We start from the raw sequence: 54,592 nt of genomic DNA, 5'->3' as shown, positions 1-54,592 counted from the left end.
CAACGGTTGGCGCCGACGTAGTAGGAAAGCTCTTCGCTCATGGTCATGAAGCGGAAGCGGCGTACCGGCGCGAAGCACAACGCCAGCAGGATCACGCCGATGGAACCGCCGATACCGTAGAGCGCGCCGGCCCAGCCGTTGGCGTAGCCAAAACCGACGGCGCCCATGCTGGAACCGGTACCGACCATGGTTGCCACCGTGGTGCCGATGGTCAGAAAGATCGGGACGCTACGCCCGCCGAGCAGGAAATCGTCGCCGCTGCCGCGGCTGTTGCGAGAGACCCACCACCCGAGCGCGATCATGATGATCACGTAGGCGATGAAGGTCCCGAGGAAAACGTGACTGTTCATAACGACCTCTTATAATTGTCGTTCCGGTCGTTGCCGCGACCGGAGCAGTGTGGAATGTCATGGTCCATGGGGTTTTTCACTGCGGTCGCGCCCTTGCCGGGGCGCGGCCACCTTTCTTGCTGTTACGCCAACTTATCGTCCAAGACTTCGATGCTTGATCATCGAAGCCTCGGCCAGCGCCAGAACAAATCGGATAAATAGCCGAGCGGAATGCAGCGCGAGGCGCACGGCACACAGGGAGCGAGACATAACTGGGGGTTAGGCGAGTTCCCGAGTACCGTGCAACAAAGCGATGCGTCCGTGCAGGCATTTATCAAACGCGATCGGCGCGATAGCACTTAATGTCCACTTCCACCTTGCAGTCGACGACGAGATCCTGAACGCTGCAGATCCGCGCCGGCGGGTGATCGCCGAACACTTCCTTGAACACCTTGTTGAACGAGCTGAAATAGCGCGCGTCGGTGAGCACGGCAGTGACGTGGACGACGTCCTCGACGCCGTAGCCGGCTTCCTCGGCGATGGCCAGGCAGTTGGCGAACGCCAGTCGCGACTGTTCGATGATACTGCCCTCGACGACTTCGCCGTCGGTCATCGGCGTCTGGCCGGAGACGAACAGCCAGCCGGCCGCTTCGGTGGCGCGGGCGAAGGGCAGTTTCTGACCGCCGGTGCCGACGCCGCCCTCGATGCCATAACGTTTGATGCTCATACGGTTTTCTCCTGGGTTGTTTCGATGATCGGGTGGGTAACGCGAGTGAAAATCATGATGCGGTGCGGGAAGGCCGAGCGGACAACCGGACCTGACGTCGCAGCAGGCGTCCGGCCCGATGTTCACTGGCCTCGCCCTGGCGATAGCTGACCACGCCGTTGACGACGACCAGCTCGATGCCGCTCGCCTTGGCGATCGGCGCAGTGTAGGTCGCGGTGTCCTCGAGGGCGTCGAGATCGAACAGCACCAGATCGGCGAAGGCGCCGACGCGGATCTCGCCGCGGTCGGTGAGGCCGAAGTTGGCGGCGGAAAGCCCGGTCATCTTGCGCACCGCTTCGGTCAGCGGCAGCAGTTGCAGGTCGCGACTGTAATGCGCGAGCACCCTCGGGAAGGCGCCCCACAGCCGCGGATGCGGATGCGGGTCGTTGGGCAGGCCGTCGGAGCCGACCATCGACAACGGATGCGACAGCACCTGACGCATGTCCGCCTCGCTCATGTTGTGATAGACGGCACCGGCCGGCTGCAGGCGCCGGGCGGCGTCCATCAGCGACAGCTCCCACTGTTCGGCGATCGCCTTCAGTGGCTGGCGCGCCATTTCCGGGTGCGGGTCGGACCAGGTGATGAAGATGTCGATCTCGTCGGTGACCTGGCCCAGATCCAGCGTCGAGGAGCCGGCGGTGTACGGGTAGCAGTCGCAGTGCACGCCGTGGGAGCGCGCGGCGTCGTCGAGCTTGGCCAGCGCCCTGGGCGCGTTGCCCCAGTTGCCGGCGCCGGCGCATTTCAGGTGCGAGATCACCAGCGGCGCCTGACCGTGCCTGGCGGTGGCGAAGGCTTCGTCCATCGCCTCGGGGAGGCCGGCGAACTCGTCGCGCAGATGGGTGGTATAGACGCCACCGGCGCGGCCGACGGCCGCGACCAGCGTGTTCATCTCGGCGGTGGGGGCGTGATAGGCGTTGCGGTAGGCGAGCCCGGAGCTCATGCCGACGGCGCCCTCGGCCAGCGCGATTTCCAGCTGTTCGCGCATGGCGGCAATTTCACTGTCGCTGGCGGCCCGGTCGAAACGATCCATGACCTGGCTGCGCAGGCTGGTGTGGCCGATCAGCGCCGCCACGTTGACGCTCGGCTGTGCCTTGGCGATCGCCTCGGCATAGGCGGCAAACGTCGGATAGCGGAAGTCTTCCGCGCGGCCAAGCAGGTTCATCGGGTCCGGCACCTCGTCGGCCAGCTTCACCGGGCTGGCGCTGATGCCGCAGTTGCCGACCACCACGGTGGTGACGCCCTGGGACAGCTTGGGCAGCATTTGGGGAGTGCGGATGACGTTGGTGTCGTCATGGGTGTGCACGTCGATGAAGCCAGGGGTGAGAATCAGCCCCTCGGCATCGATGACTTTTTCCGCCTCCTCGTCGTCCAGATCACCGATGGCGACGATCCGGTCGCCGTCGATCGCGATGTCGGCGGTGAAAGGCTCGCGTCCGCTGCCGTCGATGATGCTGGCGCGGCGAATCAACAAATCGTGAGGCATGGAGGCTCCCGGGTTCTCAATCCCCCAGCGGCTGGCGATTGTCGCCGCCGCGGTGGGCATCGAGGGTGATCTTGAGTCGTCGCAGCTTGTCGCGAGTGCGCGCGCGATGGCGTAGCGCCAGGCCAAGCGCCAGCATGTCGATGGCGGCCATCATGGCGTAGCGCGACGACGACGGAAAATAGATGTAGTCGGTCTCTCGAGCCGCCAACGGCAACGTGATAGTGGCGACCTTGGCCAGCGGCGAACCGGCCGCGGTGATGGCCAGTACCCGAGCACCGTACTGGCGTGCCAGCTCGGCGGCATCATTGATCTCCGGCGTGTAGCCGGTGACCGAAAGCGCCACCACGACGTCGTCGGGTTCCAGGGTCGAGGCGACCATGCGCGGCAAGAGCGCTTGCGTATAGGCGCTGATCGCATAACCGAGACGAACCAGCCGGAACTGCATCTCCTGCGCCATCACCGTCGAGCCGCCGCCAGCGCCGAACACCAGAATCTGGCGGGCGTCGTCGAGCATCGCCACCGCGCCCTCGACGTCCGCCTGCTCCATCAGCGTGCGATTGAGCGCCAGGGTCTGGGCGGCGGTGTCGTAGATCACCCCCAGGCCGTCGTCCTCGCTGGCTTCCTGGATGAAACGGCGACCGGCAGCCAGCGCCCGGGTCAGGCGCGTCTTCAGATCGCGCACGTTGCGGCACGCCACCGCCCGGGCAAAGCGGGTCACCGTGGCATCGCTCACCTCGGCGCGCCTGGCAATCTCGCCGATGCTCGCCTCGGCGACGAAGTCGATATCGTCGAAGATCAGATTGGCGACCTTCTTCTCCGCCTCGCGCAGACTGGGCAGGCAAGCGGTGATATGCGACAGGATGTCGATTTCCTGGCTCACACTTCATTCCTTGGCATGACTTAAAACGGGATTCGAACTTGCCTGGTACTTTCTAACCTAGAATTTATTTTTATGAAAGTTGTTATCTCTCCGCGGGCGAGACTTTCCGCCCAAGGTATGAAACCTGCGACTTGCCGGTTAACTTCCCAGAGCTCCCGTAGATGTCGTTCAGTTCAGAATGAAGAGGTCTTGAGAAAGGCCTGCAGGCGGGGCGACTCCGGGTGCATGAACAATCTCTCGGGCGGGCCCTGCTCGGCGATCCGGCCATCCTCCATGAACACGACCTTGTCGGAGACATCCCGAGCAAAGCGCATTTCATGCGTGACCAGCACCATGGTCATACCTTCCTGGGCAAGCGACCGAATCGTCTCCAACACCTCGCCGACGCGCTCCGGGTCGAGCGCAGAAGTGGCCTCGTCGAACAGCATCACCTTGGGATTCATGGCAATGGCGCGCGCGATCGCGACGCGCTGCTGCTGGCCGCCGGAGAGTTGCGAGGGTCGGTAATCCCGACGTTCGAGCATGCCGACTCGCTCCAGCCAATGATCCCCGAGCTCGATCGCCTGGTTTTTTGGCATGCCCCGCACCTTGGTCAGTCCGAGCGTGACGTTGTCCAGCGCGCTCATGTGCGGGAACAGGTTGAACGACTGAAAGACCATGCCGGTCATTGCCCGTTGACGCGCGATTTCATGCTCGCCCACCCGTGCCCGTTGGCCACGCCGCGTGTGATAGCCGATCGCTTCGCCACCGATCAGTACCTCGCCCTGATGGAACTCTTCGAGCAGATTGAGGCATCGCAGCAGGGTGGTCTTGCCCGAACCGCTGGCGCCGATGACCGAGACGACCTCGCCCTCTGCGACCGTAAAGTCGATGCCCTTGAGCACTTCGAGCTCGCCGAATCGTTTGTGTAGCGCGCGCACTTCCACGATGGGGGTCATACTATTCTCCGGGTGGGCTGTTCGAGACGCCGACCAATGAAACGCCCGACCTGCTCGATGGCGAAGTCGATCAGGAAATAGATCACACCGGCCAGCAGGTAGAACTGCATGTTGAGAAAATTGTTGCTGATGATCTGCTGGGTGGTCAGCAGTAGTTCGGCGACGCCAATGACCGACAGCAGCGTCGACGCCTTGACCATCTCCACCGCAGCAGTGATCCATGTCGGTAGGGCATAGCGCAGCGCCTGGGGAAACAGGATGTAGCGGAAGATGCCGCCGAAGGTGAGGCCAATGGCGCGTCCGGCCTCGATTTGACCGCGCGACAGGGATTGCAGTGCGCCACGCAGGATTTCTCCGACGTGGGAGGCGCAGAACAGAGTGAGCGCCAGCGCGCCGGCCTGGAAGGCGGTAAGGTTGAAGCCCACGGCGGAAGAGACGTAGAAGGTCGCCAGCACCAGAACCAGCACGGGCGTACCGCGGATGATGTCGATATAGAGCCGGGCCGGCCATCGCAGTGGCTTGTTGCCATAGGTGACGGCAATGCCGATCACGATGCCGAGCACGGTTCCGGCCAGAATGGCGATCAGCGATACCGCGAAGGTGATCGCCGTTCCGTGCAGCAGCGCGTCACGGTTGTTCACGACCTCGTTGAAGAAGTAGCTCCAGTCCATGTCAGGTTTTCTCCAGCACGAGCCGTTTTTCCATGGCTCTCAGCACGAGCGTGATGGCATAGCAGCAAACGATGTAGAGAAGCGACGCGACGAGCCAGACTTCGATGACCCGAAAGGTTTCGGAGTTGATCTTGCGGGCATAGAACGTCAGCTCGGGAACCGCGATGGTGGCCGCCAGCGAGGTGTCCTTGAACAGCGAGATGAAGTTGTTGCCGAACGCCGGCAAGGCATTGCGAAACATGATCGGCAGCACGATGTAGCGCTTGATTCGGAATGACGTCAGACCGATCGCCTGTCCGGCTTCGATCAATCCCTGGGGAACGCTCAGCAGGCCTCCCCGGAAGACCTCGGCCATATAGGCACTGGCGTAAAGCGACAGGGCCACGATGAAGCTGGTGATCTTGTCCAGCGACAGCCCCAACTGCGGCATGCCGAAGAACAGAAACAGCACGATCACCAGGATCGGCAAATTGCGCAGGATCGAGATCCAGGTGAAGGCCAGGCTGCGAAGCCATCGATTCGACGCACGACTGGCGAAGGCGACCACCAGTCCGAGCGCGGAGCCAATCGCGATCGACACCAGTGCCAGCAGCAGACCAAGACCGATGCCACTCAGCAGTATCGGCCACTGATCGAAAATGGGGGCGAAATTGAAGTGATAGTTCATGAGCGTTCGTCTGCCTGGTCGAGCGGTTTGGCAGGGCGCTGCCGAACCCTATGAGTTCGGCAGCGCCAAAACCGGGATTTAACGCATTTCGGCAGGGAAGCCGGTTTTCGGTGCCGGGGGACGCTCGCCGAACCATTGTTCGAAGGCATCGGAATAGCGCTGGAATTCGACGCCGTACATGGCTTCTTCGAGGGTGGTGTTGACGAAATTCAACCAGCGCTGATCGTCGGGCGACACGGCGCAGGCATAGGATTGCGGATTCCAGCTGTAGCCGGCATCGACGTAGCGATCACCGTTATTCTTCATGTACCACTTCAAGGTCGAAAGGTCGGTCGCGACCGCTGCGGCACGATGGGAGTTGAGGGCCTGATAGATCAGATTCTGGCTTTCATACTGGTCGACCTCGGCTTCCGGCAGTGCCTGATGGACCATCTCCTCGGCATAGACGTTCTGCAGCACGGCAACCGTGATGTCGCTGCCGGCCGACTTGAGCGCGTCGTAATCGCCGTAGTCGCCGCCCTTGAGCATCAGCAGGCCGACGCCCTCGCGATAGTAGGGCACGGTGAAAGCGACCTGTTGCGCACGTGCCGCCGTGACAGTCATCCCTTGGCAGGAGATGTCGACCTTGTTCGTCAGCAGGTTGGGAATTCGGGCATCCGAAGACTGGTTGACGAAACGGACTTTACTGGGATCGTTGAACAGACCTTGAGCCAGAATGTGGCCGATGTCGGCATCGAACCCGACGGTCTGGCCATTGTCGGTGAAGTGCCAGGGTGGATTCGAACTACCGGTACCGACGACCAGTTCGCCACGGTCCAGCACCGTTTGCAGGGTGTCCGCCTGGGCGTGGGTAGCGGCAAGTGAGGGGATGAGGGCGACCGCCGCAACGGCGCTCAGCGCTTTGAGGATCGTTTTCATGGGAGTGGGCTCGTATTGTTGCTGTTGTTTGTCCGGTATATCGGATTGTTGTCCGATTTATCGGATGAATTTATACTGCACCTATTCACCGGCTCTGCGCAAGGGTGTCATTCAGCGGCACCTAACCGGGTAGATCGGACCCGTAGCACTATCAATGAGGTGATATGAGCGATTCCAGCACCAGGTCTTCCAGCACCACCACATCTTCCAGCGCCGCGGCGCCCCGCGCCCGCGGGGTCGATCGCGTTATCGCCCTGTGCGAACAGCTACATCTGCACCGTCAGCCGATGACGCCGAAGGCGTTGATGGAGGCGACGGGCGCGCCCCGCTCCAGCGTTTACGAGCTGATCAACCTGCTCAGTGAAGCGGGGTGGTTGGAGACGGAGAGTGACGGACGGGTCTTTTTCGGCCGGGCGATGCACTATTTCGGACTCGACTACGCGGATCACAACGACCTGCTGAAGCGTGCGAGACCGGTCATGCGTGAGCTGTCGGCGCGCTACGACGAGACTACCCAGCTGTGCATGCTGGATGGCGACAAGTACACCGTGATGCTCAACGAAAACGGTGCCAGACCGTTTCGCATCAGCTCCGAAGTCGGGGTCAAGGTGCCGATCCCGTGGACGGCATCCGGGCGCGTCCTGCTGGGTGGCATGAGCAGGGAAACCATGCTGGGACTGGTACCGGATGAGGACTTCATGCTCCCCGACGGCGAGCGAATCGATATCGACGGTTTCATTGCGGAGATCGAACTGACGCAACAGCGTGGTTATGCGCTCACCGAAGGTCTGGTCGACAGCTTCGCCTGCTGTATGGCCGTGCCGATCCACGAAGGTGCCGACCGAGCCCGGGCCACGCTCTGCTTCACGATCGGTCGTGATGCCGATGAATCGCGGCGCGAAACTCTGATCGGCGCGCTGCGCGAAGCGTCCTTCATGCTCTCCAACACAGACTGAGCCTGCCGAGACCCCTATCCGGAGAAAGACAATGAACAATATGACTGCTTCAGGAAACGCATCGGCGGCCGTGGAAAAAGGCACGCCGCTCTCGACCCCCGCCAATCTGCTGACGGACGTCCCGCTGCCGGCGGCGGCGATCTTCGAGGCGCCACTGACCCACAACCTGGCCTGGATGCAACGGTTCGCGGACGATCACGGCGCCAAGCTCGCGCCTCACGGCAAGACCACCATGGCACCCAAGCTGTTCAAACGTCAGATCGAAGCGGGGGCCTGGGGTATCACCCTGGCGACGGCGGTGCAGACGGTGGCGGCGCGTGCTCACGGCGTCGACCGGGTGCTGATGGTCAATCAGTTGGTCGGACGGCCGAACATGGCGCTGATCGCCGATGCCATCGCCGCCGGGCTGGAGTACTACTGCGTGGTCGACGGGATCGAGAACGTTCGCGACCTGGGGGCATTCTTTGCCGCACGAGGTCTCACGCTCAATGTGCTGATCGAGTTGGGTATCGACGGCGGCCGCTGCGGCTGCCGTACTGCCTCGCAGGTCGACGCCCTGGTAGCCGCCATCGCCGAGCAGCCGGCACTGGCGCTGGTGGGTATCGAAGGGTACGAAGGCATGATTGGCGGCGGTGACGAGGTCGCGGCCGTGCGCGCCTACGGTGAGCGGCTGGTCGACACCGTTCGCACGTTGCAGGCCAGCGGTGTGCTCAAACGCCAGGCGCCGATCGTTACCGCTTCCGGTTCCAAATGGTTCGACCTGATCGCCGAGGCGTTTGACCTAGCAGAACTGCGCGAACACTACACGCCGGTGCTGCGACCGGGCTGCTACGTGGTGCACGATCACAAGCTCTATGCCGGCGCGATGGACCAGATCAAGGCCCGCGACCCGAACCTCGAGGGCGCGTTGCAGCCTGCACTCGAGGTGTTCGCTCACGTGCAGTCGCTGCCGGAGCCGAGGTTGGCGATCATCGCCCTGGGCAAGCGCGATATCGGCCACGAGCCGGACCTGCCGTTGCCGCTAAGGCTTTATCCCGCAAGCGCCACCTCCGGTGCGGCTTCGAGCGCGCCTGTCGCGGCCGTGGATGTCAGTGCCTGGCGAACGACACACATCATGGATCAGCACGTCTTTCTGCAGATTCCCGAGAACGCCGAGATCGCCGTTGGCGACGTGATTGCCTTTGGCACATCGCACCCCTGCCTGACGTTCGACAAGTGGCGGCGGATGCTGCTTGTGGACGATACGCTGGACGTTCGAGACATCCTCGAAACCCACTTCTGATGGCGTAGACGTGCGGGTTGTTAAAAAAGTGGAAATAGTTTCCATAAATATTGACGTTCGGCCGCTGCTCGCTTAACTTGGCGATCTCGAGCAGGCGGCAACGGACAGGTTCCGTTGTCGCCTGCCGACAGTTTCCAGGATGAGGCGCGCGACGAATCTCGCGGTTCATCCCCCGAGCGCTCTTCCGTCGGGATGAGACCTAACGAATCATTGACGGAAGTTTGTGGCGAGCCATTGGCTCGCCTTTTTTATGGCCGACGTTTTATACCCGGCGTCAAGTGCTGCTTGCATGCCCCGTTCATCGCCCGGCTCGCTCGAGGGCATGTCGGATCCGGGGAGCAAATGTGAATGAAAACGCGGTTTGGTTGTTTCCTTGCCGTGGGTTAAGTCTAATGACGCGCGCCGATGTCAAATCGACGAATGGCGCGTTTCGACTGCCACAAGAGGCCGACAGTGTGAATCATCAAGGACGGAAACCCGCCCAGGGAAAGTCAGGGCGTCTGAAAGCGATCATGGCCGTTGGCCTGGGAGCGGCGAGTCTCATCTGTGCCGGCATGGCCCAGGCCCAGCTCGAGGAGCTGGATGTCATGAAGAATCCGGCCACGGCGGAAAAGCCCTTCGAGGGCACGGCCGAGCTTGGCTATCACAAGATCAGCGGCAACAGTAATAGCGAGAGCCTGCTGGCGGGGGCGGACATGACCTGGTTCAACGCGCCCTGGTCCTACAATCTGCAGCTGAACGCGAGGAGCGCCAGCGACGATGACGAGACCTCGGCGGAGGAGTATCTGGTCGCCGGGCGCACGCGTTACAACCTCTCCACCTACAACTATCTGTTCGGACTGGCACGCTGGGACAAGGATCGGTTCTCGGGTTACGACTCCCAGTCGACCCTGGTGGGCGGCTACGGGCGCCAGCTGCTCATCGGCCCGCCGCAGTCGCTGACCGTGGAAGTGGGCCCGGGTGTACGCCACGACGAGTATGAAGATGGCGGCCATGACAACGTCGGCCTGGTCTACGCTGGCCTGGACTACGACTGGCAGTTCTCCGATACCTCGAATTTCTCTCAATCGTTGGCGACCGAAGCCTCGGAGGAGAACCTCATCGGCCGCTCGGAAACGGCCTTGACGGTGGCGATGAATGACACGCTGTCGCTCAAGCTCGCCTACGAGGTCGAGTTCAACGACAACCCACCGCCGGGCGCCTCCAGCCAGACGGATACCACCACCGGGGTATCGCTGGTCTACAACCTGTGATTCGTCGCAGCGTATGAGCCAGGCACTCTCGTCAGACGAGTGATCAACCAGGCGAGTGATCAACCAGATACGTGAAACGGAAACGGGGCCTTGGCCCCGTTTTTGTTCGATTCATCGCGACGGTACGATTTGGCTCAATTCTGGACCGAGATGACGGAGCCACCGTCGACACGAACATTGCTGCCGTTGACGAACGAGGCGTGCTGCGACACCAGCATGGCGATGACGAAAGCCACTTCCCTGGCCTCCCCGCGGCGTTTGGCGACGATCCCGGGGCGCTCCTCCTCCAGAAAACTCTCGATCGCTTCCTCCAAGGAACAGCCGAGCTGCTCGGCGCGCTGTTTCATCATGCCATCCGTCATCGGCGAGGCGATGAAAGCCGGCGCGACGGTGTTGCAGAGCACGCCATGGGCGGCTTCCTTGTAGGAGAGGTTCTTGATGAACGTGCTGAGCGAGGCCTTGGCGGTGTTGTAGACCGCTTCTTCCCAGTAGGGCTGAACGGTGTTCTCCGACGTGAGGCAGATGAAGCGACCCCAGCCACGATCGCGCATCGCGGGAATGGTCGCTCTTGCCACTCGCACCGCCGAGAAAAAGTCGATCTGCCAGGCGTGTTCGTAATCGTCGTCGCTCAGCTCCAGCGGGTCACCCTTGGCGCCAGTGACGCCTGCGGTATGAACGACGATATCGATCACGCCGAAGCGCTCGATCCCCTGTCGAACCAGCGCATCGACATCCGCCTGATCGGTGACATCGGCGGCAATGCAGAGCGGATCGCCATCGATCTCGACGGCCGCGCGGGAGAGGGCGTCCGCGTCGAGATCGCTGAGAATCAGATTGACGCCTTCGGCGGACAGGCACTGGGCGGTGGCCAGACCGATGCCACCCTGGGCGCCGGTGATCAGTGCGGTTTTACCGCGAATTGCCAAATCCATGGCCAAGCTCCTTGCTTGATGGGAGATTGCTGCGAAGGTATCAAGTGACAATGCCTCCAGCATGGTCAAGGTCGCGGTTTATCGCCAATCGTCGCCATCGATGGTTTGTCTTGCGGCGGGGCTATCGAGCGGCAAGAATGGCGCCCGATCGTGGCTGCCGCACGCGCCGAAGCCAGCCACGAGCCTCACCGAGTCAGAAACCGCTGGCAAAGCGGTGACACCATCATTTGCAGGGAACGCCATGAAATTCCGCCATCTTCCAACGGTGTTGTGCCTGGGCGTCGCCACGCCGGGTGCCGTGCTGGCACAATCGGCCTCGACGCCGTCATCTCCGACGCCCCTGCCCTCGAGTTCATCGGCACAAGCGCAGCCGGTCATCGAAGTCACGGCGCCGCGGCTCGCTCGCGAGCTTTATGCCACCCCGGCCGCCGTCTCGGTGATCGAGCGCGACGAGATCCAGCAGGGCCAGCAGCGGGTTCGGCTGGACGAGTCGCTGGTCACGGTTCCCGGCGTGTTCATCCAGAACCGCGATAACTTCGCTCAAGGACAGCGGGTTTCCATCCGCGGGTTCGGGGCGCGGGCGCCGTTCGGTGTGCGCGGGATCACGGTGATCGTCGATGGTATCCCCTACACCTTGCCGGATGGTCAGGCCCAGCTCGACGCCATCGATCTCGACGGCGCCGAGCGCATCGAGGTGATCCGCGGGCCGGCGGCGGTGCAGTACGGCAACGCCGCCGGTGGCGTGATCAGCGTGACCACCGCCGATGGCAGCGATGATCCCGGCAGCCATATTCGTGTGGAAGGCGGCAGTGACGGCTACCAGAAGTACGCGGTCAGCAACGGTGGCGTGAACGGCCCGTGGTCGCATCACGTCAGCGTGTCGGCGCTCAACGTCGATGGTTATCGAGACCACAGTTCGACCGAGAAATATCTGCTCAACGCCAAGCTGCGGCGTGAACTCGGCAGTGATCGCGCGCTGACGGCGATCGTCAATCTGCTCGACAACCCGCGTTCGGAAGATCCGGGTGGCCTGACCCGCGCACAGGTCCACGAAGATCGCGATCAGGCGGGTGCGTTTACCGAGGAGTACGACACCGGCCAGAGCGTCGATCAGCAGGTGCTGGGGTTGCAGTACCAGGATCTGTCGGCAGGGCCGGGCGAGTTCTACCTCAAGGGGTTCTACCTCCAGCGCGATTTCGAACAGCAGTTGCCTTATCCCGGTGACAGCCTGATCGATTACGACCGCGACTATTACGGCGCCAGCGCCGAATATCATCAGACGCTGAGCCTGGGCGACATGCCGTTGCGTTACGTGGCCGGGCTCGATCTGGCGCGGCAGGAAGACGACCGGGGTCGCCAGAACGTCGAATTCGATGGCACGGTGACCGGCAAGGTCGCCGACGAAACCCAGACGGCCACCTCGGTCGGCACTTTCCTGCAGGGGGACCTCGATCTCACCGAGCGCTGGACGTTGTCGCTGGGCGGGCGCTACGACCGGGTCGATCTCGATATCGACGACGACTATCTCAGTGACGGCGACAACAGCGGCGACCGCGTGTTCCACGAGTGGAGCGGCTCGGCCGGGTTGAGCTATCGCTATCGTCGCGACCACCAGGTCTACGTCAATACCGGAACCGCCTACGAGACGCCGACCTTCTCCGAGTTCGCCAATCCGGCGGGTATCGGCGGCTTCAATCCGGATATCGAACCGCAGAAGTCCTGGAATCGCGAGATCGGCCTGCGCGGCAACTTCGACAATGGTCTCGATTACGACGTGGCGCTGTTCTCGGTGCGGGTGCGCGACGAACTGGTGCCCTACGAGGGAGAGGATGGACGCACCTTCTACGAGAATGCCGGTGACAGCGACCGTGACGGGCTCGAAGTCGCGCTGGGCTGGCAGTTCGATCCGAGCTGGCGCATCGACAGCGCGCTGACCCTGGCCAAGTACGAGTTCGATAGCTACGACGGTGAAGCGGGCGACTACAGCGGCAATCGCATCCCCGGCCTGCCGGAACAGACCTGGGTCAATCGTCTGATCTGGCAGGGGCTGGATCAGCGCTTTGCCGCGCTCGAAACGCAATACGTCGGCGACATGGTGGCCGACAACGCGGGCGACGTCGAAGTCGGCGACTACTGGCTGATCAACCTGCGCGGGGGAGACGGCTGGCGTCTGGGTGGCGATACCGTACTCAAGCTCTACGGCGGTATTCGCAACCTGTTCGATATCGAGCACTACGCCAACGTGCGGATCAATGCCAACAACGACCGCTATTTCGAGCCGGCACCGGGCAGAACGGTCTATGCTGGTATCGGTATCGACTTCTGAGGCGCGGGCATTCGACGCGTCGACAGGGCAAACATGAGAGCGGCGACCGAGTATCGCCGCCATCAACGATGATTCAAGGAACCGCCATGCGTATTCTCATTCCATTCGTCGGGGCCCTGGTCCTGCTCTCCCTGATCGGTGGCTGCACGTTCAACCGCTACAACGATGGGCAGCGCGAGGTGAAGCCGGGCGTGCCTCAGGAAGGGCCGACCAGCAACCCGGCGGATGCATCGCGCGGACAGAATGGTTCCGGCGAGCTGCCGTAACGGTCGCCATCCGTTCTGACTGGATGCAAAAAGCCGCCCGTGGGCGGCTTTTGGGTTGACGGTGCATCGAGGCATCCTGTCAGGCCTGATAGTCGCTCTCGGAGTAGAGCACGCGCAGACGCAGCGTGTGGTCGACCTGCTTGAGCGCTTCCAGCGCCTGCTTGCCGTAGGCCTTGTCGACGTCGATGACGACGTAACCGACCTTGTCGTTGGTCTGCAGGAACTGGCCGGCGATGTTGATGCCATTTTCGGACAACACCCGGTTGATCTCGAACAGCACGCCGGGCACGTTTTCGTGGATGTGCAGCAGGCGGTGCTTGTCCGGATGAGACGGCAGCGCCACTTCGGGGAAGTTGACCGAGGTGATGGTGGTGCCGTTGTCGGAGTAGGTCACCAGCTTCTCGGCGACTTCGATACCGATGTTCTGCTGCGCTTCCAGCGTGGAGCCGCCGATGTGCGGGGTCAGGATCACGTTCTCGAGCCCGCGCAGCGGCGAGGTGAACTCTTCGTCGGCGCCCTTGGGTTCGACCGGGAAGACGTCGATCGCCGCGCCCAGCAGCTTGCCGCTCTTGAGCGACTCGGCCAGGGCCTCGATATCGACGACCGAACCGCGAGAAGCGTTGATCAGAATGCCGCCCTGCTTCATCAGCAAGATCTGCTCGGCGCCGATCATCCAGCGCGTCGAGGGGAGGTCCGGCACGTGGAGGCTGACCACGTCGGCGCGCGCCAGCAGTTCCTCAAGGCTGCCCACCTGACGCGCATTCCCCATCGCCAGCTTGGTCACCACGTCGTAGTAGAGCACGTCGAGGCCGAGCGATTCGGCGAGTACCGAGAGCTGGGCGCCGATGCTGCCGTAGCCGACGATCCCCAGCGTCTTGCCGCGGGTCTCGTGAGAATTCCTGGCGGATTTCAGCCAGCCGCCCTGGTGCGCGCGGGCGTTCTTCTCGGGAATGCCGCGCAGTAGCATGACCGTCTCGGCGAGCACCAGCTCCGCGACCGAACGGGTATTGGAGTAGGGCGCGTTGAACACCGGAATGGCACGCTTCAGTGCCGCATCGAGGTCGACCTGATTGGTGCCGATACAGAAACAGCCGACCGCGGTCAGTTTTTCGGCCGCGTCGAAGACCCGCTCGGTAAGCTGGGTTCGTGAGCGAATGCCGATGAAGTGCACGTCGCGGATCTTGTCGATCAGATCCTCTTCGGTCAGCGACGTGGAGAGCGTCTCGATGCTGGTGTAACCCGCGTTCAGCAGCGTGTCCACGGCGGACTGGTGGATACCCTCGAGCAGGAGGATCTTGATCTTGCTCTTGTCCAGAGACGTCTTGGCCATTGGTGGATCAACCCTTCTTCATCGGCTTGTGGCGACGGTGGCATCAAAGCGGCGTCGCGGTCATGGGGAAGACCTGGCGGGGCTGTAGCAGGAGCCTCCGCTTCAGCGGCGCCAGCGGGCGCACAGCTTAACACAGGCGCTGTGTGGCGGGATGAAAATGACGCGTCTTCAACGTGAAGCGAATGCATCCGCCTTGCGCCTCTCCTCGCGCATGCAGCTATCCAGAACCGGGTTCGTACGGTCCCACGGCAGATTCGTACGGTCCCACAGCAGAACAGGGGCTCGGATTTGCCGCCAAGGGCAGACGACCCCCGGGGGCAGCGGTGTATACTGAGGAGCCGTTTCCGAACTGGCGCGGCGGCGTTTCGGCGCTCGCGCCTCGAAGAACGCGCTCGGCGCCATTGCGGCGTTTGCGAGCGATGACATGAGAGTCCCATGCCCGACAAGATGGCTGACAAGGAAGTTCCCCAGGACGTCTCGACGGACGTTTCCCAGAACGTTGCTCAGGATTTTGCCGCCACGCTGGACCAGCTCGAGACGCTGGTAGCCCAGCTCGAGTCCGGTGAATTGTCGCTGGAAGCCTCGTTGACGGCGTTCGAGCGCGGCATTCGGCTGACGCGGGATGCCCAGCATCGGCTCGATAGCGCAGAACTCAAGGTGCAGGCGTTGCTCGAACAGGGCGACGGATCGCTGCAGGCCGCGCCGTTCGAGGCCCACGAACCGTTCGACGGCCGGGAGCCGAACGATGGGCGTTGAGATGCCTCTTGCCGAGGGACGGATCGACGCCGCGCGCGCGCGAAGCGAGCAGGTGCTGGCCGAGTGGCTCGATCGTCGGGATGGAGCCTGCGCGCCCCTCGACGATGCCATTCGCTACAGCGTGCTGGGTACCGGCAAGCGGCTGCGTCCGGTGCTGGTCTATCTGGCCGGACGGGCGCTCGGCGCCGAAGAGCGCGCGCTGGATGCGCCTGCGGCGGCCATCGAGATGATCCACGCCTATTCGCTGGTCCATGATGATCTGCCGGCAATGGATGATGACGACCTGCGCCGCGGCCGGCCGACGGTGCATCGCGCCTTCGACGAGCCGCTGGCGATTCTGGCCGGCGATGCGCTGCAGACGCTGGCGTTCGAGGCGTTGGCGTCCCGCCCCCATCCACGTCTGGGTGCGCTGATCACCACGCTCGCTCAGGCGGCGGGCCGGGATGGCATGGCGGCGGGGCAGGCGATCGATCTGGGTGCCGTCGGCGCGTCGATGGATCTCGCGATGTTGCAGGCGATGCATCAGCACAAGACCGGCGCATTGATTCGCGCCGCGGTGCGTTTGGGCGCGCTGGTGGCGGTCGACGAGACCGACCCGCGGGTCGCGGCACTGGATCGTTACGCCGCCGCGATGGGTCTGGCGTTCCAGATCCACGACGACGTACTCGACGTCACCGGCGATACCCAGACGCTGGGCAAGATCTCCGGCGCCGATGCACGTCGTGAAAAACCTACCTATCCCGCCCTGCTCGGTGTCGAGCAGGCGAAAGATCGCGCCCGCGAGCTGCTGAACGAAGCGCTCGAATCTCTCGAGCCGCTGGGCGAGGCCGGCCAACCGCTGGCGGCGCTGGCTCGATTCATGATCGATCGCGATCACTGACCGGTAACGACATGTCCATGAAGCTGTTCGATGAAATTCCCACGCAGCGGCCCCTGACGCCGCTGCTCGATACGCTCGAATCGCCGGCGGCATTGCGTGACATGTCGCTGTCGCAGCAACGCCAGGTGGCCGACGAACTGCGCGCCTACCTGCTCTACAGCGTGGGCTGCAGCGGCGGCCATTTCGGCGCCGGGCTCGGCGTGGTCGAATTGACCGTGGCGCTGCACCGGGCGCTGGAAACCCCGCACGACCGATTGCTGTGGGACGTTGGCCATCAGGCCTACCCGCACAAGATTCTGACCGGCCGGCGCGAAGCGCTGTCGAGCATTCGCCAGTACGGCGGCCTGGCGGCGTTCCCGCGGCGCGAGGAATCGCCATACGACACCTTCGGCGTCGGCCACTCGAGCACATCGATTTCGGCGGCGCTGGGCATGGCGCTGAGCGCCCGGACCAAGGGCGAGAAACGCCGTGTCTGCGCGGTGATCGGCGACGGCGCGCTGACGGCGGGCATGGCGTTCGAGGCGCTGGCCCACGCCGGGCACGTCGACGCCAACCTGCTGGTCGTGCTCAACGACAACGAGATGTCGATCTCGGAAAACGTCGGCGGGATGGCGAGCTACCTGACACGCATTCTGACCAGCAAGCCATATGCCGCCATGCGCGAGAACGGCAAGCGCGTGCTGTCGCACCTGCCCGGTGCGCTGGAGTTCGCCCGGCGCACGGAGGAGCACGTCAAGGGCATGATCGGCCCGGCAACGCTGTTCGAGGAGATGGGCTTCAACTATCTCGGGCCGATCGACGGTCACGACCTGGCGGCGCTGAATCAGGCGCTGGAAGCCGTGCGCGATCTCGACGGTCCGCAGTTCCTGCATATTCGTACCCGCAAGGGGCGTGGCTTTCGGCCGGCGGAAGCCGACCCGATCGGCTTCCATGCGATCACCAAGCTGGAAAAGGCGCCACCGAGGCCACCGGAAGTGGACGCCACCACGCCGCCGACTGCCGCGACGAGCGCAGCGGGATCGACAGCGGAGCCGAAACCGCGTTCGAAACCGAGAAAGTACTGCAACGTCTTCGGCGACTGGCTGTGCGATATGGCGGCCGCGGATCCAAGGCTGATCGGGATTACCCCCGCGATGCGCGAAGGCTCCGATCTGATTCGCTTTTCGCAGCTCTATCCCGAGCGCTATTTTGATGTGGCGATCGCCGAGCAGCACGCGGTGACGCTGGCGGCCGGCATGGCCTGCGAAGCGATGAAGCCGGTGGTGGCGATCTACTCGACCTTCCTGCAGCGCGGCTACGATCAGCTCGTCCACGATATCGCCGTCCAGCATCTCGATGTCACCTTCGCCATCGATCGCGCCGGTCTCGTTGGCGAAGATGGGCCGACGCACCACGGTGCGCTGGATCTCTCCTTTCTGCGCTGCATACCCGGCATGCTCATTCTGGCGCCGGCGGACGAGGCCGAGTGCCGGGCGATGCTCTCCACCGCCTACGATCACGACGGCCCGGCGGCGGTGCGTTATCCGCGCGGTACCGGCCCGGGCAGCGAGATCCCCACGGATCTGGTCGCGCGGATTCCCGTCGGCAAGGCCGAATTACGTCGTGAAGCGACCGCACAGCAGGACGCGCGCATCGCGCTACTGGCCTTCGGCAGCCTCAATACGCCGGCGAGCGACGTGGCCGAGCGCCTGAATGCGACGCACCTCAACATGCGCTCGGTGAAGCCGCTGGATCGTGAAGCGATTCTGAAGGCGGCCAGGGACCACGACCTGCTGGTGACGCTCGAAGAGAACGTGGTGGCCGGCGGCGCCGGTAGCGGCGTCGTCGAGCTGCTGGCGGCGGAAGGTGTCCAGGTTCAGGTGCTCAATCTGGGCATTCCCGACACTTTCGTCGAGCATGGCAAGCCGGCCGAACTACTGCGCGATTGCGGTCTGGATGCCGATGGCATCGAAGCAGCCATTCGCCTCCGACTCCACACGAACAACGACTGATAGGACCCTCATGTCAATTGCCATTCTGATCGGTGCCGTCATCGGCTATCTCTTCGGCAAGCTGCCGGGACTCTTGATCGGCGCTGCCATCGGCTGGTGGATCAGCCGAAAGCTTCGCAGCACCCTGGTGGGGCGCGTCGTCAATATCCAGCACCAGTTCCTGGAATCCACGTTCGCGGTGATGGGCTGTGTCTGCAAGGTCGACGGCCATATTACCGAGGACGAGATCCGGACGGCGGAGATGCTGTTCGACCGCCTCAATCTGAGCGGAGAGATGCGTGAACGTGCCAAGGCCGCATTCAACCGCGGCAAGGCACCGGAATTCGATCTCGACGCGGAGGTCGAAACGATCCGCCGCGTTACCGGCGGCCAGCGGGCGCTGCTGCAGGTGTTCCTGCAGGTGCAGCTGGCGGCGATCGCTGCTGACGGAGAAATGCATCCTGCCGAGCATGAGGTGCTGCTTCGCGTGGCGCGTGGGCTTGGCTTCTCCGAGGCCGAGATCCAGCAGATCGAGGCGATGCTGCGTGGCGGTGCCCATCAAGGCGCCGGCGGTGCGAGCAGCGGGCAGTCGCTGGAAGACGCCTATCGTGTGCTCGGCATTTCCGAGGATGCCTCCGATGCCGAGCTCAAGCGCGCCTATCGCAAGCTGATGAGCGAGAATCATCCTGACAAGCTGGCCGGCAAGGGGCTGCCGGAGAGCATGCGCGAGATGGCCAAGGAGCGCACCAGCGAGATCAGCAACGCCTACGACCTGATCAAGAAAACGCGAGATCAGCGCGGCTGAAGACATCATGAGAGGGCTGCGGTCGCTATTGTCTCGCGGCAGTTAACACGCTTAGATAGAGGTTCGAACGCCGAGACTGCCACGACAGGGACGTGAGTGCATGCCAGCGAAGGCCGATCTCTACCGTACTGCCGCCCGAGTGCTGGGCACGATCGACAAGCGTGGTTGGGTGCTGCGTTATCGCTACGGCGACCGGCGGCTGCTCGAGGATGTGGTGCTGCCCACGCTCGATCGGGATCCGGCGGTGGAGAACCTGCTGCTGGTGGGCTGCGCCTGGTACACCCGGCACTATCCGCAACTGTTGCCGCGCAAGCGGGTCACGACCATGGAGATCGATCCGGCCAAGGCAGCGTTCGGCGGCGATCCGCACATCGTCGCCGACATGACCGATATTGCCGAGCATCTGGCCCCGGAAAGCCTGGATGCGGTGATCTGCAACGGCGTGCTGGGCTGGGGACTCGACGAACCCGATGCCGTGGAATCGGCGTTCGCGGGGGCGGCGGCGTGCCTGCGGCCGGGCGGGCTTTTCCTGCTGGGCTGGAACGACATTCCGCCACGCAATGGCTGTCCGCCGGATACGATCGCCGCCCTCGACGGATTGGAAATCGCTGATATTCCCGGCCTCGAGACTCACTCCCTGATTGCGCTCGAACGCAACCAGCACTGCTATCAGGCTTACCGCAAGCCCCAGGCAGTCTGATCAATCCGCCGTCACCCCCCGCCAGAATACCGACCAGACGCCCTCGAACCGGCGCTCGAGCTCCTGCCTTTCATACACGAAGGTCTCCGAAAGCAGTCCGTCGACGATGCAGTAGAAGGCGGCGATGAAATGGTCGTCGGTCAGGGTCGCGCGCAAGGCGCCGGCTCGGCGTCCGGACTGGACGAAGGCGATCAGGCGGCGATCGATCCGGGACTCGCCCTGGTCGATGATCGCCTCGGCTTCGGTGACGAGTTCCTGCGGCGGAAACAGCAGGAAGCGCTTGTAAAACACGCCCTGATGCTCGCGGTAGGCGAAGGTCGCGCACTGTTGCAGCAGATGGCGCAGCCGCTGCTCGAACGGGGCCTGGGCCATCCTGGCCAGGCTGGCATCGATCAGGGCGATCATGTCGTCGTCGGCATCGCGGGACAGCTCCAGGAACAGCGCCGCCTTGCTGTCGAAATGGTTGTAGATCGAGGGCTTCTTGATGCCGGCGGCGGTCGCGATCTGTGCCAGCGTCGTGCCTTCGTAGCCATGGCGGGCGAACAGCGACAGGCCGATCTGCTTGAGGCGATCTCGAGTGTTCAAGAGGTCATCTTCCCGTGAAGTTGAGGGCATGGCTTGCCAAGCTTGCCAGGCCGAAATAGACTAACGACCGTTAGTTAGTCATTTTTTATCGAACGGATCAAGTCATGATGCGACCGCAATGGGGGATTCTGCCGCTCGCCGGTCTGGCCGAGGTTGGCTGGGCAGCCGGTCTGAAGCATGCCGAGAGCTTTACCGACTGGCTGCTGACGATCGTGCTGGCGATCACCAGCCTGTGGCTCGCCTCCCGCGCGGTGCGTTACCTGCCGACCAGCACCGTTTACACGATATTCGTCGGGCTGGGCGCGGCGGGTACGGCGATGGCCGACTGGATCTTCTTCGGGGTGCCGTTTCACTGGCCGGTACTGGCGTTCATCGCGCTGCTGCTGGTCGGCGTGATCGGATTACAGCAGGTGAACGACTGATGGAACCGACGACGTTTCACTGGATGGCGCTACTGGCATCGGGCTGCTTCGAAATCGTCGGCGTGACCGGCTTCGATCGGCTCAATCGTGGCCGGCGGCGAAGCGGTTTGCTGCTCCTGGCCGGCGGCTTCGGCTGCTCGCTCGGCCTGCTGTCCATCGCCATGCGCTCGATCGACATGGGCGTGGCCTACGCCATCTTCACCGGCATCGGCACGCTCGGCAGCACGCTGATGGGCATGCTGTTCTGGCATGAATCGCGACGCCCGTTGCGACTGGCGTTCGTGGCGACGATCGTTGCCGCCGTGGTAGGACTCAAGCTGGTGAGCTGAGAACGCGTGTCGGCGGTGTCGATCGAAAGGACGACGTTGACAGCCCTCCGGGCAAGGGGCGCTGGCTGCATCTCTCCCCGGCACCTACGCTGACAGCTTCTTTGTCCACTGCTTGATCAGGAGGCTATCCATGCATCCGATCGTCCACACGATCGTCGTCGGGATCATCAGTTATCTGGTTCTGATCGCCATCATCCGCCTCTCCGGCAAGCGCACGCTGTCGAAGTGGAACGCCTTCGACTTCGTGGTCACCATCGCGCTGGGGTCGACGCTATCGACGGCGCTGGTCTCGCCGAAGGTTTCGTTGGCTCAAAGCATCACGGCGTTTCTGGTCATCGTGGTGATGCAGTTCGTGATCACGTTTTCCTCGGTGCGCTCCCGTGCCGTCAAGAATCTGATCAAGTCGCAACCGACGCTGCTGCTGTTTCAGGGCCAGTTCCGCCAGGAGGCGATGGCCCAGGAGCGTGTCGTCGAGGCCGAGGTACGTGCGGCGATTCGCGAAAATGGCATCGCCGACGTCGAGCGCGTGCACGCGGTGGTGCTGGAGACCGACGGCACATTCAGTGTCATTCCCGATGCCGGCGGCAGCGATTCGGCGCTGCAGGGGGTGGCCGGGCTCTCGTCGAGACGAGTGTGACGTTGACGGGGCAGCCGGCCGGTCTCCGTGTTGCCGTTCAGCTCGCCTCGTGCGATGAGGCCGGGGCGGGTTCCGCGTCCAGAAAACCGCCGGACTGGCGACGCCATAGCCGTGCATAAAGGCCGTTGTGACGAATCAGTTCGGCATGGCTCCCCGCTTCGACGATGCGGCCGCGCTCCATGACGACGAGCCGGTCCATGGCGGCGATGGTGGAGAGGCGGTGGGCAATGGCGATCACCGTCTTGCCCTGCATCAGCCGGTCCAGATTTTCCTGGATCGCCGCCTCGACGTCGGAATCCAGCGCCGAGGTCGCTTCGTCGAGAATCAGGATCGGCGCATCCTTGAGCATGACGCGGGCGATGGCGAGGCGCTGGCGCTGGCCGCCGGAGAGCTTGACGCCACGCTCCCCGACATGGGCATCGAAGCCTTCCCGGCCGTGAACGTCTCGCAGGGACTCGATGAAATCCGAAACGTGGGCCTGCTTCGCCGCCTGCCATGCCATGTCGTCGGTGGCGTCCGGGCGGCCGTAGAGCAGGTTGTCGCGCACCGAGCGATGCAGCAGCGAAGTATCCTGCGTCACCATGCCGATCTGTGCGCGCAGGCTCTCCTGAGTCACTTCCGAGATATCCTGCCCGTCGATGCGAATCGCCCCATTTTCCAGGTCGTAGAATCGCAGCAGCAGATTGACCAGCGTCGACTTGCCCGCGCCCGAAGGCCCGATCAGGCCGATCTTCTCGCCGGGCCGGATCGTCAGCGACAGATCGTCGATGACGCCGCCACCCTTGCCGTAGTGAAAGCGGATACGGTCGAAGACGATCTCGCCGCGATCGATGTCTAACGGCTGCGCCTCGGATTCATCCTCGATCTGGTGTGGCAGCGACAGTGTCGCCATGCCGTCCTGCACGGTGCCGATGTTCTCGAATAGCCCCGACACTTCCCACATGATCCACTGCGACATGCCCCATAGCCGCATCACCAGACCCAGCGCCACCGCGACGGCGCCCACGCTGACGGCCTCCGCCAGCCACAGCTGGATCGACAGCCAGCCGATGCTGAACAACAGCAGCGCGTTGAGCAGGTAGAGTAACCCGTAGAGGCCTGTGACCAGCCGCATCTGGCGGTGCACGGTGACCAGGAAACCGTCCATGCTCTCCTTGGCGAACTTGGCCTCGCGGCTGGCATGCGAGAACAGTTTGACGGTCTGGATGTTGCTGTAGCTGTCGACGATGCGACCGGTCATGCGTGAACGGGCGTCGGCCTGGGATTTCGACACCCGGCCCATGATAGGCACGAAGATCTTCAGCAAAATGAGATAGCCGGCAAGCCACGCCACCAGCGGAATCGCCAGGCGCCAATCGGCGTTGCCCATCAGGATCAGCGTCCCCAGGAAGTAGACGCTGACGTAGTTGAGCACGTCGAACAGCTTGATCACGCACTCGCGCACGGCCAGCGAGGTCTGCATCACCTTGGTCGCGATGCGCCCGGCGAACTCGTCCTGATAGAAATGCATCGACTGCCGCAGCAGATAGCGATGGGCCATCCAGCGAATGCGCATGGGAAAGTTGCCCATCAGCGTCTGCTGGCTGAACAGCGAGTGCAGCCAGACCAGGCCAGGCAGCAAAATCAGCACGATGAAAGCCATGCCGGCCAGTTTCCAGCCCTGATTGGCCAGGAACGTCTCGCGATCCTGCGCCGCCAGCCAGTCGACGATGTTGCCGAGAAAACCGAACATCCATACCTCGATGCCGGCAATCAGCGCCATCAGCACCGTGGCCGCCATCAGATAGGGCCAGGCGCCACGGGTGTAATGCAGACAGAAAGCGATCAACGTGTCCGGCGGGCGCTGCGGCTCCTGCGGCGGGAAGGGGTCGAGACGGTTTTCGAACCAGCGAAACATGGCAATCCTTGAGGAAGGGGCGTGACGAACTGGCCAGCGCTCATCGAGCGTCGCTGCCAGCCAGTACCGATCATAGGGCTCGTGGGGGCTTTGGCAATCCGCTCGCCGCCATCATTGGTCCTTCCTGTCCGTTCTTCCCAGAGTTGGCGTCAGGCCTGGAACGGCAGCACGGCGGTATAGACCGCGAAGAAATGGCAGACGCTGCCGCCGATCACGAACAGGTGCCAGATGGCGTGATGGAAGGGAATGGCACGGATGGCGTAGAAGATCACGCCCACGGTGTAGATGATACCGCCGGCGACCAGCAGGGCAATACCGCGATCGGGAAGGCGATCGGCCAGACTGCCGGAGGCGATCAGAATCAGCCAGCCCATGATCAGATAGATGAAGACGCGCAGCACGCCGAAACGGTGCGGCCAGGCCAGACGAAGCGCAATTCCCCCCAATGCCAGGCTCCAGATGATCGCGAACAGCGCCCAGCCGGTGGGGCCGCGTAGATTGACCAGCAGGAATGGGGTGTAGGTGCCGGCGATCAGCAGATAGATGGCGCAGTGATCGAAAGCCTGGAAGACGCGCTTCAAACGCCGGCTGCGGAAACCGTGGTAGAGCGTCGAGGCGGTATAAAGCAGCAGCAGGCAGCAACCGTAGAGCGAGATGCTGACGATCTTCCAGGGGTCGACGTGGGCGGCGATGCTGGCGAGCACGATCAGCACGATCATGCCGACGAGACTCAGGGCGGCGCCGATGCCGTGGCTGATGCTGTGCAGCCACTCCTCGAGATGCGAGAACTCTGCCCCCGGTTCAGTGGCTGTCGTTCGAGCGGCTCGTGGTGCAGCCGGTTGGTGTGATGAGAGTTTGGACATGTTTTTCGAAACCCCAGGCAATGAAGGCGGCAGGAGTTGAAAGCTGTCGTTGAGACTGATTTGCGCGCTTGGCGTTCAGTATCCGGTTCCATGATGACGCCGATATGACGTCGGCGACAGCCCACGAAGGCGTGGAACGAGTCAATTCAGGCGTCGCGTTCGATATCCACACTGCTGGCAGGCGTGAAATCGTCCAGATCCATCATGTGATCGAGCTTGCCGACCTTGGTGGTCAGGTAATGCTCGTTGAACGGATTGCGGCCGGTGGTGATCGGCAGGCGCTCGTGGATCTCCACCCCATCCTGGCTCAGGGCCTCGACCTTGCGCGGATTGTTGGTCATCAGTCGCAGCGACTGGATGCCCAGATGCGCGAGCATCGGCACGCAGATATCGTAGCGGCGCTGATCGGCGCCGAATCCCAGTCGCTCGTTGGCCTCGACGGTATCGGCCCCGTCGTCCTGAAGAGCATAGGCACGGATCTTGTTGAGCAGACCGATGCCGCGACCTTCCTGACGCAGATAGAGCAGCGCGCCACGTCCTTCATCGGCGATTCGCTTGAGCGCTTCCTGGAGTTGGTAGCCGCAGTCGCAGCGCATCGAGAACAGGGCATCACCGGTCAGGCATTCCGAATGCACGCGGGCCAGGACCGGCGCCGGCGTGGTGACGTCGCCGAGGGTCAGCACGACGTGTTCCTTGCCGCTGGACTCTTCCTGGAAGCCGTGCAGCATGAACGTCGCCCAAGGGGTGGGCAGTTGCGATGCGGCGATGAAGCGGATCGTCACGATGACCTCGCGATATGGGGAAACGCTCGAAGGCTTCGGCATCGAATGCCTGGACCAGAGCGCCGATAATTAAAGGGGCAGCATTATAACAGGCCCGCCGGCCGATCCGTTACAATGAGAGCAAATCTCGAACGTAAAAGGCTGTCATGACTTTCTCCAAGGATACCCAGCCGCAGACGCTTTCCCAGGATCTCCCGCCGCAGGCGCTGCATAACGATCGCCTGTTGCGGGCGCTGGCTCGTCAACCGCTCGATCGCACGCCGGTCTGGATGATGCGACAGGCCGGCCGCTACCTGCCGGAGTATCGTCAGACTCGCGCCCACGCGGGGAGCTTCATGGATCTGTGCCGCAATGCCGAGCTGGCCTGCGAGGTGACGCTGCAGCCGCTGGAGCGCTACCCGCTGGACGCCGCGATCCTGTTCTCGGACATTCTCACCATTCCGGATGCCATGGGCCTCGGGCTCTACTTCGAGACCGGCGAGGGCCCCAAGTTCCGCAAGACGGTGCGCTCCGCCGGGGACGTTGCCGCGCTGACGGCGCCGGACGCCGAGCGCGATCTCGATTACGTCATGAACGCGGTCGCCACGATCCGTCGCGAGCTCAACGGCCGCGTGCCGCTGATCGGCTTCTCCGGTAGCCCGTGGACGCTGGCGACCTATATGGTCGAAGGCGGCTCGAGCAAGGATTTCCGTCACCTCAAAGCGATGCTCTACGGCGATCCGGAGACGCTGCACAGTCTGCTCGGTCTGTTGGCGACTGCGGTCACCGACTATCTCAACGCCCAGATCCGTGCCGGCGCTCAGGTCGTGCAGATCTTCGATACCTGGGGCGGGGCCCTCTCCACGCCAGCCTATCGCGAGTTTTCGCTGGCCTACATGCAGCGCATCGTCAGCGGCCTGATTCGCGAGCACGGCGGTCGTCGCGTACCGGTGATCCTGTTCACCAAGAACGGCGGGCAGTGGCTCGAGTCGATCGCCGACAGCGGCTGCGACGCCGTGGGCCTGGACTGGACCACGGAACTGAGCGACGCTCGGCGTCGCGTCGGGGGGCGGGTAGCGCTGCAGGGCAATCTCGATCCCAACGTGCTGTTCGCGCCGCCGTCGCGGATTCGTGAAGAGGTAGCGCGCATTCTCGAAAGCTTCGGGCCGGGCGAGGGACATGTCTTCAACCTGGGCCACGGCATCAGCCAGTTCACCGATCCGGACCACGTCACCGCGTTCATGGACGCCCTGCATGAACTCAGTCCCGCCTACCATCGCTGAGCCTGGCAGCAGAGAGCCAGTCAGCCGAGCGCCTGCCGGTACAGAGTTCGGGGATGGCCTGCTGCTGTTCGACGCCGGCTGCCCGTTCTGCCGGCGTTCGGTGCGCTGGCTGCTGGCGCACGAACGCGACGGCAGCCAGCTGCGCATTGCCGGGCTGTCGAGTGCGGTATCCCGCCGGATCGGGGCGCATTACCAGATCGATTTCGCCGCTACCGACAGCATCTGGTATGTCGCCGACGGCGAGCTCAGCCGCAACAGCGATGCCGCCTGGCGTCTCGCCGCCCGACTGCAGGGAAAGTGGCAGCATCTCGGCGCGCTGCGGCGGGTGCCGCGGCCCCTGCGCGAGAGCGGCTACCGTTTCATCGGCGATCACCGGCACCGGCTGGCATTCGTCGGTGGCGAGCGTCTCGAAGGTCATGCGCGCTGGCTCAAGACGCTGACGCCCGAATTCTGTCGACGCTGCGGACTGCCGCCGCAACTGGCCGACGGACAGTGAACTTCGACCGGCGACGCAGGGATCGAGGGCTCGACAAGCCGGCATTCAGGGACGGACGACGATGCCGATGAGCGCGTGGCAAAAAAGATGCGCGATGCTGACGCTGATCTGGGTCGCGGGTATCGCCTGGGGCAGCTTGAGCCCGGCTTCCGATCTGCCGCAGCACCTGCCGTGGGACAAGCTCAACCATTTCATCGCCTACGCCGGTCTGGCAGCGGGCCTGCGTCTCACCGGTCGCCGGTGGATGGTCGCCTGGGGGGTGGCCGTCATCGTCAGTATCGTCATCGAAGTGCTGCAGATCTGGGTGCCGGGGCGCCACGGTGGCGACTGGGGCGACATTCTGGCGAATGCCTTGGGTGCCGGCGTGGGTCTGGTGGGGCTTTTCCTGATCGGAAAGTGGATACGCTACCGGAATGGCACTCAACAATAGTCGAAGAGATCGCCCCGCCAGTTGATGGCAATGCCGTTGGAACGCCCTTCGATATCGAGCACCTTTTTGGTGCGCTTGTGTTATTTAGGCACTGTTTTGAAACAATTTGTTGTTGTTCCGGCGGATTCCAAACCCGACAGAGGTCGCAAGGCCGGTCGACGATAGCGCTAGAGTAGCGTTGAAACAGGGTTTTACGCGCGGCAGAGCGAAAGTGGAACGAACTTTGCTAATTTCATCTGGGCATGTCGCGACATGCACTCAAATGATAACGCGAGGGAGTTGATTCCATATGCGCTACAAGAATAAAAGCCTGATTGTCATGCCAGCCGCCATGCTAGCCGCGGTTGCCGTCACCCATGTTCAGGCTGCCACTCTGGATGATGTCAAAAGCAGCGGCGAGTTCACCTGTGGCGTCAGCACGGGCCTTACCGGTTTCTCCTCACCCGACGAGAATGGCAAGTGGACCGGTATCGACGTCGAAGTCTGCCGTGCCGTTGCCGCGGCCGTTCTGGGCGATCCGGAAAAGGTCGTCTTCTCTCCGCTCACCGCCAAGGAGCGTTTCACCGCCCTGCAGTCCGGCGAGGTCGATCTGCTCTCCCGCAACACGACCTGGACCGCCACGCGTGACAACTCCCTGGGTCTGAACTTCGCTGGCGTCAACTTCTACGACGGTCAGGGCTTCCTGGTACGCAAGGACCTGGGCGTCAAGAGTGCGACAGAGCTTGATGGGGCGTCGATCTGTGTCCAGGCCGGCACCACCACCGAGCTGAACATGGCCGACTACTTCAAGGCGCATGACATGCAGTTCCAGCAGGTCGCCTTCGATACCTCGGACCAGACCGCTCAGGGTTTCGATAGTGGCCGCTGTGACGTACTGACGTCCGACTCCTCGCAGCTGGCCGCGCTGCGTCTGCAGCTGGCGGATCCCGACGGCGTTGTCATTCTGCCCGAGCGCATTTCCAAGGAACCGCTGGGTCCGGTCGTGCGCCAGGGTGACGATCAGTGGTTCGATATCGTCAAGTGGAGCCTGTTCGCCATGCTCAATGCCGAAGAACTCGGCGTGACCAGCGAAAATGTCGACCAGATGCGCGATAACCCGCCGAATCCGGACGTGGCTCGCCTGCTGGGCAAGGATGGTAACTTCGGCGAGCAGATGGGCATCAGCAACGACTGGGCCTACAACATCGTCAAGATGGTCGGCAACTACGGCGAAGTCTTCGAACGTACCGTCGGTATGGACTCGCCGATGGAGCTCGAGCGCGGCATCAACGCGCTGTGGAACGAGGGCGGCATCCAGTATGCCCCGCCGGTTCGCTAAGCGTTAAATCGTCCTCTCGACACCGCGTCCCTTCGGTCTGAGCGCCGGGACGCGGTGCCTCTCAACGCTCGAGTAGAGACAACTCATGTTGCGTCCATCCACTACCCTGCCGCGTCGGGGGCGGGGGCCCTTGTGGCGGAATCCCGCCATTCGCGCCCTGATCGTCCAGGCCGTGCTGTTTCTGGTCCTGGCGGCCTTCGTCGGTTATCTGGTTCACAATACGCTGCTCAACCTCGAGGCCCGCGGTATCCATACCGGCTTTGGCTTTCTCGAAGGTCGGGCTGGCTTTGCGATTCCGCAGACGCTGATCGAGTACACCAGCGATAGCACCTACGGCAAGACGTTCGTCATCGGACTGCTCAACACGCTGCTGGTGTCGGCGCTGGGGATCGTGGCGGCCACCATCATCGGTTTCATGGTCGGCATCGCCCGGCTGTCGCCCAACTGGTTGTTGGCGCGCCTGGCCACGATCTATGTCGAGGCCTTCCGTAACATCCCGCTGCTGGTCCAGATCCTGTTCTGGTATTACGCCGTGCTGCGGGCACTGCCATCGCCGCGACAGAGCCTGTCGTTGTTCGATGCCTTTTTCTTCAACGTTCGCGGCATGGTGATGCCCGATCCACAGCCGCTGGATGGCTTCGCCGCCACGCCGTGGGCGTTATTGATCGCCGTGGTCGGTGCCATCCTGTTCGGACTGTTCGCCAAGCGACGTCAGGCAAGAACCGGGCAGGCGCTGCCGGTCTACTGGATCGGCGCGGCTCTCGTCATCGGCCTGCCATTGATCGTCTTCCTTCTCACCGGTTCGCCACTCGAGTGGACGTTGCCGGAACTGACCGGGTTCAACTTCCGCGGCGGGATCAATATTCTGCCGGAGCTGTTGGCACTGTGGTTGGCGCTGTCGATCTATACCGCCGCTTTCATTGCCGAGATCGTGCGCTCGGGCATTCTGTCGGTCTCTCACGGTCAGACGGAAGCGGCACGCTCGCTGAGCCTGCCGGAGGCCATTACCCTGCGCAAGATCGTCATCCCCCAGGCGATGCGGGTCATCGTGCCGCAGATGACCAGCCAGTATCTCAACCTGATCAAGAACTCATCGCTGGCCACCGCCATCGGCTACCCGGATCTGGTCGCCGTCTTTGCCGGCACCACGCTCAACCAGACGGGGCAGGCGATCGAGATCATCGCCATGACCATGGCGGTCTACCTGGTCATCAGTCTGACGGTGTCGTTCCTGATGAATCTCTACAATGCCCGCACGCTGCTGAAGGAGCGTTGAGATGACGACTGACTCTACCTTCCGCACCGAGATGATCGACGCGCGCGAGGCGCCCGACCAGAGCCGAGGCGTGATCGGCTGGTTTCGGGCCAATCTGTTCAACGGTCCGATCAACAGCATCGTCTCGATCGTGGTCATCGTGTTACTGGCGCGATTGGTCTGGCCATTCCTTGAGTGGGCGATCATCGATGCCGACTGGATCGGTACCACGCGTGATGCCTGTACCGGTGATGGCGCCTGCTGGGTTTTCATCTCGGCCCGGTTCGAATCCATCATCTACGGCTTCTACCCCGAGGCCGCGCGTTGGCGGGTCGACATCGTGTTTGCGCTGCTGGCGATTCTGGTCGCCTGGCTGGCGGTGCCGAAGATGCCGCGCAAGAAGTGGGTGGCGCTGTTCACGTTGACCGGCTTCCCGATCATTGCCTTTTTCCTGCTGGTGGGCGGCTCGTTCGGACTCGAGTACGTACCGACTCGCGCCTGGGGCGGGCTGATGCTGACGCTGACGATCGCGGTGGTGGGCATCGTCGGATCGCTGCCGCTGGGTATCATCCTGGCGCTGGGACGGCGCTCGAAGATGCCCTTCGTCAAAGGGATCTGCGTGATCTTCATCGAGTTCTGGCGAGGGGTCCCGCTGATCACGGTGCTGTTCATGGCGTCGGTGATGCTGCCGCTGTTCGTGCCGGGAGAGCTGGATTTCGACAAGCTGCTGCGTGCGCTGATCGGCATCATGTTCTTCTGGAGCGCGTACATGGCGGAGGTCATTCGTAGTGGCCTGCAGGCGATCGGCAAAGGGCAGAACGAGGCCGGACAGGCGCTGGGACTAAGCTACTGGCAGCGAACGGGGCTGATCATTCTGCCGCAGGCGCTGAAAATGGTCATCCCGGGCATCGTCAATACCTTCATCGCGCTGTTCAAGGACACCTCGCTGGTACTGATCATCGGCCTGTTCGACCTGCTGGCGATCATCCGTGCCGGACTGACCGACTCGAACTGGCTCGGTTTCTCCACCGAAGGCTACGTGTTCGCGGCGGCGGTCTACTGGATCTTCTGTTTCAGCATGTCTCGCTACAGCCAGTACATCGAGCGCCGTCTCAATACCGGACATAAACGGTGAGGGCGGCGAGCGTGTCTGCGCCTGCGTCCTCACATAACAAGATCGTCATCAGGAAATCATTGCCATGAGCGAAGCGACAGCGTCTCGGACCACCGCGCCCGGCAGCGACGGACCGATGATCGAAATCGATCATCTCAACAAGTGGTACGGCAGCTTTCATGTGCTGCGCGACATCAACCTGACCGTGACCAAGGGGGAGCGCATCGTCATCTGCGGACCGTCAGGTTCGGGAAAATCGACGATGATTCGTTGCATCAATCATCTGGAGGAGCATCAGCAGGGTTCGATCGTGGTCAACGGCGTGCCGATGACCAATGACGTCAAGCGGATCGAACAGATTCGCCGCAACGTCGGCATGGTCTTCCAGCACTTCAATCTGTTTCCGCACCTGAGCGTGCTGGAGAACTGCTGCCTGTCCCAGATCTGGGTGCAGAAGAAGCCCCGTGCCGAGGCCGAGAAGACCGCCATGGAGTATCTCGAGCGCGTCCAGATCGCCGATCAGGCGCTGAAGTATCCCGGCCAGCTCTCGGGTGGCCAGCAGCAGCGCGTGGCGATCGCCCGGGCGCTCTGCATGCGTCCCGAGGTGATGCTGTTCGACGAGCCGACGTCAGCGCTCGATCCTGAGATGATCAAGGAAGTGCTCGACGTCATGATCGAGCTGGCACATGAAGGCATGACCATGCTCTGCGTCACCCACGAGATGGGCTTCGCCAAGACCGTCGCCGACCGGGTAATCTTCATGGACCAGGGGCAGATCATCGAGGAAGCGCCGCCGCACGAGTTCTTCAACAACCCGCGTTCCGAACGCACCCAACTGTTCCTGAGCCAGATTCTGGGACATTGACCTCGTGATGGAGAGAGCCACGGACATGGGTATCGAAAAACTCTTCGTCGAGGGCGCACCGCAGCCGATCGCGCCATTCTCCCACGCCTGCAAGGTCGGCAATCTGGTTTTTATCACCGGCCAGATGCCGACCGTGCCGGAGACCAACGAGATGCTGCTGGGAACCTTCACCGAGCAGACACATCGGGTGATGCAGAACCTGGCGATCGTGCTCGAGGCCGTTGGCAGCAGCTTCGAACACGTCGTCCAGAGCCGGGTCTTCATTACCAACATGGGCCACTTCGAAGAAGTGAACGGCGTCTATGCCAGCTACTTCCAGAACCCGCTGCCCACGCGGACCTGTATCGGCGTCACCGGCCTGGCTGGCGGGGCCGATGTCGAGGTGGACATGATTGCCTGGATTCCACCGGCCTAGCGTTCGCGTCGAAAGGCCGGATGGTATCGCCAGCGCCCCGCCAGCCAGCGGGGCGCTGTCGTTTCGGCGCCGTCGTTTCCATGCTGCCGACCGGGTAGGGGTTGAGCGACGCGCGAATCTCTACCACGCTTGGTGAGTACCATCCACGGACTTGGAGAATCGATCATGGACAAGACATTTGTCGTCGCCGCCGATGCCTCACGCGCGCGCATCTTCGCTCGAGAAGCGCGGACGCTGCGGGAGATCGAGACGTTGACGCATCCGGAGTCCCGGCTGCATACCGGCGATCTGCGCACCGGCGGCAAGGGCGAGGCGACCTCGGGCGCCAGCCAGCGTCAGACCGGCAACGAGAACGCCACCTCCGAAAAGCAGGCGATGGTCTTCGCCAAGGAAGTCGCGGGCTATCTGCGTGATGCGAGGACCCAGGGCAAGGCCGACAAGTTCGTACTGATTGCGGCGCCGCAGTTTCTGGGCCAGTTGCGAGAAAAGCTCGACAAGCCGACGCTCGACTGCGTGATTCAGACGCTGGACAAGGACCTCTCGAAGGCCAGCGAGGAAGAGATCGCCGGCAAGCTCGATTGACCGTTGACCCGTGCCGGCGATCGCCTCCTCAGGGGATCGTCGGCAGATCGATTTCATCGCTGCGCTGAATACCGGCGGTCATCTCGCGGCACAGGCGCAGAAACTCCCGCATGCCGGTGGTCAGATACTTCTGGCGGTGCCAGATGAAAGCGAATCGGCGCGTCAGATCCAGTTCGGGCGTCGCGATTGGTACCAGGCTGCCGCGGCGGAAGGCATCTCTCAGTGCCAGACGCGATACGCAGCCAATGCCGAGACCAGACTCCACGGCGCGCTTGATCCCTTCGGTATGTTCCAGCTCCAGCAGGATGTTGAAGCGGCCCCGTCGGTGGCGCATGGCATGTTCCAGTGTCCTGCGCGTGCCGGAACCCACCTCTCGCATGATCCACGCCTCGCGCAGCAGTCGCTCGACATCGGCGCTACGCGCTTCGGCCAGCGGGTGACGAGGGGAGCAGAACACGGTGAGATCGTCTTCGATCCAGGGTTGAATGACGATATCGTCATGCTGGCAGTCGCCCTCGATCAGACCCAGATCCAGCTCATGCAGCGCGATGCGTTCGACGATCGAGGCGGTATTGCGAACCTGCAGCCTGACCCGGCTTTCCGGATAGCGCTGCATGAAGTCGCTGATCAGCAGCGTTGCCAGATAATTGCCGATCGTCAGCGTCGCTCCGACTTCCAGCGAGCTGATACCGCTCTGGCCCTGCAGCAGCTCTTCGATCTCCTCCCCGCGATCCAGCAAGGCGACCACCTTGGGCAGTAGCTGAAAACCCAGCGCATTCAGTTTGAGGCGTTTGCCGAGTCGATCCAGCAACTGGCAGTCGAACTGACGCTCCAGTTCCGCCAGCGCGGTGCTCGTTGCCGACTGCGACATCGACAGCGTCTGGGCGGCGCGGGAAACGCTCTGATGCTGGGCGATCGCCACGAAAACCTCGAGTTGACGCAGGGTATAGCGCATGTCCTGGATCCGTTATCGATTTTGTGGATATAGAATATCCAAATAATCCACTTAACAGAATACTGGCAGTTTCTTATAGTTCGGTCATCTACTTGGCATCTCATCTATGCCTTTTCGCTATTATCGGTCGCAGTCATCGTCAGGAGTCGGTCATGAGCAAGTTTGCCCTGGAAGAGGTCTTGAGCGTTCACCACTGGAACGACACGCTGTTCAGCTTCCGGACCACGCGCGAACGCAGTTTGCGCTTCAAGAACGGGCAGTTCGTCATGATCGGCCTGGAAGTCGACGGCAAGCCGCTGGTGCGCGCTTATTCCGTCGCCAGCCCCAACTATGAAGATCACCTCGAGTTCTTCAGCATCAAGGTACAGGATGGTCCGCTGACGTCGCGTCTGCAGCACCTCAAGGTGGGCGATCAGATCATGGTCAGCCGCAAGCCGACCGGTACGCTGGTCTGCGACGATCTGCTGCCGGGACGCAACCTGTACATGCTTTCCACCGGCACCGGGCTGGCCCCTTTCATGAGCCTGATTCAGGATCCCGAAGCCTATGAGCGCTTCGAGAAGATCGTGCTGATTCACGGCGTGCGGTCGGTCAGCGAGCTGGCCTACGCCGACTTCATCTCCAAGGAGCTGCCGGCGCACGAGTACCTGGGCGACGAGATTCGCGAGAAGCTGGTCTATTACCCGACGGTGACGCGCGAAGCGTTTCACACCATGGGTCGCCTGACCGACCATATCCGCAGCGGCAAGCTGTTCGAGGACACGGGCTTGCCGCCGCTGGATCCGAAGCAGGATCGGGCCATGATCTGCGGCAGCCCGGCGATGCTCGAGGAGACCAGCGGGCTGCTCGACGAACTGGGGTTTGCCATTTCGCCGCGAATGGGCGAGCCGGGTGACTATGTCATCGAGCGGGCTTTTGTTGAAAAATAAGGTCGAGAAGTGATCCGACTCGCCGAGCGCGTGATGACGTAAGCTCGAAGCGGAAATAAAAACCGCCTCCCCGGCAGGACCGTGGAGGCGGTTTTTTTTGGGCTGATTTCGAGCGCAGCCAGTTTTCAGACCGCGTCTTTGCCGGTCTCGCCGGTACGGATACGAATCACCTGCTCCAGCGGCGAGACGAAGATCTTGCCGTCGCCGATCTTGCCGGTGTTGGCCACCTTGGTGATGGCATCGATCACCTGATCGCTCATGCCGTCGTCGACGGCGACCTCGAGCTTGATCTTGGGAAGGAAGTCGACCACGTACTCGGCGCCACGATAGAGCTCGGTGTGACCTTTCTGGCGACCGAAACCCTTGACCTCGGTCACGGTGACACCCTGCACGCCGATCTCGGATAGAGATTCACGCACGTCGTCCAGCTTGAACGGTTTGATAATGGCGGTAACCAGTTTCATGGAAGTTCTCCTCGCGTGCGATGGACGGATAATGTGCGCTCAAGTCCTTGAGTCGCCGTCATGAATGCCGGACGACCGTTAGTTTAAGCATACACCGCCGATCGCGGGAATTAAAAAAGGCCCCCCGAAGGGGGCCAGGGGAGCACGCCAGCTCACTCGGTGTATCGGCTTACTTCTTGCCGACGTTGAATTCAGGATAGGCTTCCATACCGCATTCCGCGATGTCGACGCCTTCATATTCTTCTTCTTCGGAGACTCGGATACCCATGACGGCCTTGATGATGCCCCAGACGATCAGGCTGGCGATGAAGGTCCAGGCGAAGATCGTCGCGATACCCAGCAACTGGGCGCCGAAGGTGGCATCACCGTTGGAGAAGGGTACCGCGATCAGCCCCCAGATGCCGACCACGCCGTGAACCGAGATGGCACCGACCGGATCATCGATCTTGACCTTGTCGAGCGTCACGATGGCGACGACCACCAGCAGGCCACCGACTGCACCGATCAGCGTGGCGGTGAGCGCGGTCGGCGCCAGCGGCTCGGCAGTGATGGCAACCAGGCCCGCCAGGGCGCCGTTCAATGCCATGGTCAGGTCGGCCTTGCGGAACCAGAGCTTGGCCAGAATGATCGCGGCGATGACGCCACCGGCCGCGGCCGCGTTGGTGTTGACGAAAACCTGCGCCACGGCGTTGGCTTCACCGATATTGGAAACCATCAGCTCGGAGCCACCGTTGAAACCGAACCAGCCCAGCCACAGGATGAAGGTGCCGAGCGTTGCCAGCGGCAGGTTGGAGCCAGGAATCGCGTAGATAGCACCGTTCTTGCCGTACTTGCCCTTGCGCGCGCCCAGCAGCAGAACCCCGGCGAAAGCGGCTGTCGCGCCACACAGGTGGACGACACCGGACCCGGCGAAATCCTGGAAACCGGCTGCGTCGAGGAAACCGCCGCCCCACTTCCAGTAGCCCTGGATCGGATAGATGAAGCCGGTCATGACGACGGCGAAGAGCATGAACGCCCAGAGCTTCATGCGTTCGGCGACGGCACCGGAGACGATCGACATGGCCGTGGCAACGAAGACGACCTGGAAGAAGAAGTCCGAACGCGCGGAGTAGTAGACGTCGCCGCCGCTGGACATCACGTCGTCGACGCTGTTTTCCGCACCGATCAGAAAGCCGAGGCTCGGGAAGAAGCCACCGCTCTCGCTGGAGTACATGATGTGATAGCCGACCAGCAGATACATGGTACAGGCAATGGCGTAGAGAACGACGTTCTTGGTCAGAATCTCGGTGGTGTTCTTGGCGCGAACCAGGCCCGCCTCGAGCATGGCAAAACCGGCCGCCATCCACATCACCAGGGCACCAGTCACCAGAAAGTAGAAGGTGTCGAGTGCGTAGGAAAGTTGAACCACTTGATCATTCATTCTTTTGTCTCCTCGTTCCGCGCCGTTAAACGGCGTCGGCCCCGCGTTCCCCGGTTCGAATCCGGATCACATCTTCGAGTGGCGTGACGAACAGCTTGCCGTCGCCGATCTTGCCGCTGTTGGCGGCATTGCGGATCGAATCCAGCACGCCATCGACACGATCGTCTTCGACAGCGACTTCGACCTTCACCTTCGGCAGGAAATCGACGACGTATTCCGCGCCGCGATAAAGCTCGGTATGGCCTTTCTGACGACCAAACCCTTTCACTTCTGTGACGGTGATGCCCTGCACGCCGTTATCGGCCAGTGCCTCGCGCACATCGTCGAGCTTGAAGGGTTTAATGATGGCGGTGATGAGTTTCATCCCATGTCTCTCCCGTAGTCGGCTAGCGCCTAAAGGTTACACGCAGGACACATGCCACTCGGCATCGACGTCATTTAAATCAATGACTTGAAGTCGTTTTTGTCGTCGCTACGCTCTGGCGCGTAACGGTGATGCCCGATAACCGCACCAATAAGAGGCGCCTGGGTTTTCGGTGTGCACCGTTTGTGCGCAGGCGAGAAAGCGTGACTTTGCGTATGCTGAATGGCTAGCCATCACGGCGATGATCATCAACGCAGCAGGGCACCAAGGAGAGAACGTCATGTCGGCACAGGATCGGTTCGAACGCTTGACCAGGCAGTTGGGCGACAAGTTGCATGGCGCGTCTCAAGCGCCGGGCGATATTCAGCGCAACATGCAGGGCGTGTTGCGTGGCGCGATGGAACGCATGGAAATCGTGTCTCGAGAGGACTTCGACATCATGATGGAAGTGCTTCAGCGCACTCGTGAGCGGGTCGAGGCATTGGAGGAGCAGGTCGCGGCACTGGAGAACACGCTCCAGAGCGAGCAGGCATCCCAGCCCAGGGTCCAGCCCCACGTGCCGCCCATCGACGATGTGGATGGCAGCGCTCACGGGAAGAAATCCTGAGCGAGGTGACGACGGTTCGGAGCGTTACCCATGATTGCAATAATGCGTAACATTATGTAGTCGTGTAGGCTGGATGGCATGCCGCTCCGGCATGCCTCTGGCCTGTGGCACCCGCCCAGGTGTGGACCTGGGAGACGACATGACCCTTGCCATCGTGCGCGCTCGCGCCAGCCTCGGACTCGAGGCACCGGAAGTCCTGATCGAGGTACATCTCAGTAACGGCCTGCCCGGGCTGACGCTGGTCGGACTGCCGGAGGCCGCGGTCAAGGAGAGCCGCGAGCGCGTTCGAAGCGCGCTCATCAATGCCGGATTCGAATTCCCTTCTCGCCGCATCACGCTCAATCTGGCGCCCGCCGACCTGCCCAAGGATGGCGGGCGTTTCGACCTCCCCATTGCCCTGGGCATTCTGATGGCCTCCGGTCAGGTGCCGGTCGAAGCGGCCGAAAAGCTCGAGATCGTCGGCGAACTGGCACTGGACGGCGCGCTGCGCCCGGTGACCGGCGTACTGCCCACGGCACTGGCGGCGCGACGCGCAGGTCGCGGTCTCATCGTCCCGCTTGCCAATGCCGACGAGGCCGCGCTGGCCGATGGCGTCGAGGTGTTCGCGGCGGGGCATATTCTCGAAGTGGTGGGTCATTTACTGGGTCGCGAGAAGCTCCCTGCGCACCAGTTTGGGGCGCCGGTTCAGGCGCGGGTTCCGCAGCCCGACATGGCAGACGTCAAAGGGCAGCATCAGGCGCGCCGAGCGCTGGAAGTCGCGGCGGCGGGCGGTCACAACCTGCTGCTGGCAGGTCCGCCGGGCACCGGCAAGACCATGCTGGCGAGCCGGCTGGCCGGCATTCTGCCGCCCCTGACACAGGACGAATCGCTCGAGGTCGCCGCCGTGCGCTCGGTCTGCGGGCTGCCGATCATGGAACGCTGGGGGCAGCGACCGTTTCGCAACCCGCATCACACCTCGAGCAGTGTCGCGCTGGTCGGTGGAGGATCGCGACCGAGACCCGGCGAGATATCGCTGGCGCATCAGGGCGTGCTGTTTCTGGACGAACTCCCGGAGTTCGATCGCCACGTGCTGGAAGTGCTGCGCGAGCCGATGGAGTCGGCGCAGATTCTGATCTCCCGGGCCAATCATCAGCGCCGCTTTCCGGCCCGTTTCCAGCTTGTCGCGGCGATGAATCCTTGCCCGTGTGGCCATCTCGGCGACCCGCGCCAGCGCTGCCACTGCAGCCCGGCGCAGATCCAGCGCTACCAGTCACGGCTGTCCGGGCCGCTGCTGGACCGGATCGATCTCCAGGTCGAAGTGCCGGCACTCCCCGCCACCCAACTGACCGACCAGACGCCCGGCGAATCTTCCGCCAGCGTGATGGAGCGTGTCCTGGCCGCCCGCCGGCGCCAGCAGGCGCGAGGCTTGCTCAACGCCCACCTGCCGGGGCCCGAGCTGGAAGCGGCGTGCGCCTTGTCGCCGGACGAGCGCCAGTGGTTCGCAAGCGTTCTGGACCGTCTCAACCTTTCCGCACGGGCCTATCACCGCGTACTGCGGGTCGCCTTGACCCTGGCCGACCTCAGCGGTGAAACGCGTGTCGGCAAGGCGCAACTGATGGAGGCGATCGGCTATCGCCAGCTGGATCGCATGTTGAAAGCCAACGATCCCATGCGGGCCTGAGTCCTGAAGGCGTTGCTCAATTCGCTTCCTGCAGCGCCAGGGCCAACGTCTCGAGTCTTCCCGGTACCAGCGCGTCATCGAGCGCGCTGATGCGCAGCACGTGCCCCAGCGCGGGATGGGCGGGGCGGTGGATCAGCGTGCCTTCCGCCAGCAGCTGCCGGTGGATCTCGCTCGCGCGTTCGGCGGTTTCCATTCTCAGACTGACGAAATTGGTCGTGCTGGGCAGCACCTCGGCGCCACGCTCCTGCAACCATTGGCTCAGCGCTTCGCGTCGCTTGACCACCGCTGCCACGTGCTCGCGGGTTTCGTCGGGATGCCGGAGCACGGTCTCTGCGGCCGCCAGCGCCAGCGACGAGACGGCGTAGTGAATCCTCACCTTCAACAGCATGGCTCGGGTTTCCGGCAAGGCGATGGCGTAACCCACACGCAGCCCTGCCAGTCCATGAGCCTTGGAGAAGGTGCGTAGCCGAATCACGCCGGGCCAGACGGCATTGGCTTCGGACGCGTCCGCATCGTCACGAAAATCGTGGTAGGCCTCGTCCAGCACCAGGGTGCAGTCGTCGGGAAGGTGCTCGCGCAGTGCACGCACGTCGGCATCGCTGTGGAGATGGCCGGCGGGGTTGTCGGGGTTGGCCAGATAGACCACCCGAGCCCGTTCGCGCTTGGCCGCGGCTGCCAGCCCGCCGAGGTCCGGGGCCAGATAACCCGGGCCGCTGGCGTACTCGACTTCGATCTGGCGACAGCCGTGTCCGTGCACGAAGTAGCTCCAGGTCGGGTAGGTGCCGGCGCTGGTGATGACCGTGTCCCCCGGCTCGCACAGCGCACGCAGCGTCAGCGCCATCAGGCTGTCCGCGCCCGCATCTACCAGCAGTGTCTCCATCGGCAGCCCCAGGCCTTCGGCGAGCAGCTCGCGAATCCGCCACGCCTCGGCGTCGCCGTAGGTACGGGCGAGGTCGGCGATGTCGCTTCCGAATCGCGCCGCCAGCGCCCGATGGGGCATATCCAACCCTTCATTGGAACCGATGCGATGGGGCAGCGCGTGGCCCAGACGGCGTTCCAGCGCCTGTAAGCCGGGGAAGGGATTGTGGGGGCCGTGCTGGTTTTCGAGATGGGGAGCAAAGCGTGACATGGGCTTCTCAGTCGTGACGTTGAGCGATAGCGGATGGTGGAAACGATAAAAGGGGCAGCGACGTTCACTGGCGAGTTCACGGTGCCGGGAGGGCATCGTCCGATGGCAGGGCGTCAAGATCCACCGCGCCGCTGGCCTGCCAGTGCCAGTGAGTACCCTCGTCCCCCGGCCGGGATAGATCGAACTGCAGCCGATAGGGCTGCAGGATACGGTCGCTCAAGTGCAGCGGCGGGGTCTCGGCGCTGAGCCGGGCTTGCAGCAGCCACTGCTGGCTGGCGCTTTGCGACATCGAGACGGGCGCCCAGTCCAGCACGTGCGGTGCGTTCTCCTGGCTCAGCAGCCCCCGGGCCAGCGCTTCATTGAGCGCCTCGGGGGTAATCGGCAGTGACGCATCCACCTGCGCCGGGCGCATCAGGACAGTGACCGCCGAGGCGTTCTCGAAAGACCAGGGCGGCGTCTCGAGCAGGCCTCGGGCCGCGTTATCCGCCAACCCGCGCAGCGCTTCGCGAGCGTCCGGCGGCGACTGGCTGAGGCCAGCGCAGCCGGCCAGCGTCATGACCAGGATGCTGACGAGCAGAAACTTCATGGCTTTGGCTTTGGCTTTGGCTTTGGCTTTGGCTTTGGAACGGGAGCTGGTGGGTGCGTCGCCGCGAAGCGTGTCAGAAAGTCATCGAGCGCTTCGAAAAGCAGACGTCGGATCGGCTCCGCCTCGTTGACCAGGTGGTGGCGGGCATCGGGGTGCCGCACCACCTGGGCGCGCGGAAACTTGCGCCGCAGTGCCTTGAGATTCCAGCTCCAGTCGACGGTCAGGTCCTGCTCGCCCTGCAGGATCAGCACCGGCAGCTCGCTGGGCGGACGCTTCAGCAGCGTCGGCATCCAGCGGCGCATCGCGGTGACCCAGGTCAGTGCCAGATGATCGTCCTGCAGCGGGTCGTGCAGACGTAAAAAATCGGCGAAGTCGAGATTGGTGGTATTGGCGCGATACTTTCGGGGAATGGTATCCACGAACGGACTGGCGATACGGTGGAGCCAGCGCGACTGATTCCAGCCCCACGGGCGGACCAGCGGCGCCAGCATTACCAGCCCTTGCCACGGCGCCTGATCGCCGCGCGCCAGGGCATCGGTGGCGACGATCGAGGCGCCCGTGCTTTGGCCGATCGCCAGCCACGGGCCCGGCGCGAGATTCAGGTCGGCGATCTGGCGTTCGATGCTATTGAAGCACTTCACGTAATCGGTGAAATCATCGATGGTGGCACGAGCACCGCTGGAGAGTCCGTGGCCGGGCAGATCCCACATCACGACCTGCCAGCCGAGCGCCAGCAGTCGTTCGAGCAGATGGCCGTAGAGCCCGAGATGATCGAAGTAGCCGTGAACCACGAAGATCGTCCCGCGGGGGGCGGGCGGGACCCACACCTGAGTCCACAGTTCGAAGGTTCGGCCTGCCTCGCCTTCGGCCTGCAGGAAACCGGCATGAAGCTGGAGGTCGGGATGGGCTTCCAGCAGTGCCGACAACCGGTAGTGATCGAGATAGCCGGCCAGTGGCGAATCGGTGGGCGTTTCGATATGGCGGACGGTGCCAACCGTCTTGAGTGGCGAAAAGTCGAGCATGCGTGTGTCTCCTGGTCCGCCTATGCTACTCGCCGTGCGCCGCCGAAACCATGGCATGAAGCGGGCGATGGCAGGCCGTCGAGACAGCGCCGACGGCGGCTGACGAAGGTCGAAGAAGACAATGCCCGACTGGCTGATTATGATGTCGTACAGTATGTGGAAATATTTTCCATAAATAATCTTGGGCCCGATGACGTCGCAGGATGACGAGACGATGACTGTGGCCTCAGTGACCGCCGATCTGGAGACGAACATGACATCCGCTACGACAAAACGTACCACTCATCACCGATTACAGGTAGCGAACGAGCTCGATCGCTTCATCGTCGATGAAGTCATGCCCGGCACCGGCATCGAGGCCGACGCGTTCTGGGCCGGTTTCGATGCGCTGGTTCATGACCTGGCGCCTCGCAATCGGGAACTGCTGGCCGAGCGCGATCGCCTTCAGGCCAAGCTCGATGAATGGCACCAGGCCAATCCGGGTGAAATCAAGGACATGGCGGGCTATCGCGCCTTCCTCGAGGAGATCGGCTATCTGGTCGACGCGCCGGCCAAGGTGCAGGCCTCCACGGCCAATGTCGATGCCGAGATCGCGCGTCAGGCCGGGCCGCAGCTGGTGGTGCCGGTTAACAACGCGCGCTACGCGCTGAACGCCGCCAACGCCCGCTGGGGCAGTCTCTACGACGCGCTCTACGGCACCGACGTGATCAGCGAGGCCGATGGCGCCGAGAAGGGTGGCGACTACAACCCCAAGCGCGGCGCCAAGGTGATCGCCTATGCCCGCAACGTGCTCGACATGGCCGCGCCGCTGGCGACCGGGACGCATCGGGATGCCGTTGGCTACGTCGTTCGTGACAATCGACTGTCGGTAAAACTCGAGGGCGGGCGCGATACCGGGCTGAAGAACCCGGGCCATTTCGTCGGCTTCCAGGGCGAGGCCGCCTCGCCCGATGCCATCCTGCTCTCCAATCATGGCCTGCATCTCGAAATCCAGATCGATGCCGAGCATCCGATCGGCAGGACCGACCCGGCCCACGTCAAGGATCTGCTGGTCGAAGCGGCGATCACCACGATCATGGATTGCGAAGACTCGATTGCCGCCGTCGATGCCGAGGACAAGACGCTGGTCTATCGCAACTGGCTCGGTCTGATGAAAGGCGATCTCGAGGAGCGCTTCGACAAGGGCGGCAAGACCGTGACCCGGCGTCTCAATCCGGATCGGGATTACACCCTGCCGGATGGCGGCTCGCTGACGCTGCCGGGCCGCTCGCTGATGTTCGTGCGTAACGTCGGTCATCTGATGACGACGCCGGCCATTCTCGATGGCGACGGCAACGAGATTCCCGAGGGCATTCTGGACGCGGTGATGACCTCGCTGATCGGTCTGCATGATCTGAAACGGAAGGCGGAGACCTCGCTGGGCAATTCGCGCGCCGGGTCGCTGTATATCGTCAAACCCAAGATGCACGGCCCGCAGGAAGTGGCCTTTGCCGACGAGCTGTTCGGGCGCGTCGAACAGCTGCTCGGGCTGCCGGCGGACACGCTGAAGATGGGCATCATGGATGAGGAGCGGCGGACCTCGGTCAACCTCAAGGCCTGCATCGAAGCGGCCTCGTCGCGGGTCGCGTTCATCAATACCGGCTTTCTCGATCGCACCGGCGACGAGATGCATACGGCCATGAATGCGGGGCCGATGCTGCGCAAGGGTGACATGAAAGGCAGCCAGTGGATCGCTGCCTACGAACGCAGCAACGTCCAGATCGGGCTGGCCTGTGGACTGCGCGGGCGGGCCCAGATCGGCAAGGGCATGTGGGCGATGCCGGATCTGATGGCGGCGATGCTCGAGCAGAAGGTGGGCCATCCCAAGGCCGGCGCCAATACCGCCTGGGTGCCGTCGCCGACCGCCGCGGTGCTGCACGCGCTGCACTATCATCAGATCGATGTCGGCGCGGTCCAGCGCGAACTGGAAGATCAAGGGGAAACGAATCTGCTCGACGATCTGCTGACCGTGCCGGTCGATCCCAAGGCGGCCTGGCGAGCCGACGAAATCCAGCAGGAACTCGACAACAACTGCCAAGGCATTCTCGGCTACGTGGTGCGCTGGGTCGAGCACGGGGTCGGTTGCTCCAAGGTGCCGGATATCCACAACGTCGGGCTGATGGAAGATCGCGCCACGCTGCGTATCTCCAGCCAGCACATCGCCAACTGGCTGCACCACGGGATCGTGGACGAAGCGCAGGTGCGCGAAACCCTCGAGCGCATGGCCAAGGTGGTCGACGAGCAGAATGCCGGCGATTCCGGCTACACGCCGATGACCTCGCGGCTGGATGATTCCACCGCGTTTCAGGCCGCGTCGGATCTGATCTTCAAGGGCCGCGAACAGCCCTCCGGCTACACCGAGCCGCTGCTGCATCACTGGCGCGCCGTGGACAAGGCGAAGCACTGAGCTACGAGCTACGTAAAAGCGCCAGCGACATTGTCGCTGGCGCTTTTCTTTGTAGACTGCGGGCGCAGACTGGTTTTCGCGGCTCGCCGTTTTGCCTCTGTGACTCGATGATGGCTTGCGCTATCTTGACGGCTGCGTTGTTTTTCCCCCGAATCGAGTGCCGTCCATCGAACGTGACGTCCTGGGAGAGTCCGATGACCGTAATGACCGCCGCCGAAATCGAGGATTTTCTCGACGACGTCTTTCCCCAGCGTCAGGGCACCATCGAGGCCGTCGATCACCTGCGAGCGACCATGAGTCTGGCGATCGAGGACGAGCACCTGCGTCCCGGCGCCTGTGTCTCCGGACCGTCGATGGTGAATCTGGCCGATGTCTGTCTCTACGTGGCGATTCTGGCTCAGATCGGGCCGGAGGCGATGGCGGTGACCAGCAGTCTCAACTGCCATTTTCTGCGTCGCGCCCGCGGCGACCGGGATCTCATCGCCAACGCACGCATCATCAAGCTCGGCCAGCGGCTTGCGGTGGGCGAGGTCCAGCTGTTCTCCACCGGCGACGACGAGCCCGTCGCGCTGGTGACGGCAACCTACGTGCTGCCGGATCGGGACGACTGATCGATGGCGCCATTGCCAGCGTCATTCGCACAGTCCTTGGCGCGGTCCTTCGCATAGCCTTATCAAGCGTTTCCCGCACCGATCCGCTGCGCTATTTTGCGATCGGTTTCTCATCTCTCTTTCCCCGACTGTTTCCCCGGACTATTTCCCCGGACTATTTCCCCGGACTATTCCCCGGGGTATGCCGAGCGTTGATGCCAGGCGCTCCAGGCCAGTGCCAGCCAGCCCGCCATCAGCAGCAGCCCGCCGACCGGCGTGACGATACCCAGGGGGCGCACGCCACTGAGGATCAGGCCGTAGAGCGATCCGCTGAACAGTACCATCCCCGTGAACCAGAGCCCGACGGCCAGCATCTGCCCCCGCAGAGGACGCTGTCCGTGCCAGGCGAGCACGGCCATGACGGCCAGCGTGTGCCATGCCTGATAACGCACGGCGGTATGGAAGACTTCAAGATCGCGCGGCGACAGGATGCCGGCCAGCGCGTGAGCACCGAAGGCGCCGGCCGCCACGAGAATGAATCCGCTCAGTGCGGCGAAAATCCAGGCCCACTTTGGGTGCATGTTACGACTCCTTGATGGCGACTATGCTTGCTTGAAGGCGGCTATGCTTGATAGAGGCGTCAGTCGCGGAATTGACGCCTGCTAGTCTAGCGCGTAAAAAACCGCCTCGGCAGCCGCCTGCCAGCGCTTGCGACGTCATCGTCATCCATAAGGATCTCCGAAATGGAATTCATCAACACGCTTCACGACGCGATCTATGCGGTCATGACCCCGCTCAGTGATTTTGTCTGGACCTATATCCTGCTCTACCTGCTGCTGGGTGCCGGGATTCTGTTCACCGTTCTCACGGGCTTCATGCAGTTCCGGTTGTTCGGCCACATGGCCCGTGTCACCTTTCACAGCCGCGGTTCCGGCACCGGCGTCAGCGGCTTTCAGGCTTTCGCGACATCATTGGCGGCACGGGTTGGCACCGGCAACCTGGCAGGTGTGGCGATCGCTCTGTGGGTCGGCGGCCCCGGGGCGATCTTCTGGATGTGGATGACAGCACTGGTCGGCTTTGCCACATCGTTCGTCGAATCGACCCTGGCCCAGACCTACAAGAAGCGTAATGAGGATGGCGTCTTTCGCGGCGGTCCGGCGTACTACATCGAACGGGCCCTGGGCCAGCGCTGGATGAGCGTGCTGTTCGCGATCTTCCTGCTGATCGCTTACGGTCTGGCTTTCAACGGCGCCCAGTCCAATACCATTGCGCAGGGCCTGTCCCAGGCGTTCTCGATCCCCAACTGGATGACCGGTGTGGCGCTGGTGATCATCACGGCGCTGGTGATCTACGGGGGCCTCAAGTCCGTTGCGCGCACGGCCGAGAAGATCGTGCCGATCATGGCCATCGGTTACTTCCTGGTGGCGCTTTATGTCCTGGTGGTGAACATCGGTGAAGTGCCCGCGATGCTGGAGCTGATCATCAAGAGCGCCTTCGGCTATGGTCCGGCGGTCGGTGGTGCGGTGGGTTATACCATCAAGATCGCGATGGAGAACGGCATCAAGCGCGGCCTGTTCTCCAACGAAGCAGGCATGGGCTCGGCGCCCAATGCGGCCGCCCAGGCGGACGTCAAGCACCCGGCGGCGCAGGGGCTGGTGCAATCCTTCGGCGTGTTCATCGATACGCTGGTGATCTGCAGCTGCACCGCGGTGGTGATTCTGCTTTCGGGCGTCTACGAACGTCTGATGAGCACCTCGCCGGGGCAGGATATCGTCGGCATCCAGCTGACTCAGGACGCGATGGTCGACCACCTCGGCAGCTTCGGCGAGATTTTCATCGCGATCGCCATCTTCCTGTTCGCGTTCACCTCGATCATTGCCAACTTCTCCTACTCTCAGATCAATATCGAGTACCTGTTCAAACGTCATTCCAAAATGGCGGTCTCGGTGCTGCGCATTGCGGTGTTGGCGATGGTGATGATCGGTTCCGTCGCCCAATTGCAGTTCGTGTGGGATTTCGCCGATCTCGCCATGGGGCTGATGGCCACCACCAACCTCATTGCGATTCTGCTGCTGTGCCCGATCGCGCTGCGTGTGCTCAAGGATTACGAGCGTCAGCGCAAGGAAGGGGTGCATGAGCCGACCTTCGATCCCCAGAAGGTGCTGAAGCGTCCCGAGCAGGTCGACGCCGATGTGTGGCCGGCGCGCGAAAGCACCGTCTGACTCGTACGATGCCTGACCAGGATGCCTGATTCTTCGTGAGGCGCTACAATGCGCCTCCTCGAGATCCGCTTCAGGGAGAGCCGTCATGCAGATTCAGCTCAACGGTGAGCCCAGTCAGCTCGATGGCGAGCAGACGTTGGCCCAACTGGTCGATTCGCTTGGCTTGGCGGGACGGCGTATCGCCATCGAGGTCAACGAAGAGATCGTGCCACGCAGCCTGCATGCGCAGACGCGCCTGAGTGACGGCGATAGCGTGGAGATCGTGCACGCTATCGGCGGCGGCTGATTTCCGTCCGATTCATGACCAGGAGCCATCCATGTCTCAGCTGATCCAGGACACCCCGTTGACCGTGGCGGGACGTCGCTTTGCCTCCCGCCTGCTGGTCGGCACCGGCAAGTATCGCGACTTCGACGAGACCGCTTCGGCGATCGCGGCCAGCGGTGCCGACGTGGTGACCTTCGCGGTTCGCCGCACCAATCTCGGCCAGAATCCGGGCGAGCCCAATCTGCTCGACGCCGTTCCACCGTCGCGCTACACGCTGCTGCCCAATACTGCCGGCTGCTACACCGCCAGGGATGCCGTGCGAACCTGCAAGCTCGCGCGCGAACTGCTTGACGGCCACAACCTGGTCAAGCTGGAAGTACTGGGCGACGACAAGACGCTCTATCCCAACGTGGTCGAGACGCTGGCCGCAGCGGAAACCCTGGTCAACGATGGCTTCGACGTCATGGTCTACACCAGTGACGATCCGATCGTGGCCAAGGAGCTGGAAAAGCGCGGCTGCTGTGCGGTAATGCCGCTGGGGTCGCTGATCGGTTCGGGCAACGGCCTGCTCAATCCGGCCACGCTGGCGATCATTCTCGAACAGGCCGAGGTGCCGGTACTGGTCGATGCGGGTATCGGCACGGCGTCCGATGCGGCGCTGGCGATGGAGATGGGCTGCGATGGCGTGCTGATGAACTCCGCCATCGCTCACGCCCGGCACCCGGTGATGATGGCCAACGCCATGCGCAAGGCGATCGAGGCCGGGCGCGAGGCCTTTCTCGCCGAGCGCATGCCGCGTCGCCAGAGCGCCAGCCCTTCCTCGCCGTTCGCCGGGCGGATCAACGGCTGAGCCTACTCGAACGACCTGGCCCGCGATCGAGTCGTTCTTCGATCGACCGGTCCTTCGATTGATCTATCTCTGGATCGAACCGTATAGGGCCACCGCAACCGGTGGCCTTTTCCACTTTCCTAGCCTGTTGACGCCTCTGCATGACTGACAAGACGACGCCCGATAACGAATCCTCCGCCGACGCCCCCGTGCGGCGTGGCATCAAGAGTTACGTACTGCGCGCAGGGCGCATGACAGCGGCGCAGGAGCGCGGGCTGAAAGACGTCTGGCCCCGGTGGGGGCTGACGCTGGCCGATGGCCGCCAGAACCTCGAGCAACTGTTCGGCCGCAAGGCGCCCTGCGTGGTAGAGATCGGTTTCGGTATGGGCCAGTCGCTGGTCGAGCAGGCCGAGATGCATCCCGAGACGGACTTCATCGGCATCGAGGTTCACGCGCCCGGCGTGGGCAAGCTGCTCGACGAGGCGGACAAGCGCGGGCTCACCAATCTGAGGGTCTACCGTGAAGACGCGCTGGCCGTGCTGGCGGATTGCCTGCCGGAAGCGAGCATCGATACGCTGCAGCTGTTCTTCCCCGATCCGTGGCCCAAGAAGAAGCATCACAAGCGGCGGATCGTGCAGTTGCCGTTCGTCGAACTGGTGCGCTCCCGGCTCGAGCCGGGTGGCAAGCTGCACATGGCCACCGACTGGCAGGCCTACGCCGAATTCATGGCGGAGGTGATGGCCGAGGCGCCGGGTTTCGTCAACACCGCGCCGGCCGAGACCGCCCCTTTCATCGCCCGCCCCGACTTTCGCCCGTTGACCAAGTTCGAGCAGCGCGGCGAGCGCCTGGGTCACGGCGTCTGGGATCTCATCTACCGGCGCGATTGATCGGCTGGCGCCATGCGCGATATCTCCTCAATGCGTCTTCAATGTGCCCAGTCGCCAATGTGGCGAAAGCGTTGCTGGGCGATCAGCGCGATCGCAACGCCCAGTAACGCCAACGCCATGCCCCCCAGCTGTAGCGTGTCGATGCGTTCATCGAACATCCATGCGGTCCACAGTAACGTGACCGGCGGGGTGAGGTAGATCGCGCTCGAGACGGCCGTCACGCCAACCCGGCGCAGGCAGGCAGTGAGAAATCCATAGCCACCGAAGCTCGACAGCACAACCAGCCAGCCCATCGTCTGCCAGGTGATCAGTTCGCTGCCCGGGGGGGCCAGCTGTCCGTCGCTGAACGCTGCGGTCAGAAAGACCAGGCTTGCCGCGCCGAGCTGCGCCGTCAGCGTGGCAGGCATGCCGAGACCCGACGGGCGCCGGGTGGCGAGCAAGCTGCCGAGGGTCACGCTGATCACCGACAGCAGCGGTAGCGCATAGGCCCAGCCGCTGGCGCTACCCGCACCTTGCCAGTCGCCGGCCACGCACAGCGCGACGCCGCTTGCCGCGATCGCCATGCCGATCCAGCTCGCGATCGGCATCTGCTCGCGGAGCCACAGCGTTGCCAGCAGTGCGGCCAACAGCGGCTGCTGCGCCGTGATCAATGCGGTGGAGCCGGCGCTGACGCCTTCCCCGACGGCCAGCATCACGAACAGCAGATAGCCGCCCATGGTGAGCGCGCCGACGCTCATCTCGCGCAGCCAGCCCGACAGCGTCACCGAGCGCTGGCGGCTCAGAGCCCACCACAGCGCGGCGATCGAGGTGGCAATGACGAAGCGCCAGGCGAACATGTCCATCGCCGGCAGTGGCGCCTGACTGGCCAGTCGGCTGCCGATGAAGCCGGAGCTCCAGCAGATGACGAATCCCGTCATCAGTGCCACGTTCAGCGATAGATTGCGCATGCCAAGCCTCCTTGTCGGTATCGACGAGCCGTTGATATCGTCCCGGTGCGGATGTCATCGAAGCGCCGGTGTGATCGAAGTGGCTTGAGTCTGCGCGCTCAGGCGAGTTCAATGAATCGAATAAAAATCTATCTGAGTTCAATATGATTGAAGGCAACCAGACGCTCGATCTCGAGCTGTTGCGCACATTCCAGGTCGTCGCGCAGACCGGGTCACTGGCGGCAACGGCAGAGGTGCGCCATCGCACGCTAAGTGCCATCAGCATGCAGATGAAACGTCTGGAAACCGAACTCGACGTGAGGCTGCTCGAGCGGAACTCGCGTGGCGTATCGTTGACGCCGAGCGGCGACGTGCTGCTGCGCGAGGCGCGAGAGCTGCTGCGAGTCCACGATACGCTGGTCAGCCGGTTCAGCGGCGAGCGTCTGAGCGGGCGGGTGCGGCTGGGGATCCCCGAAGACTACGCTCGCGAGCTGCTGGACGATACGCTGCCGCAGTTCATGGCGCGTTATCCGGGCATCCTGCTGGACGTCACCACCGATACCAGCGGCCGGCTCGCGCGGGCGCTCAGACAGCGAAAGCTGGATCTGGCCGTGGTGCTCGATCATGCAACGGGGCTGGAGGGCGGCGAAACGCTGTGGCATCCCACGCCAGTGTGGGCCGGCCCCGTTCAGGGCGCGCTTCACCGGGAAGCGATCGTGCCACTGGCGGTGCATCCCGAGGAGTGCCCTTACCGACACCTGGCGACCGGCGCGCTGGACTCGGTTCAGCGCCCGTGGCGGGCGATCTTCACCAGTACCAGCATTCACGCCGTGGAAAAGGCCATCGAAACCGGCATGGCGATCGGCGTGCTCGACCGCGAGCGGGTGACCACGGCCATGCGTCCGCTCGACGAGAGTGACGGGATGCCGCCGATACGCCGGTGTGTCGCGCGTCTGCACTTCGCCCAGGCGATCGAAGTCGGTTCGCAGCCGGCGGTCGAAGCGCTGGCACAACTGCTGCGCGAGCGACTGCACGGGCGCGGGCCCTGGCAGCGTGATGCGCTGAGCGAGCGCGATATCGGAAACAAAAAAGGCCGCCCTGGGCAGGGCGGCACTAAGGACCGTGACTAGCTTGATGAGGAGATAACCATGGCAGGAACCTGACATTCGCTGCTGTGGTCAGTGGCGTTTGGCAGCGCCACGATAAGAAGGTTAATCATTCTCATTTGTGATTGCAAGCGTAACGAGAATCTTTTTTATTTGCAGTCGTCAATTCACGCCGAAGCCGTGCAGCAGCAGTGGCAGCGTCGCCATTGCCAGCAGGGTCTGGCCGGTAATCACGGCGGCCATCAGTTCCGCGTCACCGCCCAGCTGGCGGGCCAGAATGTAGGCGGACGTCGCGGTCGGCAGCGCGGCGAACAGCAGTGCCACGTCGCGATCCGCACCGTGGAGGCCGACCATCCAGGCCAGCGCCAGCACGGCCAATGGCGTGACGATCAGCTTGAGCCCGCTCGACAACCAGAAAGCTTTGCCGCTTCGCCACAGCGCGTGAGGGCGCAGGGCGACGCCCACCGCGACCAGCCCCAGTGGGAGCGCGGCGTTGCCGAGCAGTTCGATGGCCTCAAAGCTCCACCCTGGCAGGCCGATACCGCCAAAATTCAAGCCAATCCCCAGCAGGCAGGCAAGAATCAACGGGTTTCGCAGCAGCGCCAGGGCGCTCTGGCGCAGACTGGCGCTACCCAGCGTGCCGGAGGCAATGAAGGCCAGCACGCAGAGAATATTGGCGCTCGGCACCATCAACGCGACCGCGACGGCCGCCACCGTGGTGCCGGCAGTGCCGTGCAGGGCCGTCGCCCCCGCGACGCCGACATAGGTATTGAAGCGCACCACGCCCTGGAAAGCCGAGGTGAAGGCGGGAGGATCGAGCCGCAGACGATGTCTCGCCAGCCACAGGCCCAGCCCCATCAGCGCCATGGCGCCGAGCAGCGTGACGCCGAGCCGAAAGACCGGAACCTGGCTGACGTCGGCAGTCGCCAGCGTCGACACCAGCATTGCCGGAAACAGCAGGTAATAGATGAAGCGCTCGAGTCGTGGCCAGAAATCGCCGCCGGGAAAACGTGCCCAGCCCAGCACGGCACCGAGTAGAATCAACAGAAATAGCGGGCCCAGGGCGTTCGCGATATCGCTCATGTGTCATCCTTGTCGAGCGCCTCGGTGATCTGCAGCGCCTTTGCCCGCTAGTCTATCGGCTAATGCTCAACGCTTGGAGTCTCTGAAAGTTCATGGCTGCGTACGAAGAGGAAACCGCCAGGCCGCGGATGCTCAATCTGCTGATCGGGGTCACGTTGATGACGATCGTCATCGCGCTCTGGTATCTGCTCGACTACTACTACCTGCGGGAGTCGACCCGCGACGTGACCTGGTATCCACCGGCGCAGGGCTGCGACCTGCTGGACGGTGGATGCCATGCCAGCCTGGGGATCGACGCCTCGCTGGCGTTCGCGCTGCAGGAGGCCCGGGACGAGACGGGAACGCTGACGTTCGAAGCTCGCGTTGACGGTCGTGCGCCGCAAACGGTGACGGTCCAGTTCATCGGTCGCGAAATGAACGTGCAGTCGCGACGGCTCTCGTTACGGGCGAAGGGGGATGGACGCTTCGTGGGGGAGGGGAATCTGGGGCTCTGCAGCGCTCACGTGAACGCCTGGCGAGCCCAGGTGGTGGTGTTGAGCGATCATGGCTTGAAGGGGAGCTGGTTCGATTTCGACAGCCGTGACCTGGGTGGAGTGCCAATAGGACGAGGCGACAAGCGCTGCCTGTAAACGCCGACGCCGGTCAGGAGTCAACCTGACCGGCGTCGGAGGAGGCAGTGACAGAGGGCCACGGGGTCAGCGTTTAGTTGCCGCTGTCGTCGCCGTCATCGCTGCTGTCGCTGTCCGCATCATCGGGGTTGATGGCGAGGAGTTCGACCTTGAACTGCAGCGCCTGGTTGGGACCGATGGGGCCGCCGGTACCGGCCGGGCCATAGGCCAGGTCGGAGGGTACGGCGATCTTCCAGGTGTCGCCGACGTGCATCATCTTCAGCGCTTCCTGCCAGCCGGGAATGACCTGGTCGACCTTGAACGAGATCGGTTCGCCACGCTTGTAGGAGCTGTCGAAGACGGTGCCGTCCGGCAGGGTGCCTTCGTAGTTGACGCGGACGGTATCGTCGGCGCTCGGAGATTCGCCGTCACCGGATTCGAGGACTTCGTACTGCAGGCCGGAATCCGTGGTCTTCACGCCATCTTTCTCGGCGTTTTCTTTCAGGAAGGCCTCGCTCTTCTTGCGATTCTCGTCCGCGACTTTCTTCTGCTCGGCCTTCTGCTCGGCGACCTTCTTCTGCTGGTACTGGGTCAGCGTGGTGCTGATCTCGTCCTGGGTCATCTGCAGGTCGTCATCACCGTAGACGTCCTTGATGGCTGCCGCGAAGGCGTCGACGTCGAGATCCTTGATGTCCTTGGACAGACCCTGGCCGAGCGTGGCACCGATGCTGTAGCTGAGCTTCGCCTGGTCATTGTCGAGATCGACCTTGTCCTGGGCAAAGGCCGTCAGCGGCAGGGTCATGATGCTGCCGAGGGCGACGGCGGTTACCAAACGTTTCATGCAAACTCCTTGAGTCGGAAATGAAACCGATGCTGGCCAGAATCGGGAAAGAAGCCTCAAACACCGGTGGGTAGTCGTGCTGTGACTCTAACAGGTGGGTTTTGGTTCCGCATCCGGGGCATCGATTATCCAGCGCGCCAGCAGATCGCGTAACGGCGGGTAAGCCTCGGCGGTGACCTCGCGTAGCACGCGACAGGAATCTAATGCCTGTTTGAGGGGGGCATCCGGCGCGGCCCCGATCGTGGGCAGCGCCGCCAGTTGCGTCAGCATCTCGCGCTCGGCGTAGAGCTCCG

General features: G+C 63.1%; 59 protein-coding genes (2 of these 59 cut by a window edge). 33 read left to right on the top strand and 26 right to left on the bottom strand.

All coding sequences use genetic code 11. The features are described from left to right. The 8 genes from DOM36_RS06995 to DOM36_RS06960 all read right to left on the bottom strand — a co-directional run. A protein-coding gene (locus DOM36_RS06995) for a sodium:solute symporter family protein (protein ID WP_110642164.1) crosses the window boundary here: on the bottom strand, window positions 1-350 show its 5' portion. 1,144 nt of this gene lie to the left of the window's left edge; 350 of the gene's 1,494 nt are visible here — the first part of the coding sequence; it begins with the start codon at window positions 348-350; its stop codon lies beyond the left edge, outside the window. 313 nt (window positions 351-663) lie between these two features. After that, window positions 664-1,056, bottom strand: coding sequence for a RidA family protein (locus DOM36_RS06990; RefSeq protein WP_110642162.1), 393 nt, complete (start codon window positions 1,054-1,056; stop codon window positions 664-666). A gap of 52 nt (window positions 1,057-1,108) precedes the next feature. After that, window positions 1,109-2,578: a D-aminoacylase gene (locus tag DOM36_RS06985; RefSeq protein WP_110642160.1), complete on the bottom strand. Its 1,470-nt coding sequence runs from the start codon at window positions 2,576-2,578 to the stop codon at window positions 1,109-1,111. Between the two features lie 16 nt (window positions 2,579-2,594). Continuing rightward, on the bottom strand, window positions 2,595-3,458 hold the full coding sequence (locus DOM36_RS06980) for a MurR/RpiR family transcriptional regulator (RefSeq protein WP_110642158.1): 864 nt from the start codon (window positions 3,456-3,458) through the stop codon (window positions 2,595-2,597). Between the two features lie 173 nt (window positions 3,459-3,631). Further along, the gene (locus DOM36_RS06975) at window positions 3,632-4,396 is read right to left on the bottom strand and encodes an amino acid ABC transporter ATP-binding protein (protein WP_075560921.1); all 765 of its coding nucleotides are present in this window, start codon (window positions 4,394-4,396) and stop codon (window positions 3,632-3,634) included. Then, on the bottom strand, window positions 4,393-5,067 hold the full coding sequence (locus DOM36_RS06970) for an amino acid ABC transporter permease (protein WP_110642156.1): 675 nt from the start codon (window positions 5,065-5,067) through the stop codon (window positions 4,393-4,395). The genes DOM36_RS06975 and DOM36_RS06970 overlap by 4 nt, the downstream gene beginning before the upstream one ends. A 1-nt stretch (window position 5,068) precedes the next feature. Then, window positions 5,069-5,734, bottom strand: coding sequence for an amino acid ABC transporter permease (locus DOM36_RS06965; RefSeq protein WP_110642154.1), 666 nt, complete (start codon window positions 5,732-5,734; stop codon window positions 5,069-5,071). A 78-nt stretch (window positions 5,735-5,812) separates the two neighbouring features. Then, the gene (locus DOM36_RS06960; RefSeq protein ID WP_110642152.1) at window positions 5,813-6,652 is read right to left on the bottom strand and encodes a transporter substrate-binding domain-containing protein; all 840 of its coding nucleotides are present in this window, start codon (window positions 6,650-6,652) and stop codon (window positions 5,813-5,815) included. Window positions 6,653-6,816: 164 nt separating this feature from the next. Here DOM36_RS06960 and DOM36_RS06955 point away from each other — a divergent pair, with 164 nt between their 5' ends. From DOM36_RS06955 to DOM36_RS06945, 3 genes are all read left to right on the top strand, one after another. After that, window positions 6,817-7,608: an IclR family transcriptional regulator gene (locus DOM36_RS06955; protein WP_110642150.1), complete on the top strand. Its 792-nt coding sequence runs from the start codon at window positions 6,817-6,819 to the stop codon at window positions 7,606-7,608. A 31-nt stretch (window positions 7,609-7,639) separates the two neighbouring features. Continuing rightward, the gene (locus DOM36_RS06950; RefSeq protein ID WP_348626387.1) at window positions 7,640-8,890 is read left to right on the top strand and encodes an amino acid deaminase; all 1,251 of its coding nucleotides are present in this window, start codon (window positions 7,640-7,642) and stop codon (window positions 8,888-8,890) included. A gap of 455 nt (window positions 8,891-9,345) precedes the next feature. Beyond that, a complete protein-coding gene (locus DOM36_RS06945) occupies window positions 9,346-10,143 on the top strand; it encodes a DUF481 domain-containing protein (protein ID WP_157958583.1) in 798 nt (265 codons plus the stop codon). 134 nt (window positions 10,144-10,277) lie between these two features. Here DOM36_RS06945 and DOM36_RS06940 read toward each other — a convergent pair whose 3' ends face one another. Beyond that, a complete protein-coding gene (locus DOM36_RS06940) occupies window positions 10,278-11,075 on the bottom strand; it encodes an SDR family oxidoreductase (RefSeq protein ID WP_075568443.1) in 798 nt (265 codons plus the stop codon). A 241-nt stretch (window positions 11,076-11,316) separates the two neighbouring features. Here DOM36_RS06940 and DOM36_RS06935 point away from each other — a divergent pair, with 241 nt between their 5' ends. Then, window positions 11,317-13,401 carry a TonB-dependent receptor gene (locus DOM36_RS06935; protein WP_110642148.1) on the top strand — a complete coding sequence of 695 codons (2,085 nt, stop codon included), beginning with the start codon at window positions 11,317-11,319 and terminating at the stop codon, window positions 13,399-13,401. An 86-nt stretch (window positions 13,402-13,487) separates the two neighbouring features. Continuing rightward, window positions 13,488-13,667 (top strand): hypothetical protein, encoded by a 180-nt coding sequence (locus DOM36_RS06930; RefSeq protein WP_075568445.1) that lies wholly within the window; start codon window positions 13,488-13,490, stop codon window positions 13,665-13,667. A gap of 79 nt (window positions 13,668-13,746) precedes the next feature. On the opposite strand, the gene serA is transcribed toward DOM36_RS06930, so the two are convergent. After that, entirely contained in the window at window positions 13,747-14,997 is a 1,251-nt protein-coding gene (gene serA / locus DOM36_RS06925; RefSeq protein WP_075568446.1) for a phosphoglycerate dehydrogenase, read from the bottom strand. 447 nt (window positions 14,998-15,444) lie between these two features. On the opposite strand from serA, the gene DOM36_RS06920 reads away from it, so the two are divergent. The 5 genes from DOM36_RS06920 to DOM36_RS06900 all read left to right on the top strand — a co-directional run bounded on the left by DOM36_RS06920 (window position 15,445) and on the right by DOM36_RS06900 (window position 20,108). Beyond that, window positions 15,445-15,753, top strand: coding sequence for an exodeoxyribonuclease VII small subunit (locus tag DOM36_RS06920; protein ID WP_110642313.1), 309 nt, complete (start codon window positions 15,445-15,447; stop codon window positions 15,751-15,753). Beyond that, window positions 15,743-16,633: a (2E,6E)-farnesyl diphosphate synthase gene (gene ispA, locus DOM36_RS06915; RefSeq protein WP_110642146.1), complete on the top strand. Its 891-nt coding sequence runs from the start codon at window positions 15,743-15,745 to the stop codon at window positions 16,631-16,633. Before DOM36_RS06920 ends, ispA begins: the two co-directional genes overlap by 11 nt. Window positions 16,634-16,650: 17 nt before the next feature. Beyond that, window positions 16,651-18,624 (top strand): 1-deoxy-D-xylulose-5-phosphate synthase, encoded by a 1,974-nt coding sequence (dxs, locus tag DOM36_RS06910; protein WP_198651226.1) that lies wholly within the window; start codon window positions 16,651-16,653, stop codon window positions 18,622-18,624. Window positions 18,625-18,634: 10 nt separating this feature from the next. Further along, window positions 18,635-19,408: a co-chaperone DjlA gene (djlA, locus tag DOM36_RS06905; RefSeq protein WP_075568449.1), complete on the top strand. Its 774-nt coding sequence runs from the start codon at window positions 18,635-18,637 to the stop codon at window positions 19,406-19,408. A gap of 100 nt (window positions 19,409-19,508) precedes the next feature. Next, on the top strand, window positions 19,509-20,108 hold the full coding sequence (locus tag DOM36_RS06900; RefSeq protein ID WP_075568450.1) for a class I SAM-dependent methyltransferase: 600 nt from the start codon (window positions 19,509-19,511) through the stop codon (window positions 20,106-20,108). Here DOM36_RS06900 and DOM36_RS06895 read toward each other — a convergent pair whose 3' ends face one another. Further along, complete coding sequence (locus DOM36_RS06895; protein WP_157958582.1) at window positions 20,109-20,693, bottom strand: TetR/AcrR family transcriptional regulator; 585 nt, start codon at window positions 20,691-20,693, stop codon at window positions 20,109-20,111. Window positions 20,694-20,797: 104 nt separating this feature from the next. On the opposite strand from DOM36_RS06895, the gene DOM36_RS06890 reads away from it, so the two are divergent. From DOM36_RS06890 to DOM36_RS06880, 3 genes are all read left to right on the top strand, one after another. Further along, entirely contained in the window at window positions 20,798-21,115 is a 318-nt protein-coding gene (locus DOM36_RS06890; RefSeq protein WP_083941408.1) for an SMR family transporter, read from the top strand. Next, a complete protein-coding gene (locus tag DOM36_RS06885) occupies window positions 21,115-21,444 on the top strand; it encodes a multidrug efflux SMR transporter (RefSeq protein WP_075568452.1) in 330 nt (109 codons plus the stop codon). Before DOM36_RS06890 ends, DOM36_RS06885 begins: the two co-directional genes overlap by 1 nt. A 130-nt stretch (window positions 21,445-21,574) precedes the next feature. After that, window positions 21,575-22,081 (top strand): YetF domain-containing protein, encoded by a 507-nt coding sequence (locus DOM36_RS06880; RefSeq protein ID WP_075568453.1) that lies wholly within the window; start codon window positions 21,575-21,577, stop codon window positions 22,079-22,081. Window positions 22,082-22,118: 37 nt separating this feature from the next. Here DOM36_RS06880 and DOM36_RS06875 read toward each other — a convergent pair whose 3' ends face one another. The 3 genes from DOM36_RS06875 to ribA all read right to left on the bottom strand — a co-directional run bounded on the left by DOM36_RS06875 (window position 22,119) and on the right by ribA (window position 25,623). Then, the gene (locus DOM36_RS06875) at window positions 22,119-23,978 is read right to left on the bottom strand and encodes an ABC transporter ATP-binding protein (RefSeq protein WP_110642140.1); all 1,860 of its coding nucleotides are present in this window, start codon (window positions 23,976-23,978) and stop codon (window positions 22,119-22,121) included. 149 nt (window positions 23,979-24,127) lie between these two features. Beyond that, a complete protein-coding gene (locus tag DOM36_RS06870; protein ID WP_075568455.1) occupies window positions 24,128-24,841 on the bottom strand; it encodes a hemolysin III family protein in 714 nt (237 codons plus the stop codon). 146 nt (window positions 24,842-24,987) lie between these two features. Continuing rightward, window positions 24,988-25,623 (bottom strand): GTP cyclohydrolase II, encoded by a 636-nt coding sequence (gene ribA / locus DOM36_RS06865; RefSeq protein ID WP_075568456.1) that lies wholly within the window; start codon window positions 25,621-25,623, stop codon window positions 24,988-24,990. Between the two features lie 146 nt (window positions 25,624-25,769). Between ribA and hemE the strand changes: the two genes are divergently transcribed. The 9 genes from hemE (at window position 25,770) to DOM36_RS06820 (ending at window position 33,360) form a co-directional block, all read left to right on the top strand. Then, the gene (hemE, locus tag DOM36_RS06860; protein WP_110642138.1) at window positions 25,770-26,885 is read left to right on the top strand and encodes a uroporphyrinogen decarboxylase; all 1,116 of its coding nucleotides are present in this window, start codon (window positions 25,770-25,772) and stop codon (window positions 26,883-26,885) included. Continuing rightward, entirely contained in the window at window positions 26,857-27,381 is a 525-nt protein-coding gene (locus tag DOM36_RS06855; RefSeq protein WP_157958581.1) for a DUF393 domain-containing protein, read from the top strand. The genes hemE and DOM36_RS06855 overlap by 29 nt, the downstream gene beginning before the upstream one ends. 94 nt (window positions 27,382-27,475) lie before the next feature. Further along, window positions 27,476-27,811 carry a VanZ family protein gene (locus DOM36_RS06850; RefSeq protein WP_232823758.1) on the top strand — a complete coding sequence of 112 codons (336 nt, stop codon included), beginning with the start codon at window positions 27,476-27,478 and terminating at the stop codon, window positions 27,809-27,811. A gap of 289 nt (window positions 27,812-28,100) precedes the next feature. Next, entirely contained in the window at window positions 28,101-29,129 is a 1,029-nt protein-coding gene (locus DOM36_RS06845; protein ID WP_075568460.1) for an amino acid ABC transporter substrate-binding protein, read from the top strand. Between the two features lie 85 nt (window positions 29,130-29,214). Beyond that, a complete protein-coding gene (locus tag DOM36_RS06840) occupies window positions 29,215-30,405 on the top strand; it encodes an amino acid ABC transporter permease (protein WP_075568461.1) in 1,191 nt (396 codons plus the stop codon). 1 nt (window position 30,406) lies between these two features. After that, entirely contained in the window at window positions 30,407-31,519 is a 1,113-nt protein-coding gene (locus DOM36_RS06835; protein ID WP_110642134.1) for an amino acid ABC transporter permease, read from the top strand. 64 nt (window positions 31,520-31,583) lie between these two features. After that, a complete protein-coding gene (locus DOM36_RS06830; RefSeq protein ID WP_279626525.1) occupies window positions 31,584-32,363 on the top strand; it encodes an amino acid ABC transporter ATP-binding protein in 780 nt (259 codons plus the stop codon). A 25-nt stretch (window positions 32,364-32,388) separates the two neighbouring features. Then, window positions 32,389-32,778 (top strand): Rid family detoxifying hydrolase, encoded by a 390-nt coding sequence (locus tag DOM36_RS06825; RefSeq protein WP_075568462.1) that lies wholly within the window; start codon window positions 32,389-32,391, stop codon window positions 32,776-32,778. A gap of 165 nt (window positions 32,779-32,943) precedes the next feature. Then, window positions 32,944-33,360, top strand: a complete 417-nt coding sequence (locus tag DOM36_RS06820) for a host attachment protein (RefSeq protein WP_075568463.1) — start codon at window positions 32,944-32,946, stop codon at window positions 33,358-33,360. Window positions 33,361-33,388: 28 nt separating this feature from the next. Here DOM36_RS06820 and DOM36_RS06815 read toward each other — a convergent pair whose 3' ends face one another. Further along, window positions 33,389-34,315 carry a LysR family transcriptional regulator gene (locus tag DOM36_RS06815; RefSeq protein ID WP_110642132.1) on the bottom strand — a complete coding sequence of 309 codons (927 nt, stop codon included), beginning with the start codon at window positions 34,313-34,315 and terminating at the stop codon, window positions 33,389-33,391. A 152-nt stretch (window positions 34,316-34,467) separates the two neighbouring features. Here DOM36_RS06815 and DOM36_RS06810 point away from each other — a divergent pair, with 152 nt between their 5' ends. After that, the gene (locus DOM36_RS06810; protein ID WP_075568465.1) at window positions 34,468-35,244 is read left to right on the top strand and encodes a ferredoxin--NADP reductase; all 777 of its coding nucleotides are present in this window, start codon (window positions 34,468-34,470) and stop codon (window positions 35,242-35,244) included. 125 nt (window positions 35,245-35,369) lie between these two features. Here the strand turns inward: DOM36_RS06810 and glnK are convergent, their stop codons facing one another. From glnK to DOM36_RS06795, 3 genes are all read right to left on the bottom strand, one after another. Next, window positions 35,370-35,708 carry a P-II family nitrogen regulator gene (glnK, locus tag DOM36_RS06805; protein ID WP_075568466.1) on the bottom strand — a complete coding sequence of 113 codons (339 nt, stop codon included), beginning with the start codon at window positions 35,706-35,708 and terminating at the stop codon, window positions 35,370-35,372. 169 nt (window positions 35,709-35,877) lie between these two features. Further along, window positions 35,878-37,128 (bottom strand): ammonium transporter, encoded by a 1,251-nt coding sequence (locus DOM36_RS06800; protein WP_110642130.1) that lies wholly within the window; start codon window positions 37,126-37,128, stop codon window positions 35,878-35,880. Window positions 37,129-37,153: 25 nt separating this feature from the next. After that, on the bottom strand, window positions 37,154-37,492 hold the full coding sequence (locus tag DOM36_RS06795) for a P-II family nitrogen regulator (protein ID WP_071231037.1): 339 nt from the start codon (window positions 37,490-37,492) through the stop codon (window positions 37,154-37,156). Window positions 37,493-37,772: 280 nt separating this feature from the next. On the opposite strand from DOM36_RS06795, the gene DOM36_RS06790 reads away from it, so the two are divergent. Both DOM36_RS06790 and DOM36_RS06785 read left to right on the top strand, forming a co-directional pair. Beyond that, on the top strand, window positions 37,773-38,099 hold the full coding sequence (locus DOM36_RS06790) for an accessory factor UbiK family protein (RefSeq protein WP_075568468.1): 327 nt from the start codon (window positions 37,773-37,775) through the stop codon (window positions 38,097-38,099). 139 nt (window positions 38,100-38,238) lie between these two features. Further along, window positions 38,239-39,759 carry a YifB family Mg chelatase-like AAA ATPase gene (locus DOM36_RS06785; protein WP_110642128.1) on the top strand — a complete coding sequence of 507 codons (1,521 nt, stop codon included), beginning with the start codon at window positions 38,239-38,241 and terminating at the stop codon, window positions 39,757-39,759. Window positions 39,760-39,775: 16 nt separating this feature from the next. Here DOM36_RS06785 and DOM36_RS06780 read toward each other — a convergent pair whose 3' ends face one another. From DOM36_RS06780 to DOM36_RS06770, 3 genes are all read right to left on the bottom strand, one after another. After that, a complete protein-coding gene (locus DOM36_RS06780; RefSeq protein WP_110642126.1) occupies window positions 39,776-40,888 on the bottom strand; it encodes an aminotransferase class I/II-fold pyridoxal phosphate-dependent enzyme in 1,113 nt (370 codons plus the stop codon). 76 nt (window positions 40,889-40,964) lie between these two features. Continuing rightward, window positions 40,965-41,474, bottom strand: coding sequence for a hypothetical protein (locus DOM36_RS06775; RefSeq protein ID WP_110642124.1), 510 nt, complete (start codon window positions 41,472-41,474; stop codon window positions 40,965-40,967). Continuing rightward, complete coding sequence (locus tag DOM36_RS06770; RefSeq protein ID WP_110642122.1) at window positions 41,471-42,496, bottom strand: alpha/beta hydrolase; 1,026 nt, start codon at window positions 42,494-42,496, stop codon at window positions 41,471-41,473. Before DOM36_RS06770 ends, DOM36_RS06775 begins: the two co-directional genes overlap by 4 nt. 253 nt (window positions 42,497-42,749) lie before the next feature. Here DOM36_RS06770 and DOM36_RS06765 point away from each other — a divergent pair, with 253 nt between their 5' ends. Both DOM36_RS06765 and DOM36_RS06760 read left to right on the top strand, forming a co-directional pair. After that, window positions 42,750-44,942, top strand: a complete 2,193-nt coding sequence (locus DOM36_RS06765; protein ID WP_110642311.1) for a malate synthase G — start codon at window positions 42,750-42,752, stop codon at window positions 44,940-44,942. Window positions 44,943-45,136: 194 nt separating this feature from the next. Next, on the top strand, window positions 45,137-45,553 hold the full coding sequence (locus tag DOM36_RS06760) for a PaaI family thioesterase (protein ID WP_075568473.1): 417 nt from the start codon (window positions 45,137-45,139) through the stop codon (window positions 45,551-45,553). A 167-nt stretch (window positions 45,554-45,720) separates the two neighbouring features. On the opposite strand, the gene DOM36_RS06755 is transcribed toward DOM36_RS06760, so the two are convergent. Further along, a complete protein-coding gene (locus DOM36_RS06755; RefSeq protein ID WP_075568474.1) occupies window positions 45,721-46,113 on the bottom strand; it encodes a DUF423 domain-containing protein in 393 nt (130 codons plus the stop codon). 162 nt (window positions 46,114-46,275) lie between these two features. Between DOM36_RS06755 and DOM36_RS06750 the strand changes: the two genes are divergently transcribed. From DOM36_RS06750 to trmB, 4 genes are all read left to right on the top strand, one after another. Beyond that, window positions 46,276-47,754, top strand: a complete 1,479-nt coding sequence (locus DOM36_RS06750) for a sodium:alanine symporter family protein (RefSeq protein ID WP_110642120.1) — start codon at window positions 46,276-46,278, stop codon at window positions 47,752-47,754. Window positions 47,755-47,839: 85 nt separating this feature from the next. After that, window positions 47,840-48,040, top strand: a complete 201-nt coding sequence (gene thiS, locus DOM36_RS06745; RefSeq protein WP_075568476.1) for a sulfur carrier protein ThiS — start codon at window positions 47,840-47,842, stop codon at window positions 48,038-48,040. Window positions 48,041-48,071: 31 nt separating this feature from the next. Continuing rightward, window positions 48,072-48,869: a thiazole synthase gene (locus DOM36_RS06740; RefSeq protein ID WP_110642118.1), complete on the top strand. Its 798-nt coding sequence runs from the start codon at window positions 48,072-48,074 to the stop codon at window positions 48,867-48,869. 140 nt (window positions 48,870-49,009) lie between these two features. After that, window positions 49,010-49,735 carry a tRNA (guanosine(46)-N7)-methyltransferase TrmB gene (gene trmB, locus DOM36_RS06735; protein WP_110642116.1) on the top strand — a complete coding sequence of 242 codons (726 nt, stop codon included), beginning with the start codon at window positions 49,010-49,012 and terminating at the stop codon, window positions 49,733-49,735. Between the two features lie 38 nt (window positions 49,736-49,773). Here trmB and DOM36_RS06730 read toward each other — a convergent pair whose 3' ends face one another. Further along, window positions 49,774-50,682 (bottom strand): DMT family transporter, encoded by a 909-nt coding sequence (locus DOM36_RS06730; RefSeq protein ID WP_110642114.1) that lies wholly within the window; start codon window positions 50,680-50,682, stop codon window positions 49,774-49,776. Between the two features lie 143 nt (window positions 50,683-50,825). Here DOM36_RS06730 and DOM36_RS06725 point away from each other — a divergent pair, with 143 nt between their 5' ends. Next, the gene (locus DOM36_RS06725; RefSeq protein WP_075568480.1) at window positions 50,826-51,791 is read left to right on the top strand and encodes a LysR substrate-binding domain-containing protein; all 966 of its coding nucleotides are present in this window, start codon (window positions 50,826-50,828) and stop codon (window positions 51,789-51,791) included. A 138-nt stretch (window positions 51,792-51,929) separates the two neighbouring features. Here the strand turns inward: DOM36_RS06725 and DOM36_RS06720 are convergent, their stop codons facing one another. Next, window positions 51,930-52,850: an AEC family transporter gene (locus DOM36_RS06720; protein ID WP_110642112.1), complete on the bottom strand. Its 921-nt coding sequence runs from the start codon at window positions 52,848-52,850 to the stop codon at window positions 51,930-51,932. A gap of 92 nt (window positions 52,851-52,942) precedes the next feature. Between DOM36_RS06720 and DOM36_RS06715 the strand changes: the two genes are divergently transcribed. Continuing rightward, window positions 52,943-53,479: a hypothetical protein gene (locus DOM36_RS06715; protein WP_075568482.1), complete on the top strand. Its 537-nt coding sequence runs from the start codon at window positions 52,943-52,945 to the stop codon at window positions 53,477-53,479. A gap of 73 nt (window positions 53,480-53,552) precedes the next feature. On the opposite strand, the gene DOM36_RS06710 is transcribed toward DOM36_RS06715, so the two are convergent. Both DOM36_RS06710 and DOM36_RS06705 read right to left on the bottom strand, forming a co-directional pair. Then, window positions 53,553-54,299 carry an FKBP-type peptidyl-prolyl cis-trans isomerase gene (locus tag DOM36_RS06710; RefSeq protein WP_075568483.1) on the bottom strand — a complete coding sequence of 249 codons (747 nt, stop codon included), beginning with the start codon at window positions 54,297-54,299 and terminating at the stop codon, window positions 53,553-53,555. An 87-nt stretch (window positions 54,300-54,386) separates the two neighbouring features. After that, window positions 54,387-54,592: the 3' end of a TIGR02444 family protein gene (locus DOM36_RS06705; RefSeq protein WP_075568484.1), read on the bottom strand. 307 nt of this gene lie beyond the right edge of the window; 206 of the gene's 513 nt are visible here — the last part of the coding sequence; its start codon lies off the right edge, out of view; its stop codon occupies window positions 54,387-54,389.

This window comes from Salinicola sp. CPA57 (genome assembly GCF_003206035.1).
GTDB lineage: Bacteria > Pseudomonadota > Gammaproteobacteria > Pseudomonadales > Halomonadaceae > Salinicola > Salinicola socius.
The sequence above is the reverse complement of the archived record's forward strand: the minus strand, read 5'-3'. Positions and strand labels throughout refer to the sequence as shown.

What these genes read in the sequence shown, in the direction of transcription:
- DOM36_RS06800 (WP_110642130.1), bottom strand. Translation starts at nt 37,128, where the DNA reads ATGAATGATCAAGTGGTTCAACTTTCCTACGCACTCGACACCTTCTAC.
- DOM36_RS06950 (WP_348626387.1), top strand. Translation starts at nt 7,640, where the DNA reads ATGAACAATATGACTGCTTCAGGAAACGCATCGGCGGCCGTGGAAAAA.
- DOM36_RS06815 (WP_110642132.1), bottom strand. Translation starts at nt 34,315, where the DNA reads ATGCGCTATACCCTGCGTCAACTCGAGGTTTTCGTGGCGATCGCCCAG.
- DOM36_RS06985 (WP_110642160.1), bottom strand. Translation starts at nt 2,578, where the DNA reads ATGCCTCACGATTTGTTGATTCGCCGCGCCAGCATCATCGACGGCAGC.
- DOM36_RS06960 (WP_110642152.1), bottom strand. Translation starts at nt 6,652, where the DNA reads ATGAAAACGATCCTCAAAGCGCTGAGCGCCGTTGCGGCGGTCGCCCTC.
- DOM36_RS06885 (WP_075568452.1), top strand. Translation starts at nt 21,115, where the DNA reads ATGGAACCGACGACGTTTCACTGGATGGCGCTACTGGCATCGGGCTGC.
- DOM36_RS06875 (WP_110642140.1), bottom strand. Translation starts at nt 23,978, where the DNA reads ATGTTTCGCTGGTTCGAAAACCGTCTCGACCCCTTCCCGCCGCAGGAG.
- DOM36_RS06840 (WP_075568461.1), top strand. Translation starts at nt 29,215, where the DNA reads ATGTTGCGTCCATCCACTACCCTGCCGCGTCGGGGGCGGGGGCCCTTG.
- DOM36_RS06810 (WP_075568465.1), top strand. Translation starts at nt 34,468, where the DNA reads ATGAGCAAGTTTGCCCTGGAAGAGGTCTTGAGCGTTCACCACTGGAAC.
- DOM36_RS06770 (WP_110642122.1), bottom strand. Translation starts at nt 42,496, where the DNA reads ATGCTCGACTTTTCGCCACTCAAGACGGTTGGCACCGTCCGCCATATC.
- DOM36_RS06845 (WP_075568460.1), top strand. Translation starts at nt 28,101, where the DNA reads ATGCGCTACAAGAATAAAAGCCTGATTGTCATGCCAGCCGCCATGCTA.
- DOM36_RS06720 (WP_110642112.1), bottom strand. Translation starts at nt 52,850, where the DNA reads ATGAGCGATATCGCGAACGCCCTGGGCCCGCTATTTCTGTTGATTCTA.
- DOM36_RS06830 (WP_279626525.1), top strand. Translation starts at nt 31,584, where the DNA reads ATGAGCGAAGCGACAGCGTCTCGGACCACCGCGCCCGGCAGCGACGGA.
- DOM36_RS06940 (WP_075568443.1), bottom strand. Translation starts at nt 11,075, where the DNA reads ATGGATTTGGCAATTCGCGGTAAAACCGCACTGATCACCGGCGCCCAG.
- DOM36_RS06795 (WP_071231037.1), bottom strand. Translation starts at nt 37,492, where the DNA reads ATGAAACTCATCACCGCCATCATTAAACCCTTCAAGCTCGACGATGTG.
- DOM36_RS06750 (WP_110642120.1), top strand. Translation starts at nt 46,276, where the DNA reads ATGGAATTCATCAACACGCTTCACGACGCGATCTATGCGGTCATGACC.
- DOM36_RS06975 (WP_075560921.1), bottom strand. Translation starts at nt 4,396, where the DNA reads ATGACCCCCATCGTGGAAGTGCGCGCGCTACACAAACGATTCGGCGAG.
- DOM36_RS06790 (WP_075568468.1), top strand. Translation starts at nt 37,773, where the DNA reads ATGTCGGCACAGGATCGGTTCGAACGCTTGACCAGGCAGTTGGGCGAC.
- DOM36_RS06765 (WP_110642311.1), top strand. Translation starts at nt 42,750, where the DNA reads ATGACATCCGCTACGACAAAACGTACCACTCATCACCGATTACAGGTA.
- glnK (WP_075568466.1), bottom strand. Translation starts at nt 35,708, where the DNA reads ATGAAACTGGTTACCGCCATTATCAAACCGTTCAAGCTGGACGACGTG.
- DOM36_RS06785 (WP_110642128.1), top strand. Translation starts at nt 38,239, where the DNA reads ATGACCCTTGCCATCGTGCGCGCTCGCGCCAGCCTCGGACTCGAGGCA.
- DOM36_RS06970 (WP_110642156.1), bottom strand. Translation starts at nt 5,067, where the DNA reads ATGGACTGGAGCTACTTCTTCAACGAGGTCGTGAACAACCGTGACGCG.
- DOM36_RS06730 (WP_110642114.1), bottom strand. Translation starts at nt 50,682, where the DNA reads ATGCGCAATCTATCGCTGAACGTGGCACTGATGACGGGATTCGTCATC.
- DOM36_RS06930 (WP_075568445.1), top strand. Translation starts at nt 13,488, where the DNA reads ATGCGTATTCTCATTCCATTCGTCGGGGCCCTGGTCCTGCTCTCCCTG.
- DOM36_RS06965 (WP_110642154.1), bottom strand. Translation starts at nt 5,734, where the DNA reads ATGAACTATCACTTCAATTTCGCCCCCATTTTCGATCAGTGGCCGATA.
- DOM36_RS06740 (WP_110642118.1), top strand. Translation starts at nt 48,072, where the DNA reads ATGTCTCAGCTGATCCAGGACACCCCGTTGACCGTGGCGGGACGTCGC.
- DOM36_RS06780 (WP_110642126.1), bottom strand. Translation starts at nt 40,888, where the DNA reads ATGTCACGCTTTGCTCCCCATCTCGAAAACCAGCACGGCCCCCACAAT.
- DOM36_RS06900 (WP_075568450.1), top strand. Translation starts at nt 19,509, where the DNA reads ATGCCAGCGAAGGCCGATCTCTACCGTACTGCCGCCCGAGTGCTGGGC.
- ispA (WP_110642146.1), top strand. Translation starts at nt 15,743, where the DNA reads ATGGGCGTTGAGATGCCTCTTGCCGAGGGACGGATCGACGCCGCGCGC.
- thiS (WP_075568476.1), top strand. Translation starts at nt 47,840, where the DNA reads ATGCAGATTCAGCTCAACGGTGAGCCCAGTCAGCTCGATGGCGAGCAG.
- DOM36_RS06880 (WP_075568453.1), top strand. Translation starts at nt 21,575, where the DNA reads ATGCATCCGATCGTCCACACGATCGTCGTCGGGATCATCAGTTATCTG.
- DOM36_RS06855 (WP_157958581.1), top strand. Translation starts at nt 26,857, where the DNA reads ATGAACTCAGTCCCGCCTACCATCGCTGAGCCTGGCAGCAGAGAGCCA.
- DOM36_RS06725 (WP_075568480.1), top strand. Translation starts at nt 50,826, where the DNA reads ATGATTGAAGGCAACCAGACGCTCGATCTCGAGCTGTTGCGCACATTC.
- DOM36_RS06990 (WP_110642162.1), bottom strand. Translation starts at nt 1,056, where the DNA reads ATGAGCATCAAACGTTATGGCATCGAGGGCGGCGTCGGCACCGGCGGT.
- DOM36_RS06710 (WP_075568483.1), bottom strand. Translation starts at nt 54,299, where the DNA reads ATGAAACGTTTGGTAACCGCCGTCGCCCTCGGCAGCATCATGACCCTG.
- DOM36_RS06850 (WP_232823758.1), top strand. Translation starts at nt 27,476, where the DNA reads ATGCTGACGCTGATCTGGGTCGCGGGTATCGCCTGGGGCAGCTTGAGC.
- DOM36_RS06825 (WP_075568462.1), top strand. Translation starts at nt 32,389, where the DNA reads ATGGGTATCGAAAAACTCTTCGTCGAGGGCGCACCGCAGCCGATCGCG.
- DOM36_RS06835 (WP_110642134.1), top strand. Translation starts at nt 30,407, where the DNA reads ATGACGACTGACTCTACCTTCCGCACCGAGATGATCGACGCGCGCGAG.
- DOM36_RS06715 (WP_075568482.1), top strand. Translation starts at nt 52,943, where the DNA reads ATGGCTGCGTACGAAGAGGAAACCGCCAGGCCGCGGATGCTCAATCTG.
- DOM36_RS06760 (WP_075568473.1), top strand. Translation starts at nt 45,137, where the DNA reads ATGACCGTAATGACCGCCGCCGAAATCGAGGATTTTCTCGACGACGTC.
- DOM36_RS06820 (WP_075568463.1), top strand. Translation starts at nt 32,944, where the DNA reads ATGGACAAGACATTTGTCGTCGCCGCCGATGCCTCACGCGCGCGCATC.
- DOM36_RS06870 (WP_075568455.1), bottom strand. Translation starts at nt 24,841, where the DNA reads ATGTCCAAACTCTCATCACACCAACCGGCTGCACCACGAGCCGCTCGA.
- DOM36_RS06955 (WP_110642150.1), top strand. Translation starts at nt 6,817, where the DNA reads ATGAGCGATTCCAGCACCAGGTCTTCCAGCACCACCACATCTTCCAGC.
- dxs (WP_198651226.1), top strand. Translation starts at nt 16,651, where the DNA reads ATGAAGCTGTTCGATGAAATTCCCACGCAGCGGCCCCTGACGCCGCTG.
- hemE (WP_110642138.1), top strand. Translation starts at nt 25,770, where the DNA reads ATGACTTTCTCCAAGGATACCCAGCCGCAGACGCTTTCCCAGGATCTC.
- serA (WP_075568446.1), bottom strand. Translation starts at nt 14,997, where the DNA reads ATGGCCAAGACGTCTCTGGACAAGAGCAAGATCAAGATCCTCCTGCTC.
- DOM36_RS06775 (WP_110642124.1), bottom strand. Translation starts at nt 41,474, where the DNA reads ATGAAGTTTCTGCTCGTCAGCATCCTGGTCATGACGCTGGCCGGCTGC.
- trmB (WP_110642116.1), top strand. Translation starts at nt 49,010, where the DNA reads ATGACTGACAAGACGACGCCCGATAACGAATCCTCCGCCGACGCCCCC.
- DOM36_RS06890 (WP_083941408.1), top strand. Translation starts at nt 20,798, where the DNA reads ATGATGCGACCGCAATGGGGGATTCTGCCGCTCGCCGGTCTGGCCGAG.
- djlA (WP_075568449.1), top strand. Translation starts at nt 18,635, where the DNA reads ATGTCAATTGCCATTCTGATCGGTGCCGTCATCGGCTATCTCTTCGGC.
- DOM36_RS06935 (WP_110642148.1), top strand. Translation starts at nt 11,317, where the DNA reads ATGAAATTCCGCCATCTTCCAACGGTGTTGTGCCTGGGCGTCGCCACG.
- DOM36_RS06920 (WP_110642313.1), top strand. Translation starts at nt 15,445, where the DNA reads ATGGCTGACAAGGAAGTTCCCCAGGACGTCTCGACGGACGTTTCCCAG.
- DOM36_RS06755 (WP_075568474.1), bottom strand. Translation starts at nt 46,113, where the DNA reads ATGCACCCAAAGTGGGCCTGGATTTTCGCCGCACTGAGCGGATTCATT.